This window comes from Paenilisteria portnoyi, from assembly GCF_014322795.1.
Classification (GTDB): Bacteria; Bacillota; Bacilli; order Lactobacillales; family Listeriaceae; genus Listeria_A; species Listeria_A portnoyi.
The window spans coordinates 173,015-228,334 of sequence record NZ_JAASTT010000001.1 but is presented as its reverse complement, the minus strand read 5'-3'; the positions used below and the strand labels follow the sequence as shown (position 1 = coordinate 228,334).

69 protein-coding genes and 1 riboswitch (2 of these 70 only partly in view) are annotated in these 55,320 nt (G+C 40.0%); of the genes, 62 read left to right on the top strand and 7 right to left on the bottom strand.

Annotation, left to right across the window (positions count from 1 at the left end; all coding sequences use genetic code 11):
- The 29 genes from HCJ66_RS01180 to HCJ66_RS01040 all read left to right on the top strand — a co-directional run.
- Positions 1–1,892 carry the 3' portion of an AAA family ATPase gene (locus HCJ66_RS01180; protein WP_187131502.1) on the top strand. 55 nt of this gene lie to the left of the window's left edge, so only the last 1,892 of its 1,947 coding nucleotides appear in the window; its start codon lies beyond the left edge, outside the window; its stop codon occupies positions 1,890–1,892.
- Between the two features lie 4 nt (positions 1,893–1,896).
- A complete protein-coding gene (locus HCJ66_RS01175; RefSeq protein ID WP_187131501.1) occupies positions 1,897–2,067 on the top strand; it encodes a hypothetical protein in 171 nt (56 codons plus the stop codon).
- On the top strand, positions 2,067–3,218 hold the full coding sequence (locus HCJ66_RS01170; RefSeq protein ID WP_187131500.1) for a hypothetical protein: 1,152 nt from the start codon (positions 2,067–2,069) through the stop codon (positions 3,216–3,218). The genes HCJ66_RS01175 and HCJ66_RS01170 overlap by 1 nt, the downstream gene beginning before the upstream one ends.
- Positions 3,215–3,907 (top strand): MBL fold metallo-hydrolase, encoded by a 693-nt coding sequence (locus tag HCJ66_RS01165; protein WP_187131499.1) that lies wholly within the window; start codon positions 3,215–3,217, stop codon positions 3,905–3,907. The genes HCJ66_RS01170 and HCJ66_RS01165 overlap by 4 nt, the downstream gene beginning before the upstream one ends.
- A gap of 4 nt (positions 3,908–3,911) precedes the next feature.
- A complete protein-coding gene (locus HCJ66_RS01160; RefSeq protein WP_187131498.1) occupies positions 3,912–4,748 on the top strand; it encodes a DnaD domain-containing protein in 837 nt (278 codons plus the stop codon).
- A complete protein-coding gene (locus tag HCJ66_RS01155) occupies positions 4,745–4,990 on the top strand; it encodes a hypothetical protein (RefSeq protein WP_187131497.1) in 246 nt (81 codons plus the stop codon). Before HCJ66_RS01160 ends, HCJ66_RS01155 begins: the two co-directional genes overlap by 4 nt.
- Positions 4,991–5,058: 68 nt before the next feature.
- The gene (locus tag HCJ66_RS01150) at positions 5,059–6,879 is read left to right on the top strand and encodes a DNA cytosine methyltransferase (RefSeq protein WP_187131496.1); all 1,821 of its coding nucleotides are present in this window, start codon (positions 5,059–5,061) and stop codon (positions 6,877–6,879) included.
- A 60-nt stretch (positions 6,880–6,939) separates the two neighbouring features.
- Complete coding sequence (locus tag HCJ66_RS01145; RefSeq protein ID WP_187131495.1) at positions 6,940–7,539, top strand: hypothetical protein; 600 nt, start codon at positions 6,940–6,942, stop codon at positions 7,537–7,539.
- A 79-nt stretch (positions 7,540–7,618) separates the two neighbouring features.
- Positions 7,619–8,164 carry a DUF1642 domain-containing protein gene (locus HCJ66_RS01140; protein ID WP_187131494.1) on the top strand — a complete coding sequence of 182 codons (546 nt, stop codon included), beginning with the start codon at positions 7,619–7,621 and terminating at the stop codon, positions 8,162–8,164.
- On the top strand, positions 8,161–8,481 hold the full coding sequence (locus HCJ66_RS01135; RefSeq protein ID WP_187131493.1) for a hypothetical protein: 321 nt from the start codon (positions 8,161–8,163) through the stop codon (positions 8,479–8,481). Before HCJ66_RS01140 ends, HCJ66_RS01135 begins: the two co-directional genes overlap by 4 nt.
- A complete protein-coding gene (locus HCJ66_RS01130; RefSeq protein ID WP_187131492.1) occupies positions 8,478–8,879 on the top strand; it encodes a hypothetical protein in 402 nt (133 codons plus the stop codon). Before HCJ66_RS01135 ends, HCJ66_RS01130 begins: the two co-directional genes overlap by 4 nt.
- Positions 8,873–9,193: a hypothetical protein gene (locus HCJ66_RS01125; RefSeq protein WP_187131491.1), complete on the top strand. Its 321-nt coding sequence runs from the start codon at positions 8,873–8,875 to the stop codon at positions 9,191–9,193. The genes HCJ66_RS01130 and HCJ66_RS01125 overlap by 7 nt, the downstream gene beginning before the upstream one ends.
- A 2-nt stretch (positions 9,194–9,195) precedes the next feature.
- Positions 9,196–9,501, top strand: coding sequence for a hypothetical protein (locus HCJ66_RS01120; protein ID WP_187131490.1), 306 nt, complete (start codon positions 9,196–9,198; stop codon positions 9,499–9,501).
- Positions 9,488–9,721: a DUF7736 domain-containing protein gene (locus HCJ66_RS01115; RefSeq protein WP_187131489.1), complete on the top strand. Its 234-nt coding sequence runs from the start codon at positions 9,488–9,490 to the stop codon at positions 9,719–9,721. The genes HCJ66_RS01120 and HCJ66_RS01115 overlap by 14 nt, the downstream gene beginning before the upstream one ends.
- Positions 9,721–10,077 (top strand): hypothetical protein, encoded by a 357-nt coding sequence (locus tag HCJ66_RS01110; RefSeq protein WP_187131488.1) that lies wholly within the window; start codon positions 9,721–9,723, stop codon positions 10,075–10,077. The genes HCJ66_RS01115 and HCJ66_RS01110 overlap by 1 nt, the downstream gene beginning before the upstream one ends.
- The gene (locus HCJ66_RS01105; RefSeq protein WP_187131487.1) at positions 10,043–10,597 is read left to right on the top strand and encodes a dUTP diphosphatase; all 555 of its coding nucleotides are present in this window, start codon (positions 10,043–10,045) and stop codon (positions 10,595–10,597) included. Before HCJ66_RS01110 ends, HCJ66_RS01105 begins: the two co-directional genes overlap by 35 nt.
- A gap of 14 nt (positions 10,598–10,611) precedes the next feature.
- Entirely contained in the window at positions 10,612–11,421 is an 810-nt protein-coding gene (locus HCJ66_RS01100) for a DNA adenine methylase (RefSeq protein WP_187131486.1), read from the top strand.
- 24 nt (positions 11,422–11,445) lie between these two features.
- Positions 11,446–11,826 (top strand): DUF2481 family protein, encoded by a 381-nt coding sequence (locus HCJ66_RS01095; RefSeq protein ID WP_187131485.1) that lies wholly within the window; start codon positions 11,446–11,448, stop codon positions 11,824–11,826.
- A gap of 9 nt (positions 11,827–11,835) precedes the next feature.
- A complete protein-coding gene (locus HCJ66_RS01090) occupies positions 11,836–12,051 on the top strand; it encodes a hypothetical protein (RefSeq protein ID WP_187131484.1) in 216 nt (71 codons plus the stop codon).
- An 11-nt stretch (positions 12,052–12,062) separates the two neighbouring features.
- Positions 12,063–12,233 (top strand): hypothetical protein, encoded by a 171-nt coding sequence (locus tag HCJ66_RS01085; RefSeq protein ID WP_187131483.1) that lies wholly within the window; start codon positions 12,063–12,065, stop codon positions 12,231–12,233.
- 16 nt (positions 12,234–12,249) lie between these two features.
- Positions 12,250–12,936, top strand: coding sequence for a putative HNHc nuclease (locus HCJ66_RS01080; protein WP_187131482.1), 687 nt, complete (start codon positions 12,250–12,252; stop codon positions 12,934–12,936).
- Positions 12,937–12,969: 33 nt separating this feature from the next.
- Positions 12,970–13,167: an XtrA/YqaO family protein gene (locus HCJ66_RS01075; protein WP_187131481.1), complete on the top strand. Its 198-nt coding sequence runs from the start codon at positions 12,970–12,972 to the stop codon at positions 13,165–13,167.
- Complete coding sequence (locus HCJ66_RS01070) at positions 13,167–13,955, top strand: hypothetical protein (protein ID WP_187131480.1); 789 nt, start codon at positions 13,167–13,169, stop codon at positions 13,953–13,955. The genes HCJ66_RS01075 and HCJ66_RS01070 overlap by 1 nt, the downstream gene beginning before the upstream one ends.
- Positions 13,956–14,079: 124 nt before the next feature.
- A complete protein-coding gene (locus HCJ66_RS01065) occupies positions 14,080–14,649 on the top strand; it encodes a sigma-70 family RNA polymerase sigma factor (RefSeq protein WP_187131479.1) in 570 nt (189 codons plus the stop codon).
- A 240-nt stretch (positions 14,650–14,889) separates the two neighbouring features.
- On the top strand, positions 14,890–15,681 hold the full coding sequence (gene terS, locus HCJ66_RS01060; protein WP_187131478.1) for a phage terminase small subunit: 792 nt from the start codon (positions 14,890–14,892) through the stop codon (positions 15,679–15,681).
- On the top strand, positions 15,681–17,039 hold the full coding sequence (locus HCJ66_RS01055) for a PBSX family phage terminase large subunit (RefSeq protein WP_187131477.1): 1,359 nt from the start codon (positions 15,681–15,683) through the stop codon (positions 17,037–17,039). The genes terS and HCJ66_RS01055 overlap by 1 nt, the downstream gene beginning before the upstream one ends.
- Entirely contained in the window at positions 17,032–18,606 is a 1,575-nt protein-coding gene (locus HCJ66_RS01050; protein WP_343068937.1) for a phage portal protein, read from the top strand. Before HCJ66_RS01055 ends, HCJ66_RS01050 begins: the two co-directional genes overlap by 8 nt.
- Positions 18,593–20,341 carry a phage minor head protein gene (locus HCJ66_RS01045; RefSeq protein ID WP_187131476.1) on the top strand — a complete coding sequence of 583 codons (1,749 nt, stop codon included), beginning with the start codon at positions 18,593–18,595 and terminating at the stop codon, positions 20,339–20,341. The genes HCJ66_RS01050 and HCJ66_RS01045 overlap by 14 nt, the downstream gene beginning before the upstream one ends.
- Positions 20,338–20,646, top strand: coding sequence for a hypothetical protein (locus HCJ66_RS01040; RefSeq protein WP_187131475.1), 309 nt, complete (start codon positions 20,338–20,340; stop codon positions 20,644–20,646). Before HCJ66_RS01045 ends, HCJ66_RS01040 begins: the two co-directional genes overlap by 4 nt.
- A 15-nt stretch (positions 20,647–20,661) precedes the next feature.
- Here the strand turns inward: HCJ66_RS01040 and HCJ66_RS01035 are convergent, their stop codons facing one another.
- Positions 20,662–21,318, bottom strand: a complete 657-nt coding sequence (locus HCJ66_RS01035) for a hypothetical protein (RefSeq protein WP_187131474.1) — start codon at positions 21,316–21,318, stop codon at positions 20,662–20,664.
- Positions 21,319–21,514: 196 nt separating this feature from the next.
- Here HCJ66_RS01035 and HCJ66_RS01030 point away from each other — a divergent pair, with 196 nt between their 5' ends.
- From HCJ66_RS01030 to HCJ66_RS00890, 29 genes are all read left to right on the top strand, one after another.
- Positions 21,515–22,618, top strand: a complete 1,104-nt coding sequence (locus tag HCJ66_RS01030; protein WP_187131473.1) for an XkdF-like putative serine protease domain-containing protein — start codon at positions 21,515–21,517, stop codon at positions 22,616–22,618.
- 17 nt (positions 22,619–22,635) lie between these two features.
- Positions 22,636–23,565, top strand: a complete 930-nt coding sequence (locus tag HCJ66_RS01025) for a phage major capsid family protein (RefSeq protein WP_187131472.1) — start codon at positions 22,636–22,638, stop codon at positions 23,563–23,565.
- 5 nt (positions 23,566–23,570) lie between these two features.
- Complete coding sequence (locus HCJ66_RS01020) at positions 23,571–23,930, top strand: hypothetical protein (RefSeq protein WP_187131471.1); 360 nt, start codon at positions 23,571–23,573, stop codon at positions 23,928–23,930.
- Between the two features lie 5 nt (positions 23,931–23,935).
- Positions 23,936–24,331, top strand: a complete 396-nt coding sequence (gene yqbG, locus HCJ66_RS01015; RefSeq protein ID WP_187131470.1) for a protein YqbG — start codon at positions 23,936–23,938, stop codon at positions 24,329–24,331.
- A 1-nt stretch (position 24,332) separates the two neighbouring features.
- Positions 24,333–24,692 (top strand): DUF3599 family protein, encoded by a 360-nt coding sequence (locus HCJ66_RS01010; RefSeq protein ID WP_187131469.1) that lies wholly within the window; start codon positions 24,333–24,335, stop codon positions 24,690–24,692.
- Positions 24,692–25,198 (top strand): HK97 gp10 family phage protein, encoded by a 507-nt coding sequence (locus HCJ66_RS01005; RefSeq protein ID WP_187131468.1) that lies wholly within the window; start codon positions 24,692–24,694, stop codon positions 25,196–25,198. Before HCJ66_RS01010 ends, HCJ66_RS01005 begins: the two co-directional genes overlap by 1 nt.
- 9 nt (positions 25,199–25,207) lie before the next feature.
- Positions 25,208–25,681 (top strand): hypothetical protein, encoded by a 474-nt coding sequence (locus HCJ66_RS01000; protein WP_187131467.1) that lies wholly within the window; start codon positions 25,208–25,210, stop codon positions 25,679–25,681.
- A complete protein-coding gene (locus HCJ66_RS00995; RefSeq protein WP_246438489.1) occupies positions 25,674–25,931 on the top strand; it encodes a YqzN/YkzM domain-containing protein in 258 nt (85 codons plus the stop codon). Before HCJ66_RS01000 ends, HCJ66_RS00995 begins: the two co-directional genes overlap by 8 nt.
- Positions 25,924–27,282, top strand: coding sequence for a phage tail sheath family protein (locus HCJ66_RS00990; RefSeq protein WP_187131466.1), 1,359 nt, complete (start codon positions 25,924–25,926; stop codon positions 27,280–27,282). The genes HCJ66_RS00995 and HCJ66_RS00990 overlap by 8 nt, the downstream gene beginning before the upstream one ends.
- A gap of 1 nt (position 27,283) precedes the next feature.
- Positions 27,284–27,727 (top strand): phage tail tube protein, encoded by a 444-nt coding sequence (locus tag HCJ66_RS00985; RefSeq protein ID WP_187131465.1) that lies wholly within the window; start codon positions 27,284–27,286, stop codon positions 27,725–27,727.
- Positions 27,728–27,788: 61 nt separating this feature from the next.
- The gene (locus tag HCJ66_RS00980) at positions 27,789–28,271 is read left to right on the top strand and encodes a phage tail assembly chaperone (RefSeq protein ID WP_187131464.1); all 483 of its coding nucleotides are present in this window, start codon (positions 27,789–27,791) and stop codon (positions 28,269–28,271) included.
- 190 nt (positions 28,272–28,461) lie between these two features.
- On the top strand, positions 28,462–33,660 hold the full coding sequence (locus HCJ66_RS00975; RefSeq protein ID WP_187131463.1) for a transglycosylase SLT domain-containing protein: 5,199 nt from the start codon (positions 28,462–28,464) through the stop codon (positions 33,658–33,660).
- Positions 33,644–34,321, top strand: coding sequence for a LysM peptidoglycan-binding domain-containing protein (locus tag HCJ66_RS16290; RefSeq protein WP_281384379.1), 678 nt, complete (start codon positions 33,644–33,646; stop codon positions 34,319–34,321). The genes HCJ66_RS00975 and HCJ66_RS16290 overlap by 17 nt, the downstream gene beginning before the upstream one ends.
- A 16-nt stretch (positions 34,322–34,337) precedes the next feature.
- The gene (locus HCJ66_RS00965) at positions 34,338–35,315 is read left to right on the top strand and encodes an XkdQ/YqbQ family protein (RefSeq protein WP_246438486.1); all 978 of its coding nucleotides are present in this window, start codon (positions 34,338–34,340) and stop codon (positions 35,313–35,315) included.
- The gene (locus HCJ66_RS00960; RefSeq protein WP_187131461.1) at positions 35,312–35,569 is read left to right on the top strand and encodes a DUF2577 family protein; all 258 of its coding nucleotides are present in this window, start codon (positions 35,312–35,314) and stop codon (positions 35,567–35,569) included. Before HCJ66_RS00965 ends, HCJ66_RS00960 begins: the two co-directional genes overlap by 4 nt.
- A 5-nt stretch (positions 35,570–35,574) precedes the next feature.
- Positions 35,575–35,988 (top strand): DUF2634 domain-containing protein, encoded by a 414-nt coding sequence (locus HCJ66_RS00955; RefSeq protein WP_187131460.1) that lies wholly within the window; start codon positions 35,575–35,577, stop codon positions 35,986–35,988.
- Complete coding sequence (locus HCJ66_RS00950) at positions 35,988–37,073, top strand: baseplate J/gp47 family protein (RefSeq protein WP_187131459.1); 1,086 nt, start codon at positions 35,988–35,990, stop codon at positions 37,071–37,073. Before HCJ66_RS00955 ends, HCJ66_RS00950 begins: the two co-directional genes overlap by 1 nt.
- Before the next feature lie 14 nt (positions 37,074–37,087).
- Complete coding sequence (locus HCJ66_RS00945) at positions 37,088–37,681, top strand: putative phage tail protein (RefSeq protein WP_187131458.1); 594 nt, start codon at positions 37,088–37,090, stop codon at positions 37,679–37,681.
- Positions 37,678–37,950: a hypothetical protein gene (locus tag HCJ66_RS00940; protein ID WP_187131457.1), complete on the top strand. Its 273-nt coding sequence runs from the start codon at positions 37,678–37,680 to the stop codon at positions 37,948–37,950. The genes HCJ66_RS00945 and HCJ66_RS00940 overlap by 4 nt, the downstream gene beginning before the upstream one ends.
- Before the next feature lies 1 nt (position 37,951).
- Complete coding sequence (locus HCJ66_RS00935) at positions 37,952–40,222, top strand: hypothetical protein (RefSeq protein ID WP_187131456.1); 2,271 nt, start codon at positions 37,952–37,954, stop codon at positions 40,220–40,222.
- 5 nt (positions 40,223–40,227) lie between these two features.
- Positions 40,228–40,458, top strand: coding sequence for a hypothetical protein (locus HCJ66_RS00930; protein ID WP_187131455.1), 231 nt, complete (start codon positions 40,228–40,230; stop codon positions 40,456–40,458).
- Positions 40,459–40,503: 45 nt separating this feature from the next.
- Positions 40,504–40,953: a hypothetical protein gene (locus HCJ66_RS00925; protein WP_187131454.1), complete on the top strand. Its 450-nt coding sequence runs from the start codon at positions 40,504–40,506 to the stop codon at positions 40,951–40,953.
- Positions 40,926–41,318, top strand: a complete 393-nt coding sequence (locus tag HCJ66_RS00920) for a hypothetical protein (RefSeq protein WP_187131453.1) — start codon at positions 40,926–40,928, stop codon at positions 41,316–41,318. Before HCJ66_RS00925 ends, HCJ66_RS00920 begins: the two co-directional genes overlap by 28 nt.
- A gap of 18 nt (positions 41,319–41,336) precedes the next feature.
- On the top strand, positions 41,337–41,612 hold the full coding sequence (locus HCJ66_RS00915; protein WP_187131452.1) for a phage holin: 276 nt from the start codon (positions 41,337–41,339) through the stop codon (positions 41,610–41,612).
- Positions 41,609–42,559 (top strand): peptidoglycan recognition protein family protein, encoded by a 951-nt coding sequence (locus HCJ66_RS00910; RefSeq protein WP_187131451.1) that lies wholly within the window; start codon positions 41,609–41,611, stop codon positions 42,557–42,559. Before HCJ66_RS00915 ends, HCJ66_RS00910 begins: the two co-directional genes overlap by 4 nt.
- Before the next feature lie 185 nt (positions 42,560–42,744).
- Positions 42,745–42,963, top strand: a complete 219-nt coding sequence (locus tag HCJ66_RS00905) for a hypothetical protein (protein ID WP_187131450.1) — start codon at positions 42,745–42,747, stop codon at positions 42,961–42,963.
- A 2-nt stretch (positions 42,964–42,965) separates the two neighbouring features.
- A complete protein-coding gene (locus tag HCJ66_RS00900; RefSeq protein WP_187131449.1) occupies positions 42,966–43,256 on the top strand; it encodes a hypothetical protein in 291 nt (96 codons plus the stop codon).
- The gene (locus HCJ66_RS00895; protein ID WP_187131448.1) at positions 43,256–44,650 is read left to right on the top strand and encodes a hypothetical protein; all 1,395 of its coding nucleotides are present in this window, start codon (positions 43,256–43,258) and stop codon (positions 44,648–44,650) included. The genes HCJ66_RS00900 and HCJ66_RS00895 overlap by 1 nt, the downstream gene beginning before the upstream one ends.
- An 11-nt stretch (positions 44,651–44,661) precedes the next feature.
- The gene (locus HCJ66_RS00890; protein WP_187131447.1) at positions 44,662–44,979 is read left to right on the top strand and encodes a hypothetical protein; all 318 of its coding nucleotides are present in this window, start codon (positions 44,662–44,664) and stop codon (positions 44,977–44,979) included.
- A 231-nt stretch (positions 44,980–45,210) separates the two neighbouring features.
- On the opposite strand, the gene comGB is transcribed toward HCJ66_RS00890, so the two are convergent.
- Both comGB and comGA read right to left on the bottom strand, forming a co-directional pair.
- Complete coding sequence (comGB, locus tag HCJ66_RS00885) at positions 45,211–46,242, bottom strand: competence type IV pilus assembly protein ComGB (RefSeq protein WP_187131446.1); 1,032 nt, start codon at positions 46,240–46,242, stop codon at positions 45,211–45,213.
- Positions 46,223–47,239 (bottom strand): competence type IV pilus ATPase ComGA, encoded by a 1,017-nt coding sequence (comGA, locus tag HCJ66_RS00880; RefSeq protein ID WP_187131445.1) that lies wholly within the window; start codon positions 47,237–47,239, stop codon positions 46,223–46,225. The genes comGB and comGA overlap by 20 nt, the downstream gene beginning before the upstream one ends.
- A 358-nt stretch (positions 47,240–47,597) precedes the next feature.
- Positions 47,598–47,690: riboswitch (glycine riboswitch) on the top strand.
- 95 nt (positions 47,691–47,785) lie between these two features.
- Between comGA and gcvT the strand changes: the two genes are divergently transcribed.
- From gcvT to gcvPB, 3 genes are read left to right on the top strand one after another with little or no spacing between them, the layout of a single operon-like run.
- A complete protein-coding gene (gene gcvT, locus HCJ66_RS00875) occupies positions 47,786–48,874 on the top strand; it encodes a glycine cleavage system aminomethyltransferase GcvT (protein WP_187131444.1) in 1,089 nt (362 codons plus the stop codon).
- 18 nt (positions 48,875–48,892) lie between these two features.
- On the top strand, positions 48,893–50,239 hold the full coding sequence (gene gcvPA, locus HCJ66_RS00870; protein WP_187131555.1) for an aminomethyl-transferring glycine dehydrogenase subunit GcvPA: 1,347 nt from the start codon (positions 48,893–48,895) through the stop codon (positions 50,237–50,239).
- Positions 50,236–51,720, top strand: coding sequence for an aminomethyl-transferring glycine dehydrogenase subunit GcvPB (gcvPB, locus tag HCJ66_RS00865; protein WP_187131443.1), 1,485 nt, complete (start codon positions 50,236–50,238; stop codon positions 51,718–51,720). Before gcvPA ends, gcvPB begins: the two co-directional genes overlap by 4 nt.
- A 46-nt stretch (positions 51,721–51,766) precedes the next feature.
- Here gcvPB and HCJ66_RS00860 read toward each other — a convergent pair whose 3' ends face one another.
- From HCJ66_RS00860 to HCJ66_RS00845, 4 genes are read right to left on the bottom strand one after another with little or no spacing between them, the layout of a single operon-like run.
- Positions 51,767–52,408, bottom strand: coding sequence for a pentapeptide repeat-containing protein (locus HCJ66_RS00860; RefSeq protein ID WP_187131442.1), 642 nt, complete (start codon positions 52,406–52,408; stop codon positions 51,767–51,769).
- A gap of 56 nt (positions 52,409–52,464) precedes the next feature.
- On the bottom strand, positions 52,465–52,848 hold the full coding sequence (locus tag HCJ66_RS00855; RefSeq protein ID WP_343068941.1) for a rhodanese-like domain-containing protein: 384 nt from the start codon (positions 52,846–52,848) through the stop codon (positions 52,465–52,467).
- Positions 52,849–52,900: 52 nt separating this feature from the next.
- Positions 52,901–53,176 (bottom strand): hypothetical protein, encoded by a 276-nt coding sequence (locus HCJ66_RS00850; protein ID WP_187131441.1) that lies wholly within the window; start codon positions 53,174–53,176, stop codon positions 52,901–52,903.
- A gap of 9 nt (positions 53,177–53,185) precedes the next feature.
- A complete protein-coding gene (locus HCJ66_RS00845; RefSeq protein WP_425489589.1) occupies positions 53,186–54,091 on the bottom strand; it encodes a DUF1385 domain-containing protein in 906 nt (301 codons plus the stop codon).
- A gap of 219 nt (positions 54,092–54,310) precedes the next feature.
- On the opposite strand from HCJ66_RS00845, the gene HCJ66_RS00840 reads away from it, so the two are divergent.
- Positions 54,311–55,320, top strand: the 5' portion of a protein-coding gene (locus tag HCJ66_RS00840) for a M24 family metallopeptidase (RefSeq protein ID WP_187131439.1). 52 nt of this gene lie beyond the right edge of the window; the window shows 1,010 of its 1,062 coding nt (coding positions 1–1,010); its start codon is at positions 54,311–54,313; its stop codon lies beyond the right edge, outside the window.

Below are 55,320 nucleotides of genomic sequence, written 5' to 3'. Positions count from 1 at the left end.
ATTTTAAACTAGTGACAAATGGTAACAATGTTGATGTTTTTGGTAAAAATGGAACGGGTAAAACAAGTGTTTTTGATGGTTTTACTTGGTTACTATTCGATAAAGATAGTAAAAACAAGAAAGATGCGGGAATTAAAACTATCGAGAACGAGGAAGAACTGCACGGATTGGAGCACTCAGTCATGGCTTTGCTCAGTATTAACGGTGAGGAGCTTCGTTTAAAGAAAATATATACGGAGAAGTACACGATGAAGAGAGGAACCACGGATCAAAAGTTTGACGGTCATGAGACATCATACGAAATAAATGAGGTCCCAACATCACGCAAAAAGGATTTTGTAGACAAAGTAGCATCGATTATTGATGAAACGACCTTTAAAATGCTCACAAACCCTTTGTATTTCAACGAAAGTTTGAAGTGGCAGGAACGTCGTCAAATTTTACTCGATATCGCAGGTGATGTGGACGATATCGATGTTGTTGATTCAAATGCGAAACTGGCAGGTTTACTAGATATTTTGGGTAGTCACTCTGTTGAGGAAAAGCGTAAACAGATTAGCGCACAGAAAACGAAAATAAATGACAACCTGAAACAATTACCAGGTCGAATCGATGAGGTAGAAATGGGAAAACCTGATTTATCAAGCCTGAACAAACAAGATATCTCCAGTGAGATTGCGTTTCTAACTCAAGAAAAAAATAAAAAAGAGTCCCAACTAGCTGATGTGCGAAATGGTGGCTTTATAAGTGAACTACGAAATAAAAAATTGACAATAGAAAACCAATTAATGGAGTTAACCAATCAGAATCGTAGTATCAATTATGAATTGATTTCAGAAAAGCAAAATGAAGTGTCTCAACAGAAAATCGCTGTTTCTTCGGTATCAAACATCGTAGACATGGCTAAATCGCAGTTGAAAATCGATCAGGAGCAACATGAAAAATTGGAAAAACAAAAAGAAGAAAAGATCCAAGAATATTATGCGTCCGTTGAGCAAACATTTGATGAACACAGATTGACCTGTCCAACCTGTAATCAAAGTTTTCCAGAAGTGCAAAAGGAAGAGCTCATTGCAAAATTTAATCAAGAAAAAGCTGAGCGTTCTGAGAAGCTGATGGAAGAAGGTAAGCGACTGACTAATGACTTAGACATCATTGCTAAGAATATAAAATCAAAAAATCAAGAATTGCTGGAACACGAGGAAGAACTCTTAAACGCAAGCGCACTACTGATTAGCCTTGAAAGCGAACTGGAAAAAATCAAGGCCAGACAGGCAAATATAACTGATAACGCTGAGTACCAGAATCTCCAAAAAGAAGTTGCTGTCATAGAAAAGCAGATTGAATCAGATAATCATAGTACAACTGGCCGTGAGGCAGAGATTCAAGCTGAAATCAACAAAATTTCAGAAGAAATTCAGAAGTGTCAGCGTGATCTGATGCAATTTGAACTAGCTATTAGCGCAGACGCTCGAATTGAGGAGCTACGGGCTGATGAAAAGAAATATAAGCAGCAGTATGCCGAACTCGAAAAAGTAGACTTCATGACGGAGGAATTCATTCGAACTAAGGTATCTATGCTAACGGAGAAAATTAATTCTAAGTTTAAACTAGCTCGATTTAAGCTTTTTGACACACAAATCAACACTGGCATTAAGGAAATCTGTGAAACGATTGATAACGACGGTGTACTATTCAACGTCAGCATGAATACCGGTAAGAAAACCATTTTTGGTCTCGATATTATCGCAACACTCTCAGAATTTTACGGCGTCAATGCTCCAGTATTCCTTGATAACTCGGAGTCTGTGACAGAGCCGTTTGATACTGATTGCCAAACGATACGGCTTTTTGCAAGAAATGAACCAGGACTTCGTGTTGAGGAGGCATAAACGGATGTTGAAAATAGGCAATAAAGTAGTCAGAACCGATGTAGACAACGATGTAAATATTTATGAATGCCGGACAGAAGAATGTAATCGAGTCGATGGTGAGCGCGTCATCTTTCTCAAAAATCAACCGATTGCAATGCCAGTAAATCAATTAAAGAAAGTAGATGATAAATAATGAGTGAAGAAAATAAAGTCTTTTCAACAGCATTAACGAAAATTAGTAATACCTACGCCCCAATGATTGAAAATCAACTTGTTGGCAACGGTATAAAAATGGATGATTACTCCAAACAGTGTGTCATGTCAGCAATTTCAGCGATTAACAATGTGCTAAATGCCAAAAATATATCTTGGAGCGATAAACAGCTAGATCAAAGTAATGTGACGCAAAACTTGTTAACGATTGCTTCACTACAACTCAATGCCGCCGCTAACCCTCGTGAAGTCTATTTCCAAATACGGAGCGTGAATACCAATCGTAAAGGGGATGACGGCAAGCCCATTTGGAAAAAACAAATTGAAATGGGTATTGAAGGCGACGGAAATGATGCTATTTTATCGCGATTTGGTCGGGATGTAAAAGAAGTGAAACAGTTCTGGGAAGTGCGTGAAAATGATACCTTCTCTTATCCAGAGTTTAACGGTATTGATCTGACACCGCCAAAATGGTCTCCAACAGGGCAGGGGAAAGTGGTAAAGGTTGTCTATCCAATTGTGCGTGAGAATGACTCAGTAGACTACCATATTGCTGAAAGAGCGGATGTAGTAAGAAATTTAATTGCTCACATCAAAAACAACATGATGAACGAAACATTCGGTATTGCAAAAAGTAGATTTGATGCTACTCCAAAACAAAAGAAAGAAATCGATGAAAAAAAGCAAGAAATCATTAACAAGGCTGTAGGAAAAGATTTGGATGCAATTTTAGATGACACGGGATTGCAGGAGCACATTAGTCCCGCTTGGAAAGACCCGCAAAGCCGTGAAAGCATGATTATCCGAAAAATGCGGAATAACATCACGAAAAAAATCCCAAAAGATTTTGGTAATGCTTTCGTTCAGCTGCAATATTCTGAGCAAGATGATAGTTATCAACGGGTTCGGAGAGAAATTGTTGACAATGCCAATCAAGAAATCATCGATGTTGAATATGAATCCGTTGAGTATGACCCTGTTGTTACGGAAGGCAAAATTATTGAAAACGACCTCGTTGCCAAAGAGGTTGCAAAAGAAGTTCCGATAGGAACGGCCTCGCCAGATGCAGCCAACCAGCAAGAAACTTCTACAGAACAAGTAATTGATAAGAGTGTTGATCCATTCCGATGAAAATTACAACAATAGCAAGCGGGAGCTCGGGAAATGCCTATATCGTTGACGACGGTATTTCCCAGCTAATGCTGGAATGCGGGATTAGGTTTCAATTAGTCAAAGAAGCAATGATGTTTGATTTCAGCCGTGTGGCAGGTCTTTTAATAACACACGAACATGGAGATCATACAAAAGGCGTGAAAGATTTTATTAAAAGTACGGCAGTTGATTTATACGCCTCAGAGGGCACGTTAGAAGCTTTAAATTTGAAAGGGTACCGAATACACCATTTAGCATCAAAAGAGTCAAAAATGATAGGTTCATGGCGAGTGCTACCGTTTCAAACGGAACACGATGCTGCCGAACCACTAGGATTTTTATTAGCCAGCCAAACAGGAGAAAAAATATTATTTGCAACGGACACTTATTACTTAAAATACAGATTTAAAGGGATTACGCACTTAATGCTCGAATGCAATTACAGTTTCGATGTTTTGTGTGAGAATCAACTGGATCCAACTAGGAAGAATCGTGTTATAAACTCTCATTTCTCGTTAGAAAATGTCAAAGAATTTATCAAAGCTAATGACTTATCTAAGCTAAAAGAAGTCCATTTATTGCACATATCTGAGAAAAACGGAGATCCTGAACGCTTCAAAAAGGAGATTCAAGAAATAACTGGTGTACCAGTATTCGTAAAGGAGTGATCATATGCAAGGCTGGGTAAGACTTTATAGGAAAATTCAAGAAAGCGATACGTTTCAACGTCTTACAGCTATCCAGCAGTTGATTGCTATTTACATCATTTTAAACGCTAATCATACAGACGGAATATGGTACGACAGATACAAAGGAACTGAGGTTTCTCTTAAACGAGGACAGCTGATAACATCGCGCAGAAAAATGTATGAAGAGTGGTTTAACAAGGACAAAGATGTAAGTGAAATGAAAATTCGGACAACTTTAACCAAGCTAGAACGACTAGGGTTTATAACCATTGAAGCAACCAAGCAATATACGCTTATAACCGTTTGCAATTACTCACTTTATCAGGATGTTGAAACGGTAAATAACCCAGCAAATAACCAAGAGCCAACCCAGCAACAACCCAGCGATAACCAAGCAATAACCACAAACAAGAATGTTAATAATATCTCTTCTTCTACTTCTCTTAAAGAAAGTAATATAGCATCCGTCAATGCCTTTGAATTTTACGAACAAAATATCCATCACACCTTGAGTCCGTTTGAAAGAGATTTGTTATCTGAGCTTATCGATGAGTCCAATAATGATTTGGTTGTGGAGGCTATGAAAGTTGCCGTCAAGATAAATAAACGCAGGTTACGCACGGTAGAGACTGTTTTACGTGATTGGAGAGATAAGAATATCGCAACTGCGGAACAAGCAATTGATTATGAACAGCAAGGTAAAAAGGCAGAGACACAGGGATACAGTAGCAACTTAGGAGTTCCAACAGAAAAAAAGGTTGAAAAGACTCCAGGAGCCGTTCCTTTGTATAACTGGCTAGATAAGGACGTGGGGAAATGAGGGAAATCAAAATATTCCTAGTGAAGTTACAAATTGACAGCAAGAGCAAAATCGAAAAAAAGGCGAGAAAGCAGATCACGCTTGAAGTATCCGGCCTATCTTTCGGGGACGCTTGTTACTTAGCCAAACTAAAGGCTGAAAAACTCGGTTATAAAAATGTGGTTGTCGAATCTATGGTTTTAAAGAATTATGTTTATCGTTGTGGAGGAGGTGCGCAAGGCGCCAAACACAATAATTTTTAATCTAGATTAAGAGCAAGAGAAATAATGCACTTGATAAATTGCTTGAAAGAGCATATAGAGGTGATTCTGTGGCACGGAAATGGAAACCAAAAAAACAGAGGTTTGGACTTATTGTTGATAATTTTGCAGGTGGTGGCGGAACCTCGACAGGTATAGAGCAGGCAATCGGCGAGCCGGTTGATATTGCTATTAACCATGATTCAGAAGCGATTCGGATGCACGAAGTGAACCATCCGGAAACGAAACACTACTGTGAGAGTGTATACGATATTGACCCGAAAAAAGTGACAAAAGGGCGTTCAGTCGATCTGTGTTGGCTGTCCCCAGATTGTAAACACTTCAGCAAGGCGAAGGGCGGTAGGCCAGTAGATAAAAGCATAAGAGGACTGGCTTGGGTTGCTATAAGATGGGCCGCTACGGTAAAACCTCGTGTAATTATGCTGGAAAACGTGGAAGAATTTAAAGGTTGGGGACCAGTGATGCAAAACGAAAAAGGTGATTTCGTGCCTGATCCTGAGAAAAAAGGCTCGTTATTTAACTCTTTTGTAAACATCCTTTCTCAAGGTGTAACAAAGGATGACGAAGGACTAGCGGAATGTTTGGAAACGCTCGAAGTTAGCCCTGAATCATTACAGGCACGAAAAATCATGCAGGGTTTGGGTTACGTCGTTGAGACGAAAGAACTTGTTGCTTGCGATTATGGAGCGCCAACCAAGCGTAAAAGATTGTTCCTAATAGCTCGTAGAGACGGACAAGAAATAGTTTGGCCAACGCCGACACACGGCAACCCCAAGCTTGATGATGTGCAAAGAGGCGAGCTGAAACCTTGGCGTACTGCCTCAGAAATCATTGATTGGACAGACCTAGGCAAATCTATTTTTGACAGGAAGAAGCCACTTGCTGAAAATACTCTGCGCCGGATCGCGCGAGGCATACGAAAATTTGTTATTGAAAATCCCAAACCATATATTTTGGACGATTCAGTAGCGCCAACATTGATGGTTAACACGACAGGTCATCCTGGAACGGCAGTCGATGAGCCAATTAGTACGATTACAACTGGCGGCCATCATGCCTTGATTAGTCCTCTAATCACAAGAATTGGACAAACGGGTTTTGGTAAAGACAAGCTCTCTTATTCGATGCTATCGCCGCTCACGACAATAACAACTAAGGCAGAGCATCTTTTAATCAGTCCTATCCTAGTTCAGATGGGTTATGGCGATAGCGAAGGAAAACGGCAAATCAGCCTTCATAATCCGCTCGGAACGATTACGAGCGGTGGCAATAAATTTGGGATGGCCGCAGCGTTTTTAGTAAAGCATTATGGCGGAAATTATAACGGACCAGGTACGTCAATGAAAGAGCCGTTACACACAATTACCAGCGTGGATCACAACGCGGTATGCACAGCGTTTATCGCTCGCCAATTCGGCACCAGGACAGGTCACAAGGTAGACGAACCACTTAAAACGATAATGCCAGAGGGTGGCGGCAAATCGCAGTTGGTTTCAGCGTTTTTGATGAAATATTATGGTTCAGATACAGGACAAGGCGTGGATGAACCAATACACACCATCGTTGGTAAAGATAGATTTGGTTTAGTAACGATAAAAGGCGAGCAATACCGCATTACAGACATCCACATGCGTATGTTGCAATCCCGTGAGCTATATCCTGGGCAAGGTTTTCCAGAGCAATATATTTTTGATCGTGATATTAACGGCAAGTACATTACCAAGAAGCAACAGATAGCGAAATGCGGAAATGCAGTAGTACCTCAATTAGCCAAGGCCCTTGTTGAAGCCAACTTGCCAGATCGATGTCGTGGGAATATGACGGTGCAAGATAGCTTACCATTGGGCGAGGTGAGCCATATATCGACTTAGATCCGCAGGGGCTAATTAACGGCAGCAGCTGGAATTTACTTGTAAGGAAGGATGAGACGAATGAAGGAGAAAGAATTTGAACAAATGATTAAAGATATTCGTGAAATTTGGTTTAAAGACCATGTAGCAAAAGTAATCGAGCTAGAGGGAATGACCCTAATTAAGTGGCACAACCCCAATGAATCACAATATAACATGGAGTACATTTTCAAAGGCCGTAATTTGTTTATCAGCGGTGACATAGGATCAGCAGTGTACGGTCTGACATGGAAAGCCGAGTTGGGAAGTTTTAAAAATCTCAATGTAGGCTATTTCACTGGAAAATTAGAGTGTTCGGAACGTAAAAAATATGACTACGATGATTTTGAAGGTGGTGCTAAGCGTTTTATTGATGATCATTTTCGTGATGAGAGCACTGAGCATAAAGAAGAACTAGAAGAAATCAAACAAGAACTGTCAGTTCAAAATTATTATGGCGAGTTTGGGCCATTTGAAGCGTGGCTCAGAGCTGAGGAGATATCAACAAAAATCGAACTGGATGACGAACTTGCGGATTGCTATAGTCGAGAAGTTAGAAGCCTTAACTGTGTATTTTATGCCTATTTAATTGGTTTACAAATGATTGAGGAGCAGGTGCTTGGCAAGGTGGGTGGCAAATGACCACTGAGGAAGCACGTCAGTATTTTACTAACTGGGGATTAACCTACGAAAAATTGAAGTATAAAGAGGAGGTTTCACAATGACACAAAAATTTAAAGTTGGTGATCGCGTGCAGGTGATTGCTGAAAGCAGGTTGTTAACAAATAAAATTCTTGAGATAGATGAAGATGGTGAAATGTATCGCGTAGGAACAATCGGTGATAACCGTTGGATTCATATCTACAACTTAGCCCCCGCACCAGCGTTAGTAGTCGTGCCACAGTGCGTCAGTCAATTTTTAAACCTCTACAAAGATAAAAATACGTGGTCCTTGACCGAGTTATTCGACTATTTATTTACAGCGAGAGAGCCTTTAGAAAAAGAAGTATACGAATGGATTCAAGCGAAAAATGGCAATGACGAATTATTCGCACGCGCTTGGCTTGAGGGCTACACGGTCGAAAAGGAGCCGTTGTATATGGTTGAGTTCCCAAGCCTTGCATATCCTACTTATCTTGTTAAAAGCGACGATGGAATATTAGCGTGGCAAAATACTGATAATGGAACACGATTCACTAAGCCAGAAATAAAGGCAATTGATGAACGTTACTGGCAATTTTCGGTGCCGGTTGAGGTGAGCGAATGATGAAAGCATATGAAGTGAGTGCGAAAGGTGAAGATTATAAGGTCATCGTATATTGCGATAAGCCTAGTGAAGCAAAAGCTTTAGCAAAATGCACGGATGCCCTCGGTGATGTTGATTGGCTTGCATTACGTCCGACACGCGCGCCATATGCAGACAACACTGAGCATTTAAGCGAAGAAGATCGTTGGACAATGCTTATTGAAAACGGCTGGTGGTTCGAGTCTGGGAATGTAAGAGTTGATAGTGATGACCTCGAAGGAATAAAAAAAGTTGGACTAAGTGCATATTTAGTGATGAAAGGTGGTTTAGAGGTATGAAGGAAACGTTATTTCATGCAAAAAATGGTTTGGTTTTAAAGGTTGCCCATCGAAAATCGGCTGTTGAATTCCATTTGGAGAGCCCAAACATTGAAAGCAGAAACCTAGATTTTCATTTCACACCCGCTGTTTTCAATAAATTATTAGATTATATACTCGTGGTAGCCAATGAATCCTGGTCAAATCCATCTCCACAAGACGCAAATAGTCCAGGAAGCGATTACTGGGAATATTACGATAAAAAATTGGACAACAACGGCTATTTATCAATTGACTTTATCGGAAATACACTGTCATTATCCCGCCCAGTAGACAAATATAACAAGCTGTACCAGTTCAACAAGCGGAAAATGGAATCATTCATGTTCGATATTTCAACAAAGAGGTGCATATGCTGATGAACTTGAATCAGATTGAGAAGGATAGGCTGTTTATTGATGATTGTATCAACGGATTAGTGAACGGAAGGTTGATACAAGAAGATAATCAACATATATTAGCTGCTATTTCAAACAGACTCCTCACAGAGCGTGAAAATGCAGAAATCGTTTATCAGTATACGACAAAAGCAGAAGAGCCGTGGTCATCAGAAGATAATTATTATCCGAAAGAAAAAGGTCTGATTACTGTTTATAGCGATGGCAGTCATGATTTTATACATTCAACTACGACTAAAAAAGGTGTATGGATTCCAATTGGAGAGGCGGAATGAAAATGGATAGAACGAAAGAAGAGTATAAACAAGTCGGCTATGAGTTTCCGGCTCGAATCGCATTTTATCTCATGGTAAATGAAAAAGGTGAACTGAGCCTATTCTTTAACAAGGTGAAAAATACTAAGACTCAGCTAGAAAATGTTAAATTCTCTGCACTGAAAGTTTTTATGTTAAGTGATAGCGTTGTTACACCGTTGCAGGTGGAGGATGTTCCAAATTTCGAAAAGATGAATGAGACTTTGAAAAAACTTCGATCAATCTGGATTGATCGAGGGGGAACAGGTGAGCAAAATGCCATTAACTAAAAGAGAAGCGGCAGTCATATCAGCGTATACAGGGTTTACATTATGTGATTTTAGTTTAGTGCAAGAGTTAGCAGATGAAAAATTAGGCAGATCAACCTATACACATGAATTTGCTAATAAACTTTTTTGGGAAGAGCTTCACACAGCTGTTCGAGGAGAGTTTTTAGAGATATGTAAAAGCATAAATACTCCCAGTCCCGATTGCAAGGAGGATGAATAATGGACCAGAATGAAGAATCTCGTTACGAGCGCGAAAAACGCCAATTAGCAATGATTGCAGGCTGTTACAAAATGGATAAGCAAGAAATTAAAGTTGATAAGGGCCATCTGGATTTATTAATACGACTTGCTATTGAACGGAATGAACTATTGCACGAACAGGAAAAAGCAGAGGAATGGTATTTACATTGTGATGACTCAGCTGATCGTTGTGGCTTCATGACTCAAAGCAAATATGAAATGACCTTCTCAGCTCAAAACGGTACACACCGCACAAAAGGAACTAAAATGCTGGTAATCTCAGCTAAGGAGGAACAAGATAATGAATTTAGACAAAATGTTAGCAGCTCAAAATGATTTCGATCAGCAGGTTATTACTTCACACGGTATAGAGTGGAGTCAAAAGGAACGCCTTCGTAATACGCTTGTTGCGCTAGATATTGAGTTATCAGAGTTTGCCAATGAAGCGCAATGGTTCAAAGTCTGGAAAAAAGACAAGCAAATAAATCAAGCAAAATTACTGGAAGAGTACATTGATGCGTTGCATTTTATGCTTTCCATCGCCAATCAGAAAAAGTTTGAAGGGTTCATGTCTATTTATTATGATGCAATTGAAGAATTGAGAGAATCTGGTTTTGATGGTGGTTTGAATGGTATCTACCTAGAATTAAAACATAATTTGCTCAGAATGACCGAGGCAGATGATGGGCAAGTGTTTGTTTTAAAATATACAAAATCAGAGTACTCTTTCAAAATGTCATGGTACCTATTCATCGCAATTGGTCTGATTGGCTTCGACTTCACAACAGAGCAAATTGAAACTGCCTATTTTGAAAAAATGAACATCAACAAGGAACGTCAGAAAAACGGATATTAGGACGGTGAGAGCGGATGAAACGGATATTAAATTACCCAGGGAGCAAATGGAGTATGGCAAAATGGATTATTGATCATATGCCCAGGCATGAGGTATATCTGGAACCCTATTTTGGGTCGGGAGCTATCTTTTTCAACAAACCAGTATCCCGGATTGAAACTGTAAATGACTTAGACTCGCGCATTGTAAATCTGTTTGAAGTAATAAGAAATAAGCCTGAGGAGCTTTGTAAAGCGATTGACTACACACCATTATCAAGGGAAGAACACCAAAAGTCATATATTGATGAAGGCGATGATGTAGAGAGGGCCAGGCGTTTCCTTGTCCGTTGTTGGCAAAGTATTGGGGCCAAGACATCAGATCGGACTGGTTGGAGATCAAGTATAAATGTCAATGGCACAAAGGCATATGAATGGAGCACCTTATCAACACGCATCATGCCTATAGCCGAAAGATTGAAATATGCTCAGATTGAAAATCAGCCTGCTTGCAAACTTATTCAAAGATATGACAGCCCAAATGCTTTGATTTACGCTGATCCACCATATCCAATGGAAACCAGGGCGAATAAAAGGCACTACGCTCACGAGATGAGTAATGATGATCATGTTGATCTTTTAGAAGTGCTAAGAGATCATTCGGGATACGTTATTCTTTCCAGCTATGAAAATGAGCTCTACAACAAGATGCTGCCAAACTGGATTAAAGAACATAAAGTTGTTAATGCGGAAAGTGGTGCAAAACGAGAAGAGGTCTTGTACATCAATCCGACGGCCGCACAATATACCGGTCAAATGACGATATTTGAAAACGCTACAAACTAAATTCCAAGATAGGTGGAGATTATTATGTCAGAAATTTTTATGAGTGAAAACAAACAAATGCAAGACGAAATCTTAAAACAGCTCACTGGCAATAGTATCGGCAAGTACACTAGACAGAAGCTACAACAGCAATTAAACGACTTGATGGACGAAAGAACCGCTGGAAAACGCAAAAAATGGGTACATGACACAATCAAAAGCGTTTTGGGTGATCGGACAGACATTAAGGATTTTACAAAAGCGGATCACACAAACTTGAGAAATAAAGGTATTATCCATGCTGAACTAGCCCATTTCTTCAATATGTCAAGTACTACTCTATCAAGGGAAATTGGCTCTGTGAAAGCAAACAAAGGTTTTGATAAAGAATTATTCCAACGTGAACGTGATGAGTACTACGTGTGAGGTGATTTTATGCCGAGTGGTGTAGTTGTTGAAGAAAGTTGTTTTTACTGTAATCAACCAGTATATGAAGAAGATTGGGCAATGGATTTTAGTAGTAAAGATGGTAGGTTTTTGGTTCACGATGAATGCACGAAAAAAAACAATCCAAATTACTACAATCTAGCTCATAGCACCAAGCAAGAACTTCTGGACGAGTTACATGCAGAAGGGTTATTTAAAAAGTAGGGGTGATTAAAGTGACTGATGATCAAGTTATGAAAAAATTTGACGAACGTTCGTTTGAGACAAGACGCAATATTTCAGATTTAACTCATTGTACTGACTACAAATTGACGGAATTGGTTGATATGACAGACGACGAAATAGATGCGCTGTATTTTGAAACTCGGTGCATCCGGGAAAGCTGACAGGGAGGGAGAAGCGATGGCGGAACTTGCGAGAATACGAGACGTCCGAGAACGGAACGGAAAACAGCTATTCATCGTTGAATTTGACGAGTATATACCAGATTACAGATTGAAGAAGATAAGCAATGACATTGAGGTGTCACTGCATGATGGACGTGGAAAGTCCCCAGCACAAAATAAAATCATTCATGCGCTAATGGGTGAAATTACAAGAGAATACATGGGCTCTGTGACATCATTACAAAAGAAAATCGATGCCGAGGACACTAAAATAGCTATGAAATCCATGTTTTGCGATTTAGTCGGCCGGGCTGAATTTTCCGTTGCTGATGCTACTATGTCCGATGCCACAGATTTTATCGAGTTTCTAATCAATTTCTGCATTGAAAATGGCGTTAAGTTGAAAAATAAAGAGCTGTACAAGGACTTTAACATCCAACATTGGGTATTCTGCTGCTTAATTCATAATAAATGCGCTATTGACGGAACCAGTAAAAACGTTGAAAAACACCATGCAGCCAACCTAGTCGGCATGGGCCGTAACCGAAAAAAGATTGACCATCTAGATTCTTGCTTTATCTCGCTATCAGCTGAATATCATCAGGAAGTACATAATATCGGCTGGGAACGCTTCAAGGCAAAGCATCATGTTGACTTTGTTAAGTTAAATGCATATTGGATCAAGGAGTTGAAAATTAAATGAAAAATATGGATTCCTTTCTGAAAGGGTGGTAAAATGAGATTAAGAGATTGTGACGTAGATCCCGATAAATTAACTATTGAGATCAGTGTCGATAATAAATCACCCCAGATACTTCTTATCTCAGAGGGAAAGGCTCGTATTGCCGAATTACCAGCGCACGGTGAAGCAATAGTGACTACTCATGATAACAAGGTAAAACGGGTGAAATGGGATGAGGGGGAACAGTTTTAATGTGGGATGCCTTAAGTGGTGTATCAGCAGCTTTAGCCGCATTATTATCATTTTTTGCGATTATCTATCAGGTGTGGTCAAATAAAAAATCGACCACACCAATACTAATTCCAGAACTAAAAACTTTTTCAGCAAATATTCATAATGTTATTTATGATTGGGATACAAATGAAGAACTGGATAAAAAATTTTCAAATTCTACCCTAGAGTTAAAAAATATTGGGAAAGAGTCCGCTGTGGATATTAGATACTCTTTTAGAATTGAAAATGAAGATGAATTGCAAGAGTATTTTTTGAAATCGAATAAACCTAAAAACACTCCGGATGCAAGGTTTGTAAAAATCTGTGATGATGAATTCTTAGGAAAAATTGTTGAGTTCCACAGAATAAGTGAGAAAGAACAATCTTATTCAAAAACTTACTTTGCGAATTCATATGTTAAAACTGGAAGTTCAATTGCAGCTAATTCAAGTGAAAAGATATATCTTCCATCCTATTTTATAGCAATTGTAAACCATAATTTTGTGGGAGAGCTAGGATATGAGGGTGAATTAAAACCGATTATGCCGATCTTGCGCTTAAAAATTAATTTCAAAGATATTTATTTAAAAGAATGGTCGGTTGTATACTTACTATCTATGTCTAGAGCGTATAGTTTTAAGAGTTATTCGAATTTAACTACTTCTGTTGAGTACGAACAAATTAATAAAATGAAGCGTATAAGAAGTAAGTGGGTGAAGTATATTCCCCTGCTAGCTATTGTATTATTCTATGCTTTTTTATATTAAAGAAAGATGCTATTAAAAAATAAATAAGTCCCACTGGACCACCAGAGGACACTAGTTTTGAGCGAAAGCTCTTAATTGGTGTCCTCTTTTTGTTTGTCTAAAAACAATAGAGGAGCTGAAAAAAGTGAAAGATTTAATACCAGAATACCAGGCTGATTTAAAAGCAGCTCGAAAGTGTTTGGCAAAATTGCAAAAAATAATCGATCTAAAAACCCCTCCTCTAGAGCATGGACAAAAGAGAAAAAGAAATGCTATTCCAGAGGATGCTATTAAATCCAAGCTAAATAGCATTATTGATAGTACGCAGTACGCGTTGGAATGGATTGAAAAAGGATATGAACCCGGACTAAGACGCCCAATAGAACGCCGATCCATGGAACAGCGAGAAATTAAGATTGAAGATGTGGAAGTCATGCGTAAATGGTTTATCCAAACCCACGGACTTGCTTATGAAATGGTGGATGAAAGTGTTGAAATAGCTGAATGGGACCGTATAAAGATGGAAGATGCCATGTCAACTCTGTCAGAGCAAGAGAAAAAAGCAATCTTGTTAAGGTATGAAGAAAACCTATCATGGAACCAGGTAGCCGACAAAATGGAAATAAGCGTACGTTCCGTTCGTTCCTATGCGGATAGGGCGAAGAAAAAAATTCAAGAACGACTTGACAAGAATTTATACTGTATGGCTATTTGAGCTTTGCCGCACAGTTGCCACCTACTATTGAGAACAGGAGTGAGTGTTGTGATGACAAGCTTTCTAAGTGACTTGATTCATTTGACGGAAGGTGAACTATTTGTTAAATACTGGTGGTTATGGCTATCTATACTAGTCCTGTTGCTCATAGCCTCGCATAAAAATAACCGCCCCAAAAAGTAGGAACAGCCCCAAAATTTATCTACAGAACCTCAAAACGAACGAAAGGAGGGGTACACTGTGCCGAAGCCTAGGAGTCCAAATCGAGATAAGGCATATGAAATTTACAAGGAACACAATGGAAAAATCGAGCTGAACACGATTGCTGCTAAATTAGGAATCGGAGACGGAACAGTTCGAGGTTGGAAAAATAAAGACAAGTGGGAGGAGCGCCTCTTCGGTATCCCTCCAAAAAAATCAATGGAACGCTCCGAACGTAATACGGAACGTTCCGAACCAAAGAAACGCGGTGGACAGGCTGGTAATACTAACGCCAAGGGCAAGGGCGCGAGCAAAACTGGTAATCAGAACGCTGTTAAGCATGGATTATTCGCCAAGTATATCCCAGATGAGGCGATTGAAATCATGGATGCATTTAATGATGCCGCCCCTCAAGATATCTTATGGGACATGATACAAATAAAATATGCAGCAATAATCAGAGCTCAAAAAATCATGTTAGTCACAGATAAGGACGAAATGATAAGAGAGTTGAAAGAAGTCCAGTATGATATTAGAGGTACAGCTAGCACCGGCTATAGCTCCTATGTTGCAAAAGAAGAGTTCGATTTCCAATTCGCTTGGGATAGACAAGCCACCTTTTTAAATGCCCAAAGTCGGGCGATGTCTGAATTGAGGTCATTAATCAAGCAGTATATCGAAATATCTGATCCAGATGAAGAAAGAAAATCTAAATTGGAGCTTATTCAAGCTAAAGTTGCTAAAGAGCGTGCCGAAGTAAATAAACTATTAGAACCCAATAAAACACCAGCACCGACGACCATTATCGTTAAAAGGGCGGGTGATAGCTAATGTATGCTCTAGATCAAGATGAAGAAGAACTAGGCCCCATTCAGTTCACTACAAATCCCCATTTTGAAGATTATGTGTTCGACTGGTCCCGAAAAAATTATTTCTTAGTGGGTGGTTATGGCTCATCCAAGAGCTACCACACCGCATTTAAGTTGCTACTAAAAGGATTAGAAGAAAAGCGCAAAATGCTGGTAATCCGTGAAGTATACGACACTCACAGAGATTCCACTTTCTCATTATTTGAAGAACTTATCGAATTAATGGATCTCGAGGGTCGCGGATTGGTCAAAGCGATGCAATCACCCATGCAGATACGTTTTTCAAACGGCAGTCGTATTATTTTCAAAGGTATGGACAAGCCGGCTAAGCTGAAATCAATAAATGGCATATCGATTGTATGGTTGGAAGAGTGTAGCGAGGTCAAGTATACAGGATTTAAAGAGCTGTTAGGTCGATTACGGCACCCCACTTTATCGCTCCATATTTTGTTAAGTACCAATCCCGTTGGCAAAGATAACTGGTCCTATAAGCACTTTTTCAAAGATGAACAAAATAAACGTCTAATCATGGATGATCAAGAATTATACAAGAAGCGCATCATCAAGACAGAAGATACCTATTATCACCATTCAACCGTTGATGACAATTACTATGCTCCAAAATCATACATTACTCAGCTGGATGAAATGAAACTCTACGACCTGGACATGTACCGAATCGCTCGAAAAGGTCGTTTCGGTGTCAATGGTATCCGCGTACTGCCGCAGCTAGTAGTTAAAAGTCACAAAGAGGTTATGAAGGCTATTAATGCTATCAATAAGCCAATGGCAAGGGCTGGAATGGACTTTGGTTTCGTAGAATCCAAGAATGCGGTTTTACGGATGGTTATAGATCCTGAAAAGCTTATCCTTTATGTCCATTGGGAGTACTACAAAAACGGCATGACTGATCCAGAAACTGCCGTTGACTTAGAAAGCTTCAAGCAATCACAAGAGCTGATAATAGCTGATAGTGCTGAACCAAAAACAATTGCGTACTTTAGAAAACAAGGTTTTAACATGATTGAAGCCTTGAAGTTCCCAGGTTCACGGCTTCAAAATACCAAGAAAATCAAGCGATTCAGGCAAATAATTGTATCGGATGCCTGTGAAAACACGATTTACGAGCTAAAAGACCTTACATTTGCTAAGGACAAGTTAGGCGAAATCATTGAGGATGAGTTCAATATTGACCCACATACATTTTCGGCAATGTGGTATGGCCTTGATGGTTACGATGTACCAGATATCAAAGAAGAGACGGATAAATCCATTAAAAAACGCAAGGAAAGACGGAAGGAGAGACGCAAACGTGGGTAAAAAAGTAACTGCACAAGTATTTAAAGCAAAAGATGGAGCTGGGAATGGCTCAACAAATCAAATAAATGCAGAAGATAAATTAGCAGGTTCATTTACGGAGGTAGACAGCGTAATTAATCCACCGTATAACTTGGATGAGCTATCCAAAATACCCGAGTATTCAACAATTCTCCAGCAGTGCATTGATGCATACAAAACAAATATTATCGGTTTTGGCATCGAGGGGAAATCACGAATCGATTTAAATGGGGATGATGTGACTGAGGACATCAAGTTGAAAAGTGAAAACGAGCAGAAAAGCCTATCAAATTTTATTAAATATGCCAACATGGATGAAGGTACGGAGGCTATTCTTCAACATGTTTTAGAAGATCGAGAACGAACTGGAAATGGCTATATAGAAGTGTTGCGGAATGGTAAAAATATGCCTGATGGGTTCGAGTTCGCCGCTGCCCAATTCATTCGAGTATGCAAAAAGACGAACCCTGTTGAAGTAACATACCAGATTATTGATGCAGAAGGGAACGAAACCGAGATAAAGAGAAAGAAAAGATTTCGGCGCTATTTACAAATTATTGATGATAAAAAAATATGGTTTAAAGAATATGGCGATCCTAGGATTATGGATTATAAAACGGGTGAGTATAGCGAGTCCGTTGAGCCAGAATCACAAGCCACAGAGCTCCTCCATTTCAAAATCGGTTCTGGAACATATGGAAAACCGCGGTGGATTGGGAATATTGTTGGTCTATATGGAGCCAGAAAGGCCGAAGAACTGAATTTGCTGTACTTTAAAAACGGCCGACATGTTCCAGCTGCTATCACAGTGACCAATGGGGAGCTAGATGATGAGTCGTATAACAGCATTCAGGAATACATGAATAATGTTTCCGGTACTGAGAATGCTCATCAATTTCTCCTTCTTGAAGTTAAAGGCGATGAGGTTGAGAATCAAAAGGGCGAGATTGAGACAACTGATGTCAAAGTTGAAATCAAATCCTTAGCCGATATGTTGCAAAAAGATGCCTTGTTCCTTGAATACGACGAATCACATCGCAAAAAGATGCGTTCAGCGTTTAGGCTACCGCCGCTTTATACTGGAGAGGCTGATGAATACAATAAGGCTACTGCTGAGACTGCTAAGAAAATTACTGAGGAACAAGTATTCCAGCCAGAGCGTCGTGCTTTTGCTAGAACACTTAATGCGGCCTTCCTTGAACCGCTAGGTATTCACGAGGCTAAATTAGAACTTAAGAGTCCTGATTTGACCGATATTACCTCTATTGCTCCAGCTTTATATCCATTCAATAGTGCTGGCGCCGTACTACCTAACGATATTCGGCCGTTGCTAAGTAAGCTGCTAGGGAAAAAGGTAGATGATGTACCAGAGGAGTTAAATAAGCCTATTCAGTTGCTATTAGCTGAGATGCAGGCGAATAATCAGGCGCCTAGTGATCCAAATTCACTTAGCAATATACAAAAGAGTTTCGAATATGATGAGCAATCATTAATTATGAAAGACATGAGAGACTTGCTAATGGAGTTGAGGGATCATGGAAAGATATGATAAGGTTGTAGCAATCATCAAGCGAATTGATGCCTACGTTGATACGATTAGTAAGGCAGACTTTGACCCAAATTTACTTGATGAGGTCGGAATGGATAAAATACCACAGTTCGTTGAGAGCTTCGAGAAGGTCATTTCTAGGCTACTTCGAGAACAAATGGCTTATTATATTAATGCTATGAAAAAGGCCGTAAAAAAAGCTGAATCTGATCTCACAGTTGAAGAACTGATGAGGTACTACTCGAATGATTTATTTAAAGGTGATGAGTTCCGTGAAAATATGTCTATGGAAGCCTCTAAATTCTTAGAAGCAACAACATCTGACATTTCTGGGACGATTATGGAGACGCTAGACAAAGATGTATCTTTTAATCGCCTATCTGGTCGTTCAATGACTTGGATTCAGGAATGGTCGGACGAGTTAGCAAAAATTATGGACATTCATTCCAAGGACCAAGTAGAATCCGTCTTGTTCAATGCGCTCAAAGACGGTAAAGGGATTCAAAGTGTAGAGCTAGCGCTCAAAGATTTGCCGGCTTTTAATCGTAATAGAGCGCGAACTACAGCAATCACAGAGGTATTAACTGCTTCAAGCGTTGCACTGCAAGAGGCTTTTGAACAGTCGCCCAGTGTCGAGGGGAAGAAATGGAAACACTCTGGGGGGAAAGGAATCGCACCCAGATCAAACCATATAGAGCTTAGCGGAACGGTCGTCGATGTTGATCAACCCTTTATGATTCCAGATAGTGGCGAGTTGGCCATGTTCCCTCGAGATCCATCACTTTCACCAAAAGAACGAATAAACTGTCAATGCACCATGGGGCCTGATGTAAACGAGGATATCCTAGGGTGGTCCAAAGAGGATAAAGAAAAAGCACGTGCCGAAGTACTGGGTGAAATGGATAAAAAAACAACTCCTATTGCTTCATCTTTGGACAAATTGAAAGAGAATGTTGGTAAAGCTGTTGTGAGTGAGGTTGAGTTGCTTGAAACAGGTGCTGTTGTTCAAAAAGAAGTGGACACACGTATTAAAGCTGTTACGAAGGAATTCCAGAGAATCGAGAAGGAATTTGAGGATGTGAAAAGCAAGCTTTTGACGAATGATATTGCGGACAGTAGTGAATATGAGAAGAAATATCAGGATCTACAAAAAATGAAGCAACTACTTGCTGATAGAAGGGCGGAGACTACGGCTAATATTCTGTCTGAAATACGCTCATTTGACACTGTCCGCATGCAGAATTTCGCTATAGGCTCCCAAGTTAAACTTTCAAGAGAGATATCAGGCGTTTCTTTTCTCTTTCCTGATGACTGGGTTACTAAATCAAATAAAGCAGGCTCGTTACTCGTGAAAAATGTAAGACGAGGCTATTATATGCATGATAATCAGAAAGCAACAATTGCACTTAATGCTAAACATAATACTTTTGGTACTGCGCTTCATGAGATGGGACACCGTTTTGAGTATATTATTCCCGGACTTTTAGAGGCTGAAAAGCAGTTCTATACTCGTCGAACCCTTAACGAACCGTTGGTGCATATGGGACCAGGATATAATAAAAAAGAACAAACTCGTGTTGACAATTTCATACGAAAATACATGGGTAAAGATTATGATGGACGGGCATACGAACTGTTTTCAATGGGAATTGAAGGTTTGTATAGTTTAAGTTATGATATTTACAAGGATAAGGAATACTTGCATTTCATATTGGGGGTGTTAGCAAGATTATGAAGGGATATTTTAAAATCAAGGGTTTGGTGAACGGCTCGGAGTATGAGTTAGAGTGGAAAAATGGACAATTTATTTCAGGAGATGAATCCTTGCTAAAATTGATCTATTTAGACCACTCAACAAAGCTTAAAACAAAATGGAGTCTTTCTATTGCCAACGGGTACAGCCCTGTTGCACGTGGCAAAGAGCTAGAACATACACTTTCGGCATATTATTTTGTTAGAAATGAGATATTCGACTCCATTATAGAAGATGAGTACGATGGGCCGTATTTACCCGGAACTCCAGCCGATACGATAACATAAAAACAAGAGCAGTTTTCATAATTGCTCTTGTTTTTGTCTAACTAAAACCTCATATTTATATTTAATTAGTTGATTATAAAAAAATTTTTGTCGGCTTCTCTCTGTACTAATCATTTGTGGGAATAATTCAAACAAAGCTCGCAAAAAGCAACATATAACAATGACAATAGGTGTAATAATAGCTATACCGAAATAATTATTTTTTAATAATTGATCTTGAACAAAACTATTCCAACTAGGTAGGGCAAGCGCAGCAATTAATACATATATCCAAGAAAGATTTTTACTATTGGTCGAAATGATTTTCTCCGAGACACTAATTATTTCATTGATATCCTTATCACCATGAAGATTATATTTTTCTAGTAGTTCATTTAACACTGCAAACTTATATTGCTCGTATGTAGTACAACCTTTCGATTTATAAATTATTTTCCTTTTTTTTCTGCCTTGATTATGTACAAATAACATATACACAAATATCATAAATACTATCAAATAAGAAATAAGAGATGTGCCTAGACAAAAATTTACTACTTGCATTGAAACAAACGATATCACAGCCCATGTCCCCACAAGCCGATTGTAAGCTTTTTTTTGCTGAGGCACACTGCTGATAATATTATTTAGATTTGCAATTCGATCATATTCTTCAACTATTTTGTCGTACATAGATTTGCACTCCTTTTTTGATTTATAAGACTCATTTTACCATAATTTTTTGGAAGTATGTAGAGTTAAAAGGACTATAAAAACACCATTTTGCTGGCTAATCGATGAGTTATAGCCAAATAATATAAATAAATTATAAAATCTTGCCGCATAGTTGCCACCTATACATGAGAGCAATAAGGAGGTGAATATAGAAATGGGAAGAGAGTTAATTAACGCAAACATTAGTCATGTATCTTATGTTGATAAGGCTGCTAATAAAAAGCAATTCTTTTTAACCAAATCAGCAGATCAACCAAATATCCAAAAACAAGTGAGTCTGTTTATCAATAAAGCAGATGAAGCTAAACAATTGGTGTATGGGCTTGTATATGAGCCTGATGTTAAAGATGCGCATGGAGATTTCATGAAAGCAGAGGAAATCGAAAAGGCCGCGCATCAGTTTCTGAAAGATGCTCGCAATATTGATCAGCAACATAATTTTGAATCGGGAGTTGGGGAAGTTGTTGAAAGCTACATTGCGCCATCCGATTTTGCAATTGGTGATCAAATCGTTACAAAAGGTAGCTGGGTCTTAGCGACAAAAGCATCCGATGCCATCTGGGAAAGTATTCAAAAAGGTGAGATTACTGGCTACTCCATGGCTGGACATGCCGAAGCGATAGAAGAACCCTTAGCAAAAGCCGAACCTTCTGATGAAGCGCAAGGCTTTTTTAATTTGGTGAAAAATTTCTTTACCAAGGGCACTGTCAAGGACAATTATGATAAGCGATTACCCTCTAAAAACGTTGGTGCAGCAATTGATTCATTTTGCGATGAAATTTGGAATGCCAAAGGTTATGATAGCGTTAATTTCACTAGAGTCTACGATGCAATTGACGATTTCACAACAATCATTAAAGAAATTCAAGGCGGCGGATTGGAGTATACACTGAAAGCATTTGAAAAAGAAGGAGATGAGATTGATATGAAGAAAGAAGAACTAGAAAGTATCATTAAATCAGCAGTAAACGAATCAGTGGCACCAATTAATGAGCGCCTCGATTCTTTGGAGAAAGCTGAGAAAAATGATGATGAACTCTCTGATGCAGAGAAAAAGAAGAAAAAAGATGCCGAGGCAAAAACTGATATTAAGAAAGATGATTTTGCCGAAATTATCAAATCAGCTATTGATGATGCTGTTAAACCTTTGAATGAACGACTTGAAACAGTTGAAAAATCACGTGCTGGCTCTAATCTGGGGGATATTGATAACACTAAAATTGAAAAAGAAGCTTCCGTCTGGGACGGCCTGCTTTAAGAAGGAGATGATAACCGATGAAAAATGATCAAATTATTGAAAAAGCAGCAATGACTCTTAACAGCCTATCGACTGGCGGTTTGATGAATCCCGCGCAATCTCAAGAATTCATTCGGATGGTTCAGAACACACCAACCATTTTAAAAGATGCTCGTGTTGTTCAAATGGAATCTGATTCGCAAAAAATCGAAAAAATTGGCTTTGGTCAAAGAATTATGCGTGCTGCATCTGAGGGAGTTCCGGTAGCCGATTCTGACCGTGCCGTTCCAAAGACTAGTAAGGTGACACTCAATGCTAAGGAAGTAATCGCGGAGATTAACCTAACGTACGACACCCTTGAAAACAATATTGAAAAAGGTGGATTACAAGCCACGATTATGCAAATGCTATCAGAACGCGCAGCTATCGATATCGAGGAATTGATGGTAAATGGTGATGTAGCCAACACTACTGATGCTTACTTGGCCCAGCTTGACGGCCTTAGAAAACTAGCAACCTCTCATGTTGGTGACAATGCATCAGCTGACATTGACCGTGCTGTATTCAAAGCAGCTAAAAAATTAATTCCAGCTAAATATATGCGAACACCTCAAGATTTCCGTTACTATACTTCACCAAGTATTGAAACAGAATGGATTGATAAGCTAGGTGATCGCCAGACATCAATGGGGGATAGCGCTGTTGAAGGGAAGATTGCAAGACCTTTTGGAACACCGATTCAAGCTGTTGCCAACCTGCAACCTTATGACAATGGCAGCGGAACAGATGTTTCAGATATCATTTTGACGCATCCGAAAAACATTATTTTAGGCTTTTCTCGTAATATTCGGATTGAAGTTGATAAAGATATCCGGAAACGTGAAATTATCATTGTCTTGACCGCAAAACTAGATACAGTATTTGAAGAAGAGGACGCTGTTTCTAAAATCATTAAGGTGAAGGAGTGATCTAAATGCCGAAATATACTGCTGAATTGAAAGAGGGAGAAAATTTCGCTCTTGTCCCATTTGGTTTGTCATTCAAAAAAGAGCAAGTCGTTGAAATCAGCGAAGATGCTTATAATTATTTACAGGAAAATTCTCTATTTGAAGTGAAAGTCGATGCATCCCTGAATAAAGCGGAACAAAAACGCGTTGATGCAGCTGAAAAAGCACTTTCAGAGTTGACAGTTGAATCAGAGCAGGCGCAATTAGATGACTGTCAAAAATCGATTGATGCTGTTAAAGATGAAGAAGCTAAGGCTGCTTTGCAACATAAGCTAGATGAGCTAATTGCTACTAAGCCTCCAGCAAAACCAGCTAATAAGGACTGATTCCAATGAGCTATATAACCCCTCAAGAGCTGAAATCCTACAGTGAATTTGAAGCAGTTCAAGATCGAAGTGATGGTAGCCTATTATTGGATATCATTGAGGCAGAATCAGAATTAGAAAGCACTTTAAGGCAGCCAATTAGCGAAGTTTTAGACGTAGATGAGAAATTACCTGAAAAACTTCGGATTGCATTGTTGAAGTTGGCTCAATTCTTTGCCTTGATTAACAGTGATGATTCTATTCAAAAGGGTTATACATCGGAGAAAATGAGTGATTACTCCTATACAATCGGTTCTGGAGATTCGTTGAAAAAGCCTGATATTTCAGGATTAATCAATGGTTTTATCAATGAGGATGTACAAAAGCTGAAAAAAGGATTATTTCGAATGCGAGGTATTTAGTATGAGCTATGAGAAGCTATTGACTGATCGATGTGAGATTTTTCATTTATCACTAAAAGCGAATGATGATAAGAAAAGCTTTGGTATCAGCATTGAAAACCTTCCAGACGTCGTTGAATATGACGAGGAAGCTGACATTAAAGATGTAAAATGCTATATTACTAAGCGTTCTGAGTCTGTCTCGCAAGGTGAGCCCCAAAATGTCATGATTCAGTCATACCTTGTCCACTTTAGAAAAAATACCGATGTTCGCAATCAAGATAAACTTATTTCAGGTGATATCGTTCTAATCCTTCAAGAGCCTAAAACAATTAAGAATCATCATATCGAAGTAGAAGCGTTTAGAAAGGTTGTTCTGTAATGGGATTAAATATTGACGGTTTAGAGGAATTCGTGAATCAATTGGGCAAATTTAAGAAAGAACTACCAAATGAATTTAAAAAATGGCTGGATGCCTCTGGTATGGCTTTCCTTGATATTGTTCAGGATGAAATTATCCGAACTGAGACAGTTGATACACGGCGCTTACTCAATTCGTTTACAAAAAGCGCATGGAACAATGTTTTTATCATCGCTGACGGCGGAATGACGCTAGAAGTCGGCACGAATGTTGAATATGCCTGGTATGTTAATGACGGCCATTTCACGATTGATCCAAATTCGGGTAAAGATCGGCGGTGGGTTCCGGGTCATTGGAAAGGCGATAGTTTCGTTTATGATCCTGGTTCCCAAACTGGTATGTTACTCACGTTCAAATGGATTGATGGCACAAACTACTGGGATACGGCCATTGCCATATTTGAAAAACTATTTGAGCAAGGTATGGAAAGAAAACTACAACAATTCATGGATGAATGTTTTAAATGAGGTGAGAGAATGGATAACGTCGAATTAGGTTCTGTGATGGCTTTGAGTGTGAAGGTTGGAAAAGAGATAGCACCTAATCTTAAGGTATACACGGCAAGTGTTCCCGCTAAATTTGCTACACCTAGTATCTATTTTCCACAAGCAAGTGTATCTGGGCGTGGTGCTTCGCTTACTTCGTTTGTAAACACATACACATGGAATGTTAAAATCTTTCATTTCGATAAACTGGATGCGTTTAATCTTGCGGAGCACATCAAAAGATACTTTGATAAGAAACGACTTATAATCCCGGTGCTAGGTGAAAATGGTGAGGAGTCAGGTTTTTACATGCGGTTGTCAAAGGTGGACATTCGAGACGGGGATGAATACTCCAAAGTGATTGTTTTTGCTTGGGACTCCTATGATCGGTACGAACAACCTGACAAGCCACTGTTAAGTGAAGAAAATCCTTTACAAATAAATGGAGGTCTGAAAAATGGCTGATAAAAAAGCAAAAAGCGTAAGAGAAGCGGTAGAATCTGCCCCAGTTGTTGCAGAGGAAACTGCTTTTTTGATTGACGAATTAAGGGCGCAAAGTCGTAAAGTTTTTGGTGTAAGAGCCGAAATCATGGATGGCGCGCTTTTCGGTTATGTTGGTAATGCAATTACTAAAACCGAGGCAAAATCTTTAATTACGAAGTTTTTGCGTGAGAAAGCGGAAAAAGAAGAGGAAGAGGTGAAGGACAATGGTTAGTGGTGGAACGTTTAAAGACGGCATTGAAAAAATTCGTCCTGGTATTTATACGAAATTTAAAGCCGCGGCAACTGAGCGAGTGAAATCTGGCGAACGTGGAACAGTCGCGCTTCCCTTAGCAGCAAGTTGGGGACCCACAAAGCAGTTTATTGTAATCAACACCCCAGAGGATGTTGAAAAGAAATTAGGATTACCTATCTCAGACCCTAGTTTTTTATTACTTCGAGAAACAATGAAGATGGCTAAAACGGTTTTACTATATCGCTTGAACGACGGCGAGAAGGCTAAAGCGACGCTATCGAAAGACATCCAAGTAACTGCTGTTTTTGGTGGTGCCGTGGGTAATGGTCTGACAATCAAAGTTTCTGATAATGTTGTCGATTCGACTAAAAAAGATGTTGTTGTGTTTCTAAATGAGGATTCTGTTGTCCGTCAAACAGTCAGCAGTGCTTCTGAGTTAGTTGATAATCAGTATGTTGTCTATAAAACAGTGGCAGGTAGTGTTCTGGAGAATACATCTGGCACATCATTAGTTGGTGGTAATGATCAAGTGCCTCTAAATCTGGATTACACGCAATTTTTACTTGATGCAGAAGGCGAATTCTTCGATACAATCGCTCTGCCTGTTGATGATACTGGGACTGCGCTCAAAACAGCATTCGTTAGCTTTATCAAGCGAATGAGAGAGGAGCAAGGCATTAAAATTAAAGGCGTTGTTGCGAATATGCCAGCTGATTATGAAGGAATCATCAATGTTAAAAATGGCGTCGTTCTTGAAGATGGCACGCAGTTAAGCCCCCATCAATCCGTTGCTTGGGTTGCTGGTGCTGATGCCTCTGCTTCTATGCTTAAGTCTAATACGTTTGTTAAGTATGAGGGGGCAATTGATGCTCGGCCTCGTTTAGCCAACGATGAGACGGAGGATGCGCTATTAAATGGTGAATTTGTGTTTACCTTTGATGCTCGTGATAAAGCCGTCTATGTAGAACAGGACATTAATAGCTTAGTTACATTTGATAAGGACAAGAGTTCGCGATACCGCAAAAATAAAATTATGCGTATTCTGGACGGTGTCAATAATGATAGCCGGCGGAATATCATGCAAGCAATCAAAGATCGTAAGGATGCCAATTCGGATATTCCTGCAAATGACAATGGAATTCAGCTGCTTTTAGGTATGCAAACGACATATTTAGATGAATTACAGCAAAATGGCGCAATCGCTGACTTTGATTCCACAGCTGATGTTGAGGTAACGCTCAACGCGACAGAAGATGGATTCATAGTCAATCAACGTATCAAGCCTGTTGATGCAGGAGAAAAATATTATATTTCCACGGAGGTGAGATAATATGTTTAAGGCACAGAATACCATTTCTGGTAAAGAAGGCGGGCTTTTTGTTGACGGTATTGAGATTGCAGAGGTTAAAACTTGTGAGGCTACCGTTGAGAAAAATAAATCTGAGGTAAACGTTATGGGGCGCCGTATGACAGGTAGTAAGACAACTGGCGCGAAAGGGACAGGAACATTGACTCTTTACAAAGTTACATCGCGCTTTGTCAAAATGATTCAGGACTACGTGAAGACAGGTACAGACCCGTATTTTTCTATTCAGACATATATAGATGACAAGGCATCAGGGCGTGGTGCAGAACGGATAACGCTCAAAGATGTGAATATCGATAGTGTGAAAATCGTGGGGCTAGATGTCGATTCAGAAGCGCTTGAAGAAGAAATTCCGTTCACCTTCGAAGATTTTGATGTTCCAGAATCACTAAAATCTACATTTGATTAATGGATGAGGGCTTATGCTCTCGTCCTCTTTTTGATAATAACCAATAGAATGGAGAATTATAATGACAAAAGAAAAAGTAAGTGAATTCGCGGCAGCAGAAGGACAAGTTTTAGATATCACAGCGTTCTTACCAGGTAAATATGAGGAAAAAGCGGGTTTAGAACGTGTTATTTCAAAGCGCTTTAAAGATATAAATGGAAATCCGATTCCGTTTATCTTTGAAAACGTAGCTACTGAACGTATTGATGAATTACGAAAAGAATGTACAAAACGGAAACCGGTTGGCCGCAATCGACAACCAGTTGAAACATTCGATTCTGATAAATTTCAAGCAACATTGGCTTTAGAGTCGACTGTTTTTCCAAAATTCAATGATCCGAAGTTACTGGAAGCATATAAAACACCTAGCGCTATTGAGGTTGCTAAAGCAATCTTATCAATACCAGGGGATTATATGGCATGGATTGCAGCGGCAAGTGAAGTCAATGGATTTGACGACGAAATGGATGAAGAGGAAAGTATGATTGAAGAAGCAAAAAACTAATCAAGGCTGGTGACCGTGATGCAACTTATGCATTTTACGCGTTCATTGAGTTGCACCAGTCTCCTGCCTCGATTCATGAAATGATTCTACTACCTAAACGACAAAGGGCTCTTTTTTACGCGTTCATTGAGCATAAACTGGAGCTGAATAAAAAAGAAATGGATAGAACCCGATAGAGAGGAGGATTATGATGGCAAAGATGACAGCGATGTTCGAAATGCAAGACAGGATGCAAGCGAAGATTGATAAATTGACCAGCAAACTAAAAAAAATGGATGAGCAGGCAAAAGGCATGAAAGATATGAGCTTTGAAATGCGTTTTAAGGACGACGTTACACGAAATGCAACAAAACTCAAACGGTTTCTGGCTAAAGATTTCGCTAAATCGTACGCAATTTCGGTGGGTATCAACGATAAAGTATCCAGAGGCGCCCAAAAAATCGCTAATTTCATGGAGAAAAATATGCCTAGAAGTTATGGATTAAGTGTAAATTTGATTGATAATGCGTCCAGAAAACTTAATGGTATCAGCCGTTACATGGATAAGAAGCTCCCGAAGGCCTATTATACAACTATTGATGCGAACGGAAAGCCTTTCGAAGTAACGGTTGGCCGATTAATGAATTACCTTCGCCGTAATCATTTCAAAAAATATGAAATGGTTGTAAGCGCTAAAGACACAGCAACCGAGACAGTAAAAAAGGCGGTTTCCTTCACTAAGAAATTAGCATCTAAAGGCTACTCAATCACGTTAAATGCGATTGACAAATTAACTAGTACTGCTGCCCGTATCGGCTCAAGAATTAAGAGTTCGCTTCCTAGTATTGTAAATATTCCTGTCAAAGCGCTAAACTATACGGCTAGCGCTATTGGAGCGGCAAAAAGAGCTTTGTTTTCTCTACCGACTTTATTTACAGTTACAATCGGTGCTGTTTTAGGAAAAAGCTTTTTGGATGCAACAGTTAAATCGTCTGCAACATTTGAGGAGTATACAGTGTCAATGACACACTGGCTTAAATCGGCAGATAAAGCAAAGGACTATATGAAATGGATTGGGCAGTATTCTGACTCAACTCCGTTTGCTTCCGCTGACTTGATGCCAGCGGCTGCACGTGCAACAGGATTAACGCAAACAAAGCAAGAGTTTCAGCGTTTGATGAAACTATCCGTTGATATGGCCGCTCTTACTCCTGGTAAAACAGTTAGTGATGCTATGGAGGCTATTGCGGATGGCCAGATGGGAGAATTTGAGCGCTTAAAAGAATTCAACATGAAATACTCTAAAGAAGAAATGAAGGCTGGCGGTGGCTTTGATGGGCTGATTTCAAGCGCCGAAAAGAAATTTTCCGGTGGTGCGAAAGGATTTTCTCAAGCCTACACGGGTATGATTTCTACTTTAAAAGGCTATACGGGATCATTCTTTAGAAGCATTGGTGATGGTTTCCAAACCGCTATTAAACCGCGTCTAACAAAGATTATTGACTGGTTGAATGCGAATCAAGACACATGGCAAAAATGGAAGGATGCCGCAAAGCAAGCAGGGACAGAAGCCGCAGCGTGGCTAGGAGAAAAATTTGATGGTTTCTTCTCTTATCTAGGGAAAATGTTAGATTCCATTAAGAAATGGCAAAGCTACGGACTTTCTATCAATCATATTTTCAAACAAGTGACTTACCAAATGGGGCAAGACCTCAATAAGTGGCTTCATGAAAACGGTGGAATTGACAAGATAAAAGAGTTCTTTAGCAAGGCTGGTAGTGCATTAGGTGAGTCCATCAATGCTTTTATTACTGGTGTTCTTTTCAGTAGTGAAAAAGTTGGCGACGAATACGCTAAAAGCATGGGATTAGTAGAGGTTATGGCTAGCGTTGGTGGAGCCGCCGCAAAATCCTTTGGTGGCGCGTTCTTAGAAAAACTTGATCCTGCTTCAATTATGAAACAACTATTCGTCAAATTTCTTAAAATCAATTGGAATGGTTTAAAATCCATTTTCGGAAAAGCAATTGGAAATGAAGAGTTAGAAAGCCAGGGCAACATCTGGGGCACTCTACTCGCAGACGGTTTACTATTAGGCTTTGCACTTCGCTTTAAAGGTATCCGAATGATAATGGCAGCAGGGCTAAAACCGCTTGGAAAGCTTGCTGGAAAAGGCATGAAAGGGCTTGGCAAAGCAACCATCGGCAAAGTGTTACCTACACCCATGAAAGTTGATCCTGCTAAAGCAACTCGTTCAGGGCGATACACACAAGAAGCGTTGCCTGGTGCAGGTAAAGTATCAAAGCTGGGCGGTTTATTAAATAAAACTGGCGCGGTTGGTAAAGGAATAGGAATGGTAGGCAAGGTCGCTAAAAGGGTACCTATTGTGGGTACTGCACTTGCGGCCACTTCCCTCATTGGCATGAATAAAAAAAATGCTGGTGGTAAAATTGGTGACTTTGCTGGTGGAGTTGCTGGCATGGCGTCAGGTGGCGCAGCGGGGGCGGCTATTGGATCAGTTGTTCCTGGTATCGGCACAGCTATTGGTGGCGTTGTTGGTTCAGTAATTGGTGGTATTGCCGGCTCTGGCCTGGGCGAAAAAGTCGGACAATGGGTACAAGATGGGCCTATTGGCAAAGGCTTTTCAAAAGTAAAAGATGGCGCCTCTAAGACTATATTTAATGGGGCTTGGTGGTCTGATAAATGGAATGAGACCAGCGAGGGTGCTCAAAAAGCATGGGCAAGTGTTAAATCTGGATGGAGCGACTTAACTTCAAATATCGGTGATAAGATGGCGCCAGTAGGTGCCTTTTTCAGTGATTTATGGTCGAAAATATCCAACTTCTTTGTCAATATAGGTAGCTGGATTGGTGAAAAGCTAGCGCCAATAAGCGACTTTTTCTCACGCTTAGGAGAAAATATAGCAAATGTGTTTGGGAATATTGTCGAATGGTTAAATCAAAATGTTTGGATCCCGATGTACAACAGCGCTGTAGACAAAATAAACTTTGTTGTTGGTGCTTTTGTTCTTTTATGGGATGGTATAAAAGCTATTTTCAGTCCAGTAATTCAATGGTTTGCAAATATTTTTGGTGTAGCGTGGGCAACTATTCAGGGCATGTGGTCACTTGCCACAACATGGTTTGATACTAATGTATGGCAACCAATAGTGTTAAAGGTGCAACTAGTTGGCCAGAGTATCGCTAACTTTTTTGCAGTTGCCTGGGCCGTAATACAAGCAACTTGGATAATGGTTACAGAATGGTTCAATATGTATATTTGGCAACCAATCACTTTAGCTGTACAAACAGTTGGCCAATCTATTTCTAATTTCTTTAATGTAGCATGGGCGACCATACAGGCGACATGGTTAACGGTGACCGAATGGTTTAATATGACTATTTGGCAACCACTTACTTTGGCAGTTCAAATGGTAGGACAGGCTATTGCCGGCTTCTTCTTAGTAGCATGGGCGACAATTCAAGGTGCTTGGGCAGTTGCTTCGGAATGGTTTAGCACCACGATTGTTCAACCAATAAATTTTGCTTTTAGTATTTTAGGAACTGCAATATCAGGCTTCTTTTCAACGGCCTGGGAGGTCATAAAGGGTGTTTGGAGCGGTGCAGTAGGCTGGTTTAATAGCAATGTAAAAGATCCTATTGTTGGAGTAGCCGAAGCTATATCAGGCGCTTTTGAAAAAGCGTTGGGCTGGATAGAAGATGTTATCGGCAAAGGGAAAGAAGCAGCCGAGTGGATTGGTGATAAAGGAAATGCTACTAAAAATTGGGTCACAGAAAAGTACAATAGCTTCACCGATTTTGTAACTCAAAAAGGGGAAGATACAACCGGTATTCACAAAAAGGATGTTGGCAAAAATGCAACTGGTGGGATGATTACGAAAGAGCAACTATCATGGGTTGGTGAAGGCGGCAAGAAAGAGTTTATTATTCCAGTTGATCAAAACGTTGGTCGAGGTAAGATGCTACTTGGTGCCGCGGCGAATGCATTAGGTGTTGATATGGGCGGACAGCAGACAACTGTCAATAATGTCATGCAAATGCCTCCAGCTGTGACGAATGTTCAACAACCATCTGCGGCGGCAATGACAACATCTGTGACAGCTGAGGCAATTGCCAATCCAGAATTAGAAGCACAAGGCGCAACATTCGGAACAGATTTTGCAAGGGCTCTTGGAAGTGGCATTAGCTCGACAGTCATTTCCATGGAAGCATGGAAAAACCGTAATATCAATACCCCAATGGCAATGATGGTTACGAATTCAGTGAACTACGGTTCTGGAATGGTTAATCAATTTGCTGTTGGCCAGAACATGACGGCAACTGGAACCGATGCTTTTGTCAATTCAAGAGTGCAACAGCCTTTTGTTGCTGCTCAAGGTAAGGCAGCTGGTTGGGGACAAGTTCTCGTTGGGAACTTCTCATCTGGTATGACTGGCGAGGGTGCTAATGTAGAAGAAGCTGCTAAGGCACTTGCAAAACGTGTAGAAGATGCATTCAGAGCAGAACTAGATATCCATTCTCCATCTCGTGTCATGCGTAGACTAGGAAAATTTGCATCGATTGGTGTTGTCAAAGGGCTTACAGATGTGGATGTTAAAAAATATGCTGAGAATCAAGCCGGTGCCATTGGTGGTGCGTTCAGTAGCATGGGAGCAATTGGCGGAAATATTCAACAATGGTTGATGGCTGCTATGATGGCAACTGGAACCCCACTCAGTTGGATGGGACCTTTAGGCGTTATTGCACAGCATGAATCTGGCGGTAATCCAGGTGCCGTAAACAACTGGGATTCTAACGCAGCTAAGGGAACACCATCGATGGGACTTATGCAAACCATTATGCCGACATTCCAAGCGCATAAAGCAGCTGGAATGAATAATATTCTAAATCCTGTTGACAATGCGGCTGCCGCGATTAACTATATAAAATCACGATATGGCAGTGTTTATAATGTGCCAGGTATCAAGTCGATGGCCAATGGTGGTGCATACAGAGGCTATCGTACAGGCGGTATTGCAGAAGGTCCTCAAGTCGCGACACTTGCTGAAAAAGGCTGGAAAGAGTTCATTATTCCGACTGAACCCGGCATGTCAGCTCGAAGTGGTATGTTGCTAAATCAAGCTGCTAATCACTTTGGGATGAAACTTGTTGATCAAAACGAATCAGTTGGTGGCAGTACAACCTTAGCTCCAGACACAGTTGAGGCAGCGACAAACGGAACCGCTAAATCATCATCAGGATCTAATAGCAAAGTGGTGTACGTCAATTTCAATGGCGATAATCACTTCTATAACGATTCTGATGAAGAAAACTTCCAGAATAAAGTGGTTCAAGCTGTTGAAAAGGCATTGGATGAAGAAAATAATACGACAGGGGATGGACCAATTGGCTAAGAGTGTATACGAATTTTGGATGCGCAGCGGTGTCACAAGTGTTCGATTCCCTGTCCTTCCTGAAAAATTAGATATGGAGACGCAAGGGAAGAATGAATCATTTGATATCACTGCTTATGGTGAAATCACCGTTATTCAAAAGCCGGGGGCGAAAACATTTTCATTCTCGGCGTTTTTCCCAAAACATCAAGGTCCATATTGCGAGTTTAAAATGACTAAAACACCTTCACAGCTTAGAAGTCAGATTGAGGCTTGGATGAATCAAATGTATGCCGTTCATTTTATCGTAACTGGAGCAGGAATTAACACGATGGTTTCGATTGAGTCCTTCAAGGTGTATGAAAAAGCTGGAGAAATAGGCGATTTATACTTTGATATAACACTAAAATCATTCAAATTCACCGTAGTGAACAAAATAAAAATAAAGAAAAAGCAACCTGTCAAAAAGACAACGCGGCCAAATACGCTAGCAAAAGCCCGCACTCACAAAGTAAAAAGTGGTGACACACTATGGGCCATTTCTAAAAAATACTACGGTAACCACAACGATTGGCGCAAGATATGGAATAAAAACAAAACCATGATGATTAAACGTGACAAAAAGAACGTGAAACAACCAGGTCATTGGATTTATCCAGGACAAACGTTAATAATTCCGTAAAGGGGCGATTCATTTGATGGAAATTTACAAGATAACGGAAACAGAGTGGTTACAACTAGCCATTGAAGAGGCTACATGGTCTGGTAAACGATATCAAGCGCCCCGAATTTTAAAATTTAATCTGTTCTATACTTCAAAAAATGGCCATGAAATCACTGGAGTGTATGAAGGTGATACGATTTTGTTCAAGTGGAAGGGAAAGGAGCTTTTTCGAGGAACCGTTTGGAAGCGTGATTTGACATTAAAATCAGTTGTATCAATTACTTGTTACGATAAAATGCAATATTTACTCACAAATAAGGATGTTTATGTGTTTAATAATCAGCGCTTAGATCAGATTGCAACACGTGTTTTGAATGATTTTGATATCGCTAGGGGCAACATTTCCTACACGGGATTTACAATAAAATCCTTGGTATTTGCCTCTGTCACCTCAGGATATGACATCATTTTAAAAGCAATAAGTGAGACTTACAAACAATCAGGGAATATGTATCGTGTTTTTTCTAGAGCTGGCAAAATCGAATTGGCGACTTGGAGCGATCCAGACGACATTTACTTGCTGGAAGAGTACAAAAATATCATTGATGTGAACCTTACTACATCGATTGAAGAGGCTATTACAAAAGTGAAAGTTATTCTAACAAAAGGTAAAAAAACTTATTATGGCCATGCTAAAGATGATTACACTAACGAAAAATATGGCAACATCCAATATACAGAATCCGTATCAGATAATCTTAATCAAGCCCAGTTAAATGAACGGGCCAAACAACTATTAAATGCTAAAAAAGGATTAAATATCGATCTGTCTGCAACATTTGTGGGTGTTCCTGACATCGTATCAGGAGTGCCGGTACAAGCTAATATACCCCGTTACGCTATAAAGCAGAAGTATTATGTCGATAGTGATACACATACGTTTAAAGGTACAAATCATACGACAAATGTTACTTTAATCAAAGAAAATAAAATTCCAGAGGTGGGATTATGAAGAGACAAATTCAGCAAATTGTTATGGGAATTATGCAAACAAGCGGGGCCGCTGATTTCATACCAGCATTGGTTGTTTCAGATGCACCACTTCGCATCAAAATTAAAGATAATGAGAAGCTGATTTTAGAGGATGAGCAACTTATTTTGAGTGATACTGTGGCTGAAAAAGCGTTAGTTTCCGGTGATTCCGTCATGATAGGGCAGCTACAAGGGGGACAACAATTTTTTGTAATCGATAAAATAGCGAGGTGATAAAAATGGCAGATGCTACGCCGGAAGTTGGTATTGAGGCATTAGATACGGATATTATCTTCCCATCTCAAACCTACGAAATTGACTTTGAAAACAATAAATTGACTGGTCGTATGATTGATGGGTTGGAGGCATTACGGCAATTTGTTATTTTAGCACTACGGACATCGCGCTTTTCATATGAGTCCTATTCTGCTGATTTTGGATCAGAATTAGCAGATTTAATTGCTGATAAAGAGGCGACAGATGCACTAATCGAAATGGAAATACCGCGATTAATTGAAGAAGCGCTGATTTATGATGAGCGAGTTGAGAGTGTTTTGGACTTTGTAATTGAAAAAAACGACGATAGTTATACTGTGTCCTTTACAGTGAATAGTTCAGAAGGTGTGTTAAATATCCAGGAGGTGATTAATTAATGTTTGAAAACATGACATTCGAAAATATCTTGGAACAAATGTTAGATGATGTTTCTGATGATCTTGATAAACGTGAAGGCAGCATGATATGGAATAGTTTGGCCCCAGCTGCTTCACAATTAGCACTTCACTATGTTTGGCTTGAGAACGTAATTGAACTCGTATTTTTTGATACGGCTCCCGACGAGTATTTAGAACGTGCCGCTAAGCCCTACGGGATTTTAAGAAAAGGCGCTACAACGGCTATTCGTAGTTTGAAATGCTTAGATGAAAAACAAACAAGAATCGAGGTCCCGATAGGGTCTCGTTTTTTTGTTGAATCTGCGAACCTTTATTTTAGAGTGACCGATTCTAGTAATGAGACCGAGTATCAAAAAGTAGAATGCGAGTCCCCTGGGCTTGCTGGTAATACGGATTTCAAAGGTGAAAAACTGCTGGCTCTCGATAATATTTATGGGCTAGCAACAGCTGAAATCGTTGATGTACTAATACCAGCTCAGGATGAGGAAGAGCTGGAAGCATTCAGGAAACGATTTTTCGTAAAACTTCAAAAAGAAGCGTTTTCTGGTAATCGAGAACACTATAAAGCTTGGGCAGAGGAAGTAAAAGGAGTTGGGAAAGCAAAGATTTACCCGCTAGCGTATGGGGACGGCACAGTGAAAATTGTAATCGCCAATTCCAATTTAGAGCCGGCAACTGCTGAATTGGTAGCCGAAGTTAAAAAATATATAGATCCTGATGAGCGACAAGGTGAAGGTGCCGCACCTATTGGCTCCAAAGTGTTTGTTGAAAGTGCAACGTGGATCGATATCGATATAACCGGTGAACTGGTGTTGAAAGAAGGTAAAAATATTAATGATGTTATTTTTGAAATCACTCCAACATTACAGCGACTATTTAAAGAAGCGACATTTGCCGATGGCGATTCTTCGACTATTAAGCTGGCGGTCATTGCTAATGTCATCTTTTCAGCGCCGTCAGTCTTGGATAATTTCAATATTATGCTGAATGGAAACCTAGGAAATGTAACACCTAATGAGAATGAAATACCGCGAATCGGTCAGATTGATTTCACTCTACTTTAATCGAGGTGAACGAAATGAATGAAGAAATGTATGAAGAAATGTATGAGGCATTAAAGAACCGTCTGCCAGCGTTTATAACGGATATTCAAGAAATCGATGAAATACTAAGGGCAGAGGCAAATGAAATTCAGCTCCATGAAAATCAAGTATTTGATGTCATTGAGCAAACTTTTCCTGAAACAACAACATGGTCCATAGCCAGATTAGAAAATATTTATGGTGTTGTCGGATCCGTTGATGATTCCATAGAAGTACGTCGAAAAAGAATCATGGATAAGCTAGGAACTACGGTTGTAGCTAACAGATTCACCATCGAATCATTAGTAAATCAATACTTAAAGAACCCTTCGGCGCAGGTTACGGTTTTACATCACTTATATCACTTCATCGTGGATTATGATCTAGCGGATATTCAGTACTTCGCTGAAATTACCGCCATGATTGAAAAGACTAAGCCTGCTCATTTAGGATACACGATGAGGACCAGTACCGCCGACACGATAAACATTAAAGATAAGGTGTTTGTAAACAATAGAAGGTATCGAAAAGTTCGTGAAATTGTCTTTGGAATGCCATTATTGATGTCAAATAACGAGGTGGAACTATGATAAGTAATGTATATCGTGAACGAGCTGCACTGGATTTAGAGGGCCGAATCAAGAAAGTTACTGTAAATGATATCAATGTTCCGATTAAGTCAATAACTCGGAGTTCAAATGCCGTCACGGTAATAACAGATCGCAGTCCTACAATCACACAAATAAAATCCGTTAAAATATTTGATGAAAACAATGCATTAATTACAGAACGAAGCTCGCAAGTAGATGTTAGAGATAGCATCACGCTTGACTTTAGATTTACATTTGAGGTGATTTAAAATGGTAATTGATAACTATAATCCAGCTACTTGGGATGATGAAAAGCCCGTACTCCCAGAGGATTTTAACAAATGGGAACAAACGCTTAAAGCACTCACCGAGGAATTAAATCGGCATATGAGTGTTCCCAATGATCACAAACTAACAAAAAATGACCTTGGGCTTGGAAGTGTATTCAACTATGGTTTAGCAACAGATGCAGAGGCAAGTGCTGGGACGAGTAAGGTTAAGTATATGAGTCCTTATTTAGTTAGTCTCGCGATTACAGCCTTACAATCGATTAAATCAGTGAATGGCCGTACTGGTATCATTCAACTGAGTAAAACGGACGTGGGACTTGGTAATGTGAAGGATTACGATACGGCCACAAATGCACAGGCATTAGACGGATCGCTGGCAACATTATATATGACACCCTTGACAACCAAGGCTGCCATCGAAAAATTCGCGCAAACAATTGCTAATCAGGCGGAAACAAATGCTAAAAACTATGCTCTGCCTCTTGCTGGAGGTGAGATGAGCGGGCAAATTGCTTCGACTGCTCAGACCCCAATTCAAGCTAGAATGGCTAGCGGAGGTTTCAGTTGGGCACGTGGTAAACAAGTGGCCGGTACAAAAGTGAAAGTAGAATTAAGAGAAAATAATGTGTATACCCGTTATTTAGAAATAATAGTTGGGTCAGGTTTGGGAGCAAGCTCGGAAAGTGGTGACTTCACAATCAATGCTTGGAGTCCCAATGAAACAACGCTAACTGGAACAGCACCAATGGTAGCTGATAATGTTCGTTATTATATCAACGATCAGGTTATGACACTAGGCTATATGCAATTGCTATGGTGGCATCGGGTAACCCGAAATGCTGATAATACCAAAAACTATCTTCAATTCTCGGCACCGTTAGATGTTTCCGGCATTGGTGGTATTTCGGGACCAGGCGTTAACTTTTTGCAGAGTTACCTACGTTTAAACGGAAAAGATGTTGCATTAAATGAAGATTTAAAAGCACACACAGATGACACTATTCGACATATAACGGCTGCTGAACGTTTAGATTGGAATGGAAAAGAGACTCCAGCTACAGCACAAGTGAAGGCTAATCAAGCGGAAACAAACGCTAAAAATTATAGTCTAGCTAATACTGGCGGAACAATGAAAGGCGCTATAAATAGTGAGGCTGTCATTGCTTTGGCTGGCAAGGTTGGCGAGATTAAGCACTATATAGCACCACAACCAGATGGAACAAAGATTAGATTTGATATTTTTGAAGGAGGTGTTTGGTCACGTGGCTTAGATATCGTTGTGGGTGAAGGAAATATCGTTGGTGATGGTGACTTTTTTATCATGCCTTTAACATCAACATCATCCTATATTGTCGGATTTGGCCCTATTACTTCTCAAAAATCAAGAGCAACTATTATTGAAACTGGAGGAGTGACACTTGCAGGGTCAGCATTTACTGTTGTGTGGTGGATTCGGATTCTTAGAAACTACTATGATACATGTGTTCAAGCCTACAAAAATCTTATTTTTTCTGGCTACGGAAATTCTCAGCTCGAAAAAGTGGAATTCAAAACCACATCGCTATTGAAAAATGGAAAAGAAGTCGCGATAGTAGACGATGTATCAGCTATACAATCTTCTTTAACAACGCATACTGGCGATACAATTAAGCATGTAACGTCAGCAGAAAGAACAAACTGGAATGCGAAGGAAACTGTCTCAGGGGCGCAAGAAAAAGCAAATGCTGCAATCGATACTAGTAAATCATACACAGATACCTCAATGGCTAATCATGCGAACGATGTAGTAAAGCATCTTACGGCGAGCGAGCGGACTGACTGGAATGCTAAAGAAACACCTACTGGGGCACAAGGAAAAGCGAACACGGCAGAAAACAACGCGAAATCTTACACTGATTCTTACTTTACCAGTAAAACGATAGTATCGAATGTCGCTGTTTATTTAAGCGATACGCAGAGTTATACCTGGAATCACGTCAATATGAAAAAAGGGCTGTATATCGAAGTAGTGCGGTATCAAGTTGGGACAGGGTCGCTCGATTACGGTAAATTTGAAATTTTTCTCGCGAAAGACTTCATCGATCGCAATTTAGGAAAAGCGTGTTGGTTACCAATGCCGCAAAGTGTCAACGGCGAAAAGAAAGCTGTTAAATTCACAGTAAGCGGGAGTACTGGAACTATAACGGGTTATGCAAGTAATGCGGCATCCCCTGATTCTAGCTGGGCGATTTCAAATATAAGAATGGAGTGATAAAAATGGTTAAAGCGTTTGTAAAAATTGGTGCGGATGGTTATGTAAATGAATGGGTAGCACCTAAGGCGGAAGATGGCTATGTACTCATTGAATCGGACGAGTCGCTAGTCACTAATATAGACTGTGTGAACATTATTAATGGTGTTGCGGTTCTTGATAAAACGAAGCAGGAAGAATTGCAAGAGGCCAACAAAGATCTGCTTGAACAGCTTAAAAAAGAAATATATGGATAAAGCGCCTACTGGGCGTATTTTTTATGAGATAAGGAGGGATGCTTTATGAAACTGTTGTTAGGCAAGCTATCAAAGCAACTACGAGAACTACATTATAAAGAGATACTTGCTATTTTATTTCTTCTATATACATCGCTTTTCAACATAATAACTGGCTTTTTCTTAATAATTTCAGGGGATGCGATAACAGAAAAAAGTCGAACGTATCAATTAATGGAGGAAATAATGGGTATTAACGCTTGGGGGCTACTGTTCATCGTAAGCGGCGTGTTGCTTTTTATTGCGAACATCCAAGAGACCGGGACGAAATTTATCAATTTTATTGTAGGAGGAACTGTCGGTGCAGCGATTCTATTTTTATACGCTTCGGCAAGCTTTGAGGTTTCTCATTCCATGATGTTGCCTGCGAGATATGCCATATCGGGATGTTTTAATTTATTTATAGCGTTGCTGGGAGGTTTAGAGGTATGGAAACAGAAACAAAAGAAGGGGTGACAAATTACGTTACGCAATTGGAATTGCTCAAACACGGTGACAAAATAAAAAAAGAGTTGACATCTGATATTAAGGAGGTGCGTGAAGATGTATCGGATTTAAAAGAAATCGTTATACCACTTGCGTTTTCAGCAGAGCAAACGGCAAAAAATACAGAAAAAATGTCAGAGACGCTGGAGCGTTTCGCAAACAATACGACAGATCATTTGCATAAGCACGATTTAGATATAAGTAAGATACAGGGAAGTGCAGAGGAAGGAACCGAGAAAAAGAAAAGTAATTCAGCAATAATAATAGCCTTAATAACTGTAACAGGCGGTTTGATTACAGCAATCGTCAAGCTAGCACCGTTATTTTGGAATTAAAAATAAGGAGTGATTCAAATGAAAAAATTTAATTTTAAAAATGTGAACGTATCGACGTGGGTGAGAACGGCGCTATTAGCCGTGGCATTGATTAATCAATTGCTAGCGATGTTAGGTATTAGCCCGTTGCCTTTTGATGACGATATGGTAGAGCAGTTTGTCACATTTACTTTTACAGCTGTAACGGCGATTATCGCCTTTTGGAAAAATCAAAGCTTCACAAAAGCGGCGCAAGCTTCTGATGTACAAATGAAAATGGTAAAAACAAAAGGAAAGCAAGGTGACTACAAATGAGCGTAATTAAGACGGAGTATATTCGAGTAAATCCGTATTCTAGACCGGGTATTCGGTTGACCAATACGAACAAAATTATTATGCACTACACGGCCAATCCAGGCGCCACGGCAGAGAATCATCATAATTACTTCAATAATTTACGAGACCGTTATGCATCCGCGCATATCTTTGTGGATGACAAAGAGGCGATTTGTATTGTGCCAACCAACGAGGTTGCCTATCAAGCGAATGACGTGCAAAAAAGGGTAGGTGGCAAACCATATCGTGGGGTTCCAGCCTTACTAAATAACGCGAATTTCAAGGCAATTGGCGTGGAAATGTGTATTGATAAAAAAGGAAATATCACAATGGCTACATTTAACAGAGCGGTTGATGTTGTTGCAGAATTGTGTAAAGCGCATCACCTAAAAGCGACGGATATTGTGCGTCACTACGATGTGACAAGCAAAAATTGTCCAGCGCCTTGGGTGAAGTCTCCGTCTGAATTTACACGTTTTAAAAATGCGGTAGCTGCAAAATTAAGTGTGAAAACGAAAAAAGGAAAGCAATGGCTATACGCGAAGCAAAATCTAGGCATCCGGAAAGAAGCGGGTAAGTGGGATTCGGGGGTTGCTTTTGTTTTACCTCAACATGCGGCTATTCAGGTAGATTACGATAACTTGAAAAATGACTGGTTTGAAATTAATTATCAGGGCAAGAAAGGGTACTTTTCAGCGAGTGTCGCCACATATTTTGATGAAAAAAATCCTAATGTGCCCTATGTATGTCAGTCTGATTTATTGTTCCGTGCTGATCCCAAATGGGGAGGAGCACCGTCCTTTCGTCGCAAGAAAGGCGAAACGATTAACGCAGTAGAGAAGCTGTCAAACGGCTGGCTAAAATGCACGCTTGGCATGCAATATGGCTATTTACCAGATAGCGCAACATATCTAAAGAAAAAATAAAAATTAGAACGGAAGGTGCAAAATGGCGGATAGCCGCGATGCTGGTGGCTGTAATCTTAAGCAGATGAAAAACCTTTAATTTTTTTGAACAGCCAAAGCCTTCGATTAATTTCGAGGGCTTTTTTATTTTGCCTTTATTTGTTATAATGAGCGGTGGAAGATACTAACATGAGAGGATGTGCTCTATGCCACATTATTCACAAGCTAGGCATGCCGTATCTGTGAGGAAACATAGCTTAGACAGTATGCTGGAAGGTGTTCGAAGGAGAAGGCAGAAATACCAAGATGAAAACCACGAGGCAGAGGAGAAGGCGTTACATAATTGGAACCACATCGAAGCAGAAGTTAAAAGTATGATCTCCTACTGCGAGCAGGCAGAACAAGCGTTACGGGAGGAGATATAAACATGCCAACACAAATAGATATAGACACGGCGTGGGTTTTGAAACAATTAAAAATGGGGGAGCATGCTGTAACAGATTTTAAAGCCGAGGCAACAAAGATTCAACACACCATGGATAAATTAAATAAGCAAGTTTCTCCGGATTTTATGACACGTTATATGGAGGTAAAAGAGGGACTAGTGACAGAAATAAAAGCGGACCAGTTTACGAAATTAAAACAAGCTTTTGTTGATAGCCAACTGGCGGTACATGCATTTATCGAAACGGATGCAAAGCTAGGAGGTGAGGGCTAATGGATTTTAAAATTAATATAGAGGAATTGGAAGATGTATTGACATCGCTCCATAAAATGAAAGCCAGCTTAGAAACGTTAGACCGTGTGTTAGTCAACGTACAAAATGCCATCGCTCAACAACAAGGGAAATTAGCCGAAGCGTTGACAATGGAATTTGGTGCGCATCGAGACGACGTTTCTCGCCAACAAGGGACAGTGACACGGCTTTTTAAGTATTTGGAAAACTATGTGGCGGATTTCAAATCGATTGATAGTCCGGTTTATCGCAAGCAAGACATGCTCATCGATGCGCGAGGCCTTCAAAAACTGGCCGAGCAGGAAGCCGAGCAACTAGAGAATGCTAAAAATGAGATATTTCGAGTGCCACTGCCAACGATTGAGCAGATTCCCGATGACCCAGACGAGTTGTGGGTGATGCGTCACAATCAAGAGCTGTTAGAGGACATGGATGATTATATACGCCGGAAACTCAACCAATTACAGCAAAACGAAGGGGAATCTATGCGTCGGATTAGTCAAGATATGCGACGACTGATGGAAATGGATCAAGTACATGCGTCACAAATTGAGAAAGATTATCGCCAATATGATCGGAATAAAGTACGAGAAGTTGCCGCGTCCACCCGAGACACTGTCATTGGCTTCGGACTAGGTGCCATTGATAGTCTGAAACATCCCGAAAAGCATTTAGAGAGCATCGCTATGTTGATGAAAAACTTGCGAAGTGATCCATCGGGAACTCTAGGCATCTTGTGGAACGGCGTTGTAGCCAGTTATTTAGAACCTTATAAAAAAGGTGATGCTTACGGCTTAGCAAGTAGTACGATTTTATTTGCCAGCACGTTCGGCATAACAAAAGGCTTGATTGAGTTTGGTCGAGTAAAAGATGTATCTGGAACTCCTCGGATCATATCTAAGTATGATGATATTGCTAGTTATGAGTTTAATAGTATGAATCCGGGGCCGTTATCAAAATTTGACGATCCGCCTAATGCTAATTTTTATGGTGGCAGATATAATATAAAAGTACTTGAAGAAGATACTATTCTATATCGTGGTGGAGAAAAAGGAGGGCTAACTACACCAGGAAAAGAGTTTAATAGTCTTGGAGAGTGGTATACAACAGCTCCGCCTGCTTCTATTGCAAAAGTGAGGATAGACAGTGCCGTTAAATATCACTGGATTGATCCTGTAGAAGGCAATTTGACTGGAACCTCTAAAGTTAGTGCTGTGTATACAGTTAAAATCCCTAAGGGAACTACTATTTATGAGGGGCCTGTTGGCTATCAAGGAGGTCATTATCTGGGCGGCATGGATAATTTCCAGGTATATATACAAAGACCTTGGGAGCTTGAAAATGTAGTAGTTATTAGTGAAAATACTCTAAAATAGGAGGTATGAAAATGGATCAAGAGCTAGAACAATTGGAAAAATTGTTTTCTGAGCTTTTAAAAATCGTAAAAAAATACGGTTATGAAAGATTTATTCCGCAAATAAGGATAATAGAAGCTATTTTAAATTGTTTAAATGATAGTGAAGAAACACCTAGTTCTAAGATGGAGTATGTTGCATCCAAGCATAAACAATTGTATTCACCAAGAGGTGGGCTATCTGAATTCTTCATTTGGGATAATGATTTTCAAACAAGAAAACAGCTTAACGAGCCTTTGGATAAAGTACGAGATGATATCTGGGCAATTTTACAGAAATATAGAAGGTAGTTTGTTACTTCTGAGGCTGTAGGTCATTCCTTACAGTCTTTTTCTTATTTAAAATTGACTTAGGCACTCCCACACATCACAGTTTGTTGTCAGAAAAATAAAATACATCGATCTTTTTGGTTTAAAATGTAAGTAGGTACTGTCACACGGTTACTTCCACTAAAGTAAAACCTGATTCATCTTTCCAACTGATTTTTTTAAACATTTAAATCACTCCTATTTTTGTATTATTCAGATGGAGTTCACCATCGAGAACATCGGGAAGAGGATGGATAGATAGATGGATACGATAAGTATGCCAATCACCATAAATACAGCAGGTTGTATGAAGCTGAATATCTTTTCTATTTTTTCTTCAGATTTTTGATGGCATAGTTTGTAATAAAACAGAAGTTCTTCAGCTAATTGACCATTTTTTTCGCCGTGTTGGATAATATAAATCAATTCCGATTCAAAGATAGCGAAAGAGGCGAGGGATTTTGTAAATAAGGTCCCTTCAGAAAATGCTTTTTCAATAGATGTGCTAATATGTTTGAAAAGAGGTGGAGAGTCTTGTAATGCGAACACTTGAACCATGTCATTAATGGACAAGCCGCTTTTTAGAAGGTAACCACATTCGCGGGCAAATAATTGAGAATAATGCAAACGCATGAATTTTTTTAAGATGGGAATTCTGCAATAAAGTTCCGCACGTTCATAAGAGTTCTTTTTTCTTTGTTTTGTTAGGAAGATAGTACATAGCATAAAAAGAATTCCCAAGAAAGCCAGGAAAAGTAAGGGGAGCTTTTCTAGAATAAAATAAGTGAAATTGGTGGTTTTATTTTCTCCGTGCGTTAACTGTGTAAATAGCATGTCGAATTTCGGAAGTAGGAAAATGCGTAACAGGAAGAATACAACAATAACGGTCATAAAAAGGATAAGTGGATATTGGAAAATTTTCCGTAACGCCTTCTGTTGCTCTGCTTTTCGCATGAGGTGATCTCCGGTTTCTTGAACAGTCTCATTAAAATAACCGTGTTTACTAGCATAATGGAGCTGTGTACAGACAAAACTCGGGAAATTCGCTTGTAGTAACGCCTCACTAAAAGGGGCTCCTGAAGAGAGTGTTTCAATCATTTTTATATTCCGAGGTGTATCTTTTGGTGTTGTAATGGAGAGAAACGAAATCGCTTCTTCCATCGTGAAACCCTTATTTAGAAGATCGGCGAGTCGTATGAGAAATTCTCCGTCAGCACGCCAATTATTACGAAGAGAAAAAGCCATAACAAACTCCTTTCTTGAGTTGTTGATTTATGTTACTCACTATATCGATTTCTACGCTAGTCGCAAGAAAATCATTAATTTGTTCTTTTTCTATGAATTCGTAAAGGGCGGTTCTTTTTTGCGCGAGATGGTTACATAAAGCGTGGCACCTGCTAGTGCAAAACATGCAATGTAAGTGTTTTAGTTGTTGATGGGAGATGCCAATGAGGCATTGTCGTAATTCTTCTTTATCAACACCTAGCTCCAAAAGGCGAGATAGAACACCATATGTGCTGTCTGCATGTACCGTGCTCAAAACGAGATGTCCTGTCAAAGCGCTTCGAATAACCATTTTTGCTGTATGTGAGTCTCTAATCTCACCCACAATTAAGATGTCTGGGTCATGCCGAAGGGTTGCTCGTATGATATCTGCGTAATCAAGTCCTGCTTTTTCGTTAATTTGCACTTGTAGAAATGCTTGCATCGGTCGTTCAACAGGGTCTTCGATGGTAATAATCTGTAAGGGGTGTTGCAAACTCAAAGAATGGGCCAAGCTGTACATACTTGATGTTTTACCGCTACCAGTTGCTCCCGAAAATAAGAGTAGGCCTGTTCGTTTCTGTGCGAGGGAAAGTATATGGTGCGTTATTCGTTGGAAAACGCTGCTTTTTTGAAAAGGTATTATTTCTTGTTCTGAGAAAACACGAATTACCATACTTTCAATAAAGCGGAAATTAGGTATAGTAGCAAGTCGAACAGATACTTTACGCCCTTGAATGCTTGTTTGAAAGGCGCCACTTTGGGGTTTTCTAGTCTCGCTAATATCCATGAACCCTCGATATTTCAAATGTGCTAGTAGTCGCTCACCTTTATCAATTGGAAGAGAGGCAAAGAATTGTAGTCTTCCATTGATACGTAGCAAAATACGATACTGTTCTTCTGCTGGAATTATGTGTACATCGCTTGCTGTGAGTAGAATTGCTTGATTTAAGAGGGTGTTGGCTAAATTTTGAATCATGTTGGCAGGCTCCTTATTTTTGTCTATGCTAAATGTATTCGCCGTAACAACACTATTTCCCTTTTCATATAGAAAAGCGAGTTTGTGATTTTCAAGTGATATATGAGCTCAAAAATGAATGTTAGTAGAGAAAATAGGCAGATAAACTTTGGAATCAGGGTTAGAAAAATATTTTAGTTTTCGCTAATTGTTCCATCATTCACATACGTATAATAGAGCAGGACTTTCCTTGTAAAACCCTTTCATTCCGAACTATATGTTTAAAAAAATAAAAACAGCATCTTAAATTTAATTATTTGCCGAACGATGGGGTCTCGTGGTAACATATAGAAAAGGCAGCTAATACATAATAGAGCGGATGAAAATAGACAGAGAGACTGCGAATTTTGCAGCGCCGACGGGGAAAGCATGGGAATGTGAAACTCTCAGGCAAAAGGATGTTTATGGGACGCAACTCTGGAGGCATTATTCCTTATTTTGGAGTACGACAGAGACTTATTTTAACGAGTAAGTCCTTTTAGTATGCAAAAAAAGAGGAGGATTCACATGACAGAATTAAAGAAAACGCCTATTTTTCCGTTATATGAAAAGTACGGTGCGAAGACAATTGATTTCGGTGGATGGGATTTACCAGTACAGTTTTCGGGAATAAAGGCCGAGCACGAGGCTGTAAGAACAGCTGCTGGGCTATTTGACGTGTCGCATATGGGGGAAGTTGCGGTGCAGGGACCTGAAAGTTTGGCATTTTTACAAAAAGTATTGTCTAATGATATTTCTAAATTGAAAATTGGCAAAGCTCAATATAATATTATGTGTTACGAAACCGGTGGTGTAGTGGATGACTTGGTCGTTTATATGAAAGCGGATGACGATTATCTACTGGTTGTAAACGCATCAAACACAGAAAAAGACTTTGAATGGTTGGCAAAACATGCGTCAGAAGGCGTTAAGGTGACTAATGTTTCCGCAGATTATGGACAGCTAGCTTTGCAGGGGCCTAACGCTCAGACAATATTAGCGACTTTAACGGATGCAGATTTAGCGGCACTTAAATTCTTTGGTTTTGTTGACAATGTGGATGTAGCAGGTGTTCCAGCGCTTATATCAAGATCAGGCTATACAGGGGAAGATGGTTTTGAAATTTATACAAAAGCCTCAGATACACCGCAAGTTTGGGAAGCGATTTTAGACAAAGGTGTACTGCCAATTGGCCTAGGAGCGCGTGATACCTTGCGCTTTGAAGCGAACTTAGCCCTATATGGTCAGGAGCTTACGCAAGATATTTCGCCACTTGAGGCTGGTGTAGGCTTTGCAGTGAAATTACAAAAAGAGCCAGATTTCATTGGTAAACAAGCATTGATAGCGCAAAAAGAAGCCGGTTTATCACGTAAATCTGTTGGTATCGAGCTAATTGATCGCGGGATTCCAAGACATGATTACAAGGTCTTTGCTGGTGATAAAGAGATTGGAATCGTAACAAGTGGTACGCAATCTCCAACGCTTGGTAAGAACCTAGGTTTAGCGTTGGTTGACATTGATTACACAGCGCTTGATACCGAAGTGGAAGTCGAAGTTCGCAACAAGAAATTGAAGGCAAAAGTAGTGCCGACCCCATTCTATAAACGCGCGAAATAATGAGGAGGATGTAATATGATGGCGAAACATCGTTTTTTACCAATGACAGAGCAAGATGAAAAGGATATGTTAGATACAATTGGAGTTTCTTCTATTGATGAACTGTTTACGGATATTCCTGAATCCATTCGTTTTAACCGAGAATATAATTTAAAACCAGCGAAATCTGAGCCAGCTCTTTTGAAAGAACTCGCTAAGTTGGCTAGTAAAAATGCGGATTCGGTTGAGTATGCCTCGTTTTTAGGAGCTGGTGTTTACAATCACTACATTCCGACTGTGGTAGATAGTGTGATTTCTCGTTCTGAATTTTATACAGCTTATACGCCTTACCAACCCGAAATTTCACAAGGGGAGTTGCAAGCCATTTTCGAATTTCAAACGATGATTGCAGAAATTACTGGTATGGATTTAGCGAATTCTTCCATGTACGATGGCGGAACATCCCTTGCGGAAGCTGCAATGCTAGCAAGTGCTCACACAAAACGCAAAAAAATCTTGATTTCAAAAGCGGTACACCCGGAATCACGTAATGTTGTGAAAACGTATGCGATAGGGCAGCATATCGAGGTTATCGAGATCGATGAAAAGGACGGCGCAACAGATTTGGCAGCTTTAGAAGCGCAAATAGACGATACAGTAGCAGCCGTTATTGTGCAGTACCCTAATTTTTATGGTCAAATAGAGGCGTTGCAAGAAATTGAGCCGTTAGCACATGACAATAAGGCGTTATTCGTGGTTTCGAGTAATCCATTAGCGCTTGGAGCATTGACGCCACCTGGTAAATTCGGTGCGGATATCGTTGTTGGTGACTCTCAAGTATTCGGAATTTCGGAAGCATTTGGTGGCCCGCATTGTGGTTATTTTGCTGTTACCTCAAAATTAACCCGTAAAGTTCCAGGGCGTCTTGTTGGCGAGACCGTGGATGAGAACGGGAAACGAGGATATGTGTTGACATTGCAAGCGCGTGAACAGCATATTCGTCGTGACAAAGCAACATCCAATATTTGTTCCAATCAGGCTCTGAATGCACTAGCTTCCTCGGTTGCAATGAGTGCGCTTGGCAAACAAGGGATTACTGAAATGGCGAAACAAAACATCGATAAGTCTCATTTTGCAAAGAAAACCTTCCAAGAAAAAGGGTTTCATGTTATTTCTGGCGATGCGTTTTTCAATGAATTTGTAGTGAAATTATCGAAACCAGTGAAAGAAGTCAATTTAGAATTGCTAGATCAAGGCTTTATTGGTGGCTATGATTTGGGGAATTACGAAGAGAAATACGCGAACCACATGCTTGTAGCTGTGACAGAAATGCGTACAAAAGAAGAAATTGAGTCGTTTGTAACAAGTTTGGAGGGTGCAAAATGAATAATAGCGAAACAATGCCGTTAGTATTTGAGCGGTCGGTTCCTGGTCGTATTGGATATAGTTTGCCAGAGCGCGATGTGCCAGAAGTACACTTGCAGAGTTTATTCGGGGCTGCGTATGTGCGAGAGACACCTCCTGCTTTGCCAGAATTGAGTGAGCTGGAGTTAATGCGTCATTATACAACGCTTTCTAACCATAATTTCGGCGTTGATTCGGGCTTTTATCCGCTCGGGTCTTGTACAATGAAATATAATCCGAAAATTAATGAAAAAGTTGCACGTTTCCCAGGTTTCGCGAATATTCATCCATATCAACCGGAGGAATCTGTACAGGGCGCTATGGAGATGCTTTACGATCTTCAAGAAAGTCTTGTTGAAATCACTGGCATGGACGAAGTAACATTGCAACCTGCTGCCGGTGCGCACGGGGAGTGGACTGCATTAATGCTAATCCGCGCTTTCCATGAGGCAAATGGAGATCATCATCGTACAAAAGTGATCATTCCGGATTCCGCACATGGTACGAATCCTGCATCTGCATCTGTCGCTGGCTTTGATATTATTACCGTGAAATCAAATGAAAAAGGACTTGTCGACATTGAGGATCTAAAAAGTGTGGTCGGTGATGATACAGCAGCATTGATGCTTACAAACCCAAACACACTGGGTCTTTTTGAAGCAGATATTGTAGAAATGGCTGATATCGTGCATAAAGCTGGTGGGAAACTGTATTATGATGGTGCGAATTTGAACGCAATCATGGCAAAAGTTCGTCCTGGTGACATGGGCTTTGATGCTGTGCATTTGAATTTGCATAAAACATTCACGGGACCTCATGGCGGTGGCGGACCCGGATCAGGCCCAATCGGTGTGAAGAAGGACTTAATTCCATTTTTACCGACACCCGTTTTAACAAAAAAAGAGGATAAATATACATTTGATTACAATTATCCACAATCGATTGGACGTGTAAAACCTTATTATGGTAACTTCGGTATCAATGTTCGCGCTTACACGTATATCCGCACAATGGGGCCGGATGGTCTGAAAAAAGTAACGGAATATGCTGTGTTGAATGCAAACTACATGATGCGCCGCTTAGAAGGAGCGTACGATTTACCGTTTGACCAAATTTGTAAACATGAATTTGTGCTTTCCGGAAAACGCCAAAAGCAATTAGGCGTCCGTACATTGGATATCGCTAAGCGTCTGTTGGATCATAATTTCCATCCACCGACTGTTTATTTTCCGCTAATCGTGGAAGAAGCTATCATGATTGAGCCAACAGAAACCGAGTCAAAAGAGACTTTGGATGGCTTTATCGATGTCATGCTTAAAATTGCGAAAGAGGCAGAGGATAACCCTGAAATTGTACAAGAAGCACCCTATAACACCTATGTAAAACGCTTGGATGAAACGCGTGCGGCTCGTAAACCAGTCTTGCGCTACCAAGAAAAAGTAGAAGATGAAGTAACGACATGAAAAGAGGCCGTGTTCCCCAGTTAAATCGGGAAACACGGCCTCTTTTTTAGTCTTCTTCCGTAATTACAACACCAAGCGCTCTCGCAAAACTAAGCGCTTGCTCAGATGTTACGCGACAACCACGCAATTTATCAAGTGAGACAGTTATACCGTCAAAGTGATTGACACTTAAATCTATACTTTCCATCAAAACATTAGAAAAATTAGCCTCGTTTAGCTTGCAATTAATAATTTCTGAATGCTTCAACTCACTCTCATAAAAATCCGCATTTATAAGCGAACAATCATGCCATTCTACATGCTTGAATTTCGAAAAACCGAGTGAACTCATCGTCAGTAGGCAGTTTTGGAATAAGGTATTATGTATCAAAGAATCTGAGAGGTCAGCGCCTGTTAGCTTACAATCAATGAACTGGCAGCGGTGAATAACAGCAGAATTAAAAGCAACATTTGAAAGGTTACACTTCTCGAAAATGACATCGGTAAGTTCAATATTCGGAAATTCGAGTGTCACGAAGTTCACGTTTCGCAGGATAACTTGATCGAGCACGATTCGTTCCATTGGATCAAAATCAAAGTCACGATCTTCTATCAATACTTCACGAAGGTAGACTTCTTCAGAAAGCCAATTTGAATCTAGCGGTTCCAGATGCGCAGGTATTTTCGGTGTTTGCATTTTTTTCGACATAATAAAACCTCCTAGAAAAAGCCACTAAGCAATCGACGCGCTCAGTGGCTGTATGCTTATTTTGATTTTGTTTTTCCTGTCCATTTTTTGTAGCCGCCTTTTAGTTGGAACAAGTTTCTGTAGCCGGCTTTGTAAAGCATGATAGCTGCGCGGTTGCTTCGTTGTGCGCTTTGGCAATACAAGTAGACTGGTAAATCTTGACGAATTTCTGCTTTCCGAGCTTTCATTTGGGACATCGGGATGTTTCTTGCTCCTAAAATGTGCCCAGCATCAAATTCTTTTGGCTCACGCACATCAATTAATTGCGCTTTCCGGTAGTCTTTTTTGAATTCTTCCTCGGTTAAAATGGTTAATGCTTTCTTGCGCATCGTATATTGATACACTTCATAGCCTAGCAAAACGACCAAAATGGCAATTGCTAAGACCCAACTCCAGTCAATGTTCAAGCTGATATACCCCTTTCGTTTCTTTATCTCCACTTACCATTATAACTTATTTTTTCTTTCCATCAATGACTTTCAAAGAAGTTTTTCGTTTTTTTGTTTGCGGGTTGTTTTTTGCGCGTAGTTTCTGGGATTGTTTAACCGCTGCTTGGTATTTATCATCTTTTTTCGGTCTATTTCCTAGAAAGCGGAAGAGTAGCCAAATAATGAGAATTAGGATGATGGATACGACGAGGCTGCTAATAATACTTTTAAATCCTACGAAAAAGATACCAATCACGGCTAAAATCGCTAAAATATAAAACCAAATAGGGAATTTGCGCATTTTTTCACCTCATTCTAGTAATTCTAGGTTTTCAGGTAGTGCTTCTTCCTGTTTGCTTTTTTCGACGCGATGCAACTCGTTGAACGATGCGATGGCTACTTCGACTTGATCATCTTGGGGTTCTTTTGTTGTTAAAAGTTGCAACCATAAACCTGGTACGCCGAGATATTTCAAAATCGGGATGTTGCGACACTTATTCGTTAGTTGTAAGACTTCAAATGCTACGCCGAGCACGACTGGGATGAGCAGAATCCGGTTGACAACACGAACCCAGAGTGGATCTGTTGGCACGAGCATATAGATAAACATACCAACTATAACGGTAAATAAAATGAAGCTAGAACCACAACGATAGTGAAGTCGCGATCTGCTTTGGACATTTTCGACGGTAAGCTCTAAATCGGACTCATAGCAATTAATGACCTTATGTTCTGCGCCGTGATATTGGAACACGCGCTTGATGATGGGCGTTTGCGAGACGGCGAATATATAGCCGAGCAGGAGAAGTAATTTGAATAGCGTCTCTAGCATAATTTGCCCCATATCACCTGACACGACTGGTCTGAAAAGATTCGCTATAAAAACCGGAATGAGTGTCATGACAAATTTTGCGAAGATGAAGGAAAGGACGCCGACAACTGCCACGCCTAGCCACATCGCAAGTTTGGACTCTTTTGTTTCGATTTTCTTATTTTCTGCTTCGTCAAGCGGGTCCTCATCATAACGATCGGTTGCGAAAGTCAGATGCTTAGAGCCGATTGCGCTTGATTCGATTAAAGCTACGATGCCTCGAATAAAAGGAATTCGCTTCAATGCTTGCACCCAGCCAGGTGGGTTTTTCGTTAAATAGAAGTATTCAATGGTGCCATCTTTTCGTCGGATGGCAGTGACAGTCTCTCTGCGGCCCCCAAACATGACGCCTTCGACCACGGCTTGACCGCCATATATTCCTTTTATCTGTTCACTCAAAATCGTTCACCAGCCTTATTTAGTATACATCTGTTATTCTACGCTAATTTGCTTGATTCGTATAGTTATAACGCATAAAAAAAGTTATTTTGCGCAGTTTGTGATAGAATAGCTGTATTCGAGCGAAAAAATAGTTACATAACGAAACATTTAGGAGGAATTAGAATGACTAAATTAGCAAAGATTCAAGCGGCCTTAGAGGATAGAAATATGGAAGCTGTTCTCGTGACAAGCGATTATAACCGTCACTACGTTGCGGATTTCACAGGAACGACTGGTATGGCTCTTATTACGCCAAGTAAAGCCTTTTTTGTGACGGACTTCCGTTATACGGAACAAGCGGCTAAGCAAGCAGCGGACTTTGAAATTCGCCAAAATAAAGGTCCGATTTTGGAAACTGTACAAGCGATTATCGCAGAATTGGGGATTCAAACGCTTTATTTTGAAGAAGCTTTTGTAACCGTCGCTGAGCATAAATCAATGCAAAGCTTTTTCTCGGCAAAATTAGAACCGTTTAGCGACTTATTGGAGGATATGCGCAAAGTCAAAACAGCCTCAGAACTTTCTGCGATTAAAACGGCTTGCGAAATTGCAGACGCAGCATTCACGCATATTTTGACATTTATCAAACCTGGTTTGACGGAGTTAGAAGTATCAAATGAACTAGAATTTTTCATGCGTAGAAACGGGGCATCTGGTTCTTCCTTTGATACGATCGTTGCATCTGGACTTCGCTCGGCCTTACCGCACGGTGTGGCATCGGACAAAATCATTGAAGTAGGCGACTTTGTGACGATGGATTATGGTTGCTATTATAACGGTTATTGCTCTGACATGACACGCACGATTGCTATTGGCGAACCTAGCGCTAAGCTAAAAGAAATCTATGCGGTGACTTTAGAAGCGCAACTTAAAGTTATTGACGCCCTAAAACCAGGGATGACTGGCATTGAGGCGGATGCTATTGCCCGCGATCATATTGCCTCAAAAGGATACGACGAGGCATTTGGACATTCATTAGGTCACGGCATCGGTTTAGAAATTCACGAAGGACCAAACCTTTCGATGAAGAGTCCAAATATCCTTGTGGCAGGAAATGTTGTCACGGATGAGCCAGGCATTTATTTACCAGGCGTTGGCGGCGTGCGGATTGAAGATGATATTTTGATTACGGA

Excerpts from the sequence above, each read along its gene's own strand:
- HCJ66_RS01175 (WP_187131501.1), top strand. The coding sequence starts at position 1,897 with ATGTTGAAAATAGGCAATAAAGTAGTCAGAACCGATGTAGACAACGAT.
- HCJ66_RS01170 (WP_187131500.1), top strand. The coding sequence starts at position 2,067 with ATGAGTGAAGAAAATAAAGTCTTTTCAACAGCATTAACGAAAATTAGT.
- HCJ66_RS01165 (WP_187131499.1), top strand. The coding sequence starts at position 3,215 with ATGAAAATTACAACAATAGCAAGCGGGAGCTCGGGAAATGCCTATATC.
- HCJ66_RS01160 (WP_187131498.1), top strand. The coding sequence starts at position 3,912 with ATGCAAGGCTGGGTAAGACTTTATAGGAAAATTCAAGAAAGCGATACG.
- HCJ66_RS01155 (WP_187131497.1), top strand. The coding sequence starts at position 4,745 with ATGAGGGAAATCAAAATATTCCTAGTGAAGTTACAAATTGACAGCAAG.
- HCJ66_RS01145 (WP_187131495.1), top strand. The coding sequence starts at position 6,940 with ATGAAGGAGAAAGAATTTGAACAAATGATTAAAGATATTCGTGAAATT.
- HCJ66_RS01140 (WP_187131494.1), top strand. The coding sequence starts at position 7,619 with ATGACACAAAAATTTAAAGTTGGTGATCGCGTGCAGGTGATTGCTGAA.
- HCJ66_RS01135 (WP_187131493.1), top strand. The coding sequence starts at position 8,161 with ATGATGAAAGCATATGAAGTGAGTGCGAAAGGTGAAGATTATAAGGTC.
- HCJ66_RS01130 (WP_187131492.1), top strand. The coding sequence starts at position 8,478 with ATGAAGGAAACGTTATTTCATGCAAAAAATGGTTTGGTTTTAAAGGTT.
- HCJ66_RS01125 (WP_187131491.1), top strand. The coding sequence starts at position 8,873 with ATGCTGATGAACTTGAATCAGATTGAGAAGGATAGGCTGTTTATTGAT.
- HCJ66_RS01120 (WP_187131490.1), top strand. The coding sequence starts at position 9,196 with ATGGATAGAACGAAAGAAGAGTATAAACAAGTCGGCTATGAGTTTCCG.
- HCJ66_RS01115 (WP_187131489.1), top strand. The coding sequence starts at position 9,488 with ATGCCATTAACTAAAAGAGAAGCGGCAGTCATATCAGCGTATACAGGG.
- HCJ66_RS01110 (WP_187131488.1), top strand. The coding sequence starts at position 9,721 with ATGGACCAGAATGAAGAATCTCGTTACGAGCGCGAAAAACGCCAATTA.
- HCJ66_RS01105 (WP_187131487.1), top strand. The coding sequence starts at position 10,043 with ATGAATTTAGACAAAATGTTAGCAGCTCAAAATGATTTCGATCAGCAG.
- HCJ66_RS01100 (WP_187131486.1), top strand. The coding sequence starts at position 10,612 with ATGAAACGGATATTAAATTACCCAGGGAGCAAATGGAGTATGGCAAAA.
- HCJ66_RS01095 (WP_187131485.1), top strand. The coding sequence starts at position 11,446 with ATGTCAGAAATTTTTATGAGTGAAAACAAACAAATGCAAGACGAAATC.
- HCJ66_RS01090 (WP_187131484.1), top strand. The coding sequence starts at position 11,836 with ATGCCGAGTGGTGTAGTTGTTGAAGAAAGTTGTTTTTACTGTAATCAA.
- HCJ66_RS01080 (WP_187131482.1), top strand. The coding sequence starts at position 12,250 with ATGGCGGAACTTGCGAGAATACGAGACGTCCGAGAACGGAACGGAAAA.
- HCJ66_RS01075 (WP_187131481.1), top strand. The coding sequence starts at position 12,970 with ATGAGATTAAGAGATTGTGACGTAGATCCCGATAAATTAACTATTGAG.
- HCJ66_RS01070 (WP_187131480.1), top strand. The coding sequence starts at position 13,167 with ATGTGGGATGCCTTAAGTGGTGTATCAGCAGCTTTAGCCGCATTATTA.
- HCJ66_RS01055 (WP_187131477.1), top strand. The coding sequence starts at position 15,681 with ATGTATGCTCTAGATCAAGATGAAGAAGAACTAGGCCCCATTCAGTTC.
- HCJ66_RS01045 (WP_187131476.1), top strand. The coding sequence starts at position 18,593 with ATGGAAAGATATGATAAGGTTGTAGCAATCATCAAGCGAATTGATGCC.
- HCJ66_RS01040 (WP_187131475.1), top strand. The coding sequence starts at position 20,338 with ATGAAGGGATATTTTAAAATCAAGGGTTTGGTGAACGGCTCGGAGTAT.
- HCJ66_RS01035 (WP_187131474.1), bottom strand. The coding sequence starts at position 21,318 with ATGTACGACAAAATAGTTGAAGAATATGATCGAATTGCAAATCTAAAT.
- HCJ66_RS01030 (WP_187131473.1), top strand. The coding sequence starts at position 21,515 with ATGGGAAGAGAGTTAATTAACGCAAACATTAGTCATGTATCTTATGTT.
- HCJ66_RS01025 (WP_187131472.1), top strand. The coding sequence starts at position 22,636 with ATGAAAAATGATCAAATTATTGAAAAAGCAGCAATGACTCTTAACAGC.
- HCJ66_RS01020 (WP_187131471.1), top strand. The coding sequence starts at position 23,571 with ATGCCGAAATATACTGCTGAATTGAAAGAGGGAGAAAATTTCGCTCTT.
- yqbG (WP_187131470.1), top strand. The coding sequence starts at position 23,936 with ATGAGCTATATAACCCCTCAAGAGCTGAAATCCTACAGTGAATTTGAA.
- HCJ66_RS01010 (WP_187131469.1), top strand. The coding sequence starts at position 24,333 with ATGAGCTATGAGAAGCTATTGACTGATCGATGTGAGATTTTTCATTTA.
- HCJ66_RS01005 (WP_187131468.1), top strand. The coding sequence starts at position 24,692 with ATGGGATTAAATATTGACGGTTTAGAGGAATTCGTGAATCAATTGGGC.
- HCJ66_RS01000 (WP_187131467.1), top strand. The coding sequence starts at position 25,208 with ATGGATAACGTCGAATTAGGTTCTGTGATGGCTTTGAGTGTGAAGGTT.
- HCJ66_RS00995 (WP_246438489.1), top strand. The coding sequence starts at position 25,674 with ATGGCTGATAAAAAAGCAAAAAGCGTAAGAGAAGCGGTAGAATCTGCC.
- HCJ66_RS00990 (WP_187131466.1), top strand. The coding sequence starts at position 25,924 with ATGGTTAGTGGTGGAACGTTTAAAGACGGCATTGAAAAAATTCGTCCT.
- HCJ66_RS00985 (WP_187131465.1), top strand. The coding sequence starts at position 27,284 with ATGTTTAAGGCACAGAATACCATTTCTGGTAAAGAAGGCGGGCTTTTT.
- HCJ66_RS00980 (WP_187131464.1), top strand. The coding sequence starts at position 27,789 with ATGACAAAAGAAAAAGTAAGTGAATTCGCGGCAGCAGAAGGACAAGTT.
- HCJ66_RS00975 (WP_187131463.1), top strand. The coding sequence starts at position 28,462 with ATGGCAAAGATGACAGCGATGTTCGAAATGCAAGACAGGATGCAAGCG.
- HCJ66_RS16290 (WP_281384379.1), top strand. The coding sequence starts at position 33,644 with ATGGACCAATTGGCTAAGAGTGTATACGAATTTTGGATGCGCAGCGGT.
- HCJ66_RS00965 (WP_246438486.1), top strand. The coding sequence starts at position 34,338 with ATGGAAATTTACAAGATAACGGAAACAGAGTGGTTACAACTAGCCATT.
- HCJ66_RS00960 (WP_187131461.1), top strand. The coding sequence starts at position 35,312 with ATGAAGAGACAAATTCAGCAAATTGTTATGGGAATTATGCAAACAAGC.
- HCJ66_RS00955 (WP_187131460.1), top strand. The coding sequence starts at position 35,575 with ATGGCAGATGCTACGCCGGAAGTTGGTATTGAGGCATTAGATACGGAT.
- HCJ66_RS00950 (WP_187131459.1), top strand. The coding sequence starts at position 35,988 with ATGTTTGAAAACATGACATTCGAAAATATCTTGGAACAAATGTTAGAT.
- HCJ66_RS00945 (WP_187131458.1), top strand. The coding sequence starts at position 37,088 with ATGAATGAAGAAATGTATGAAGAAATGTATGAGGCATTAAAGAACCGT.
- HCJ66_RS00940 (WP_187131457.1), top strand. The coding sequence starts at position 37,678 with ATGATAAGTAATGTATATCGTGAACGAGCTGCACTGGATTTAGAGGGC.
- HCJ66_RS00935 (WP_187131456.1), top strand. The coding sequence starts at position 37,952 with ATGGTAATTGATAACTATAATCCAGCTACTTGGGATGATGAAAAGCCC.
- HCJ66_RS00930 (WP_187131455.1), top strand. The coding sequence starts at position 40,228 with ATGGTTAAAGCGTTTGTAAAAATTGGTGCGGATGGTTATGTAAATGAA.
- HCJ66_RS00925 (WP_187131454.1), top strand. The coding sequence starts at position 40,504 with ATGAAACTGTTGTTAGGCAAGCTATCAAAGCAACTACGAGAACTACAT.
- HCJ66_RS00920 (WP_187131453.1), top strand. The coding sequence starts at position 40,926 with ATGGAAACAGAAACAAAAGAAGGGGTGACAAATTACGTTACGCAATTG.
- HCJ66_RS00915 (WP_187131452.1), top strand. The coding sequence starts at position 41,337 with ATGAAAAAATTTAATTTTAAAAATGTGAACGTATCGACGTGGGTGAGA.
- HCJ66_RS00910 (WP_187131451.1), top strand. The coding sequence starts at position 41,609 with ATGAGCGTAATTAAGACGGAGTATATTCGAGTAAATCCGTATTCTAGA.
- HCJ66_RS00905 (WP_187131450.1), top strand. The coding sequence starts at position 42,745 with ATGCCACATTATTCACAAGCTAGGCATGCCGTATCTGTGAGGAAACAT.
- HCJ66_RS00900 (WP_187131449.1), top strand. The coding sequence starts at position 42,966 with ATGCCAACACAAATAGATATAGACACGGCGTGGGTTTTGAAACAATTA.
- HCJ66_RS00895 (WP_187131448.1), top strand. The coding sequence starts at position 43,256 with ATGGATTTTAAAATTAATATAGAGGAATTGGAAGATGTATTGACATCG.
- HCJ66_RS00890 (WP_187131447.1), top strand. The coding sequence starts at position 44,662 with ATGGATCAAGAGCTAGAACAATTGGAAAAATTGTTTTCTGAGCTTTTA.
- comGB (WP_187131446.1), bottom strand. The coding sequence starts at position 46,242 with ATGGCTTTTTCTCTTCGTAATAATTGGCGTGCTGACGGAGAATTTCTC.
- comGA (WP_187131445.1), bottom strand. The coding sequence starts at position 47,239 with ATGATTCAAAATTTAGCCAACACCCTCTTAAATCAAGCAATTCTACTC.
- gcvT (WP_187131444.1), top strand. The coding sequence starts at position 47,786 with ATGACAGAATTAAAGAAAACGCCTATTTTTCCGTTATATGAAAAGTAC.
- gcvPA (WP_187131555.1), top strand. The coding sequence starts at position 48,893 with ATGGCGAAACATCGTTTTTTACCAATGACAGAGCAAGATGAAAAGGAT.
- gcvPB (WP_187131443.1), top strand. The coding sequence starts at position 50,236 with ATGAATAATAGCGAAACAATGCCGTTAGTATTTGAGCGGTCGGTTCCT.
- HCJ66_RS00860 (WP_187131442.1), bottom strand. The coding sequence starts at position 52,408 with ATGTCGAAAAAAATGCAAACACCGAAAATACCTGCGCATCTGGAACCG.
- HCJ66_RS00850 (WP_187131441.1), bottom strand. The coding sequence starts at position 53,176 with ATGCGCAAATTCCCTATTTGGTTTTATATTTTAGCGATTTTAGCCGTG.
- HCJ66_RS00845 (WP_425489589.1), bottom strand. The coding sequence starts at position 54,091 with ATGTTTGGGGGCCGCAGAGAGACTGTCACTGCCATCCGACGAAAAGAT.